This is a genomic window from Mesorhizobium sp. B283B1A (genome assembly GCF_020165735.1).
Classification (GTDB): Bacteria; Pseudomonadota; Alphaproteobacteria; order Rhizobiales; family Rhizobiaceae; genus Mesorhizobium; species Mesorhizobium opportunistum.
The window spans coordinates 1-57,671 of sequence record NZ_JAIUIQ010000023.1 but is presented as its reverse complement, the minus strand read 5'-3'; the positions used below and the strand labels follow the sequence as shown (position 1 = coordinate 57,671).

Here is a 57,671-nt window from a genome sequence, read left to right as displayed (position 1 = left end):
TTGGAGTCCTTGGGTTTCAAGGCATTTCTGGAATAAGTGGCTCCCCGGGCCGGAGATGAACTAGCGCTTGCAAAGCGAGCCACAGTGGAGGACTCGGCTGCCGTTCGAGTTTTGTGGCCGCGCTCTGTGAAATTTCCCAGACCTATTTTCTGCAAAGTGCACAGGAAGCGCCGACAAATCCCCCGCCAATTGTTTGAACGGTTCCCGACCTTATGTCGCGAAACCGCCGCCGGTTGCGCCATCTTATGGTGCGCCCGTCGAGCGAGGCCACCCAGCCTACGAAGTCAGCTGTGAGCCACAGTTGTGAGCCACAGTGATGTTCAATGCACGACGGCCCACGCTTTCCGCAGCGCAGCGCTGCGTGAGCTCCTGCTGCGGGCGGCGATGGCACGGGAATTGCGACACGGGGGGTGCGGCGCTTGACCGGAGAGCCGCGACGGGAGAAGCGCCGCAACGTGCCGGGGGTGCCGGCGCCGCGGGCGTCCTGCCGTTCATGTTTGATTGGAGCCCACCCATGTCCAGGCTGAATGCCGCCCTTGTCACAGTAATCGTTTTGTTGGCCCTCGCTTTGTTCGCGCTGGGAGCGCTGAAACAACATCTGGATACGGCCGAGGACCTGCAATGTGTGGAGGACCAACGCCTGATAGCGGCTGACTTGCGCATACGCATTCCACAGCGGCGCGACGCCCTCCTCAACGACCCAGCCTCGCCAATTGCGGGCAATCCGGATGGCGACACCGCTGTGGTCTCGTTCTTCGACTACAACTGCGGCGTTTGCCGGGCGGCAACTCTCGATCTACAGGAGGCCCTCAGCAATGATCCCAATGTGAAGCTTGTGTTCAAGGAACTCCCAGTCCTGGGGCCAGAATCCAAATTTGCAGCGCGCGCAGCGCTCGCGTCGCACAAACAGGGGAAGTATCAGGCGTTCCATCTCGCCCTCATGGCTTTCCCTGGCTTCCTCAACCAGCGCACCACCTTAGCCGTTGCAGAGCGGGTGGGCCTCGATCTCGAGCAGCTGAAGCGGGACATGCAAGACCCAGCCATCGCAAATGCCATCACACGCAATTTCGCACTCGCCAAAGATCTGTACATCGAGGGCACACCGGCGTTGGTGGTCGGCGACGAAGTAATCCCAGGGGAAGTGGGGATGGCCCGACTGCAACGCTCCATTGCTGATGCCCGCGCCTAGGCGAAGGTACGATCTTCGACAGCTGCAAAAGTGCCATTCCGACCGAGGGTCTCGGGATCGTCTTTGGGGAGCTGGGGTTTTGATGTGCTCCTGAGCGCCTTCTTCGCGTTTGGCTTCTTGACCAGACCGTAACGCGGGGCGCGAGCGCGACGCCGAACATGGCGCCGTCTCCCGGCGTGCGCTATCACCCAAGATTCCGGGGGCCGCGATCTCGCTCCTGGACGCACTCTCCGTTACGCGGCAAGGGGCGCCGAGAGGTGGAAATTCACGGCTCTGCGGCGTCGACCATATCCACGCGTCCGGGCGCAAGAATCGATGGTTATGACATCAGCTGCGGTGCCGATCACCAGTCCTGAATCCCGCGCGCCGGCAGGCGCGCGCCGGGTGCTCGTGCACCGAGCCCGCTTTTCTTCGCAAGGCTCAGGCGGTCTCGGCCATCCGGCTTCGCCCCCTGGCTTGGGCAGCCTTTCGGCTGCGCACGGCCGCCGGCCGATTGGCCGGCGTGGTCTGTCTTTAGGCCGTCCCCGGGTGCGCGCGGTGGGCGGCTCTCCCTTCTAGGCCCGCCGCGGCATCCCGCAACCCTTCGCTGCGCTTCGGGTCCTCCTCTGCGTTCCGGTCCTTCGGATGCGGTCCGCCTTTCACGGCGGGCCTTTGCGGTCGTTTTCGCCGCCCACCCCGCTTCCGGGGGAGGGCGCGATTTGGCGAGCGGAGGACCACGGCATGCGTTCAACCAACAACCGTTCCGGCAGCCGAAAGGCTGGCGCAAACAGGGGCGGGCGCTCAGGCGCCAGCCTTTATCAAGAGATCACGGACCGCATCATTGCCGAGCTCGAGCGCGGCACCGTGCCATGGGTCAAGCCCTGGGGAAGCGCAAAGGCAGGCCTCGGCCTGCCCAGGAATGCGGCCACCGAGCGCCGCTATTCCGGCATCAATATCCTGATCCTGTGGGGCGCGGTCATCGAGCGCAGCTATGCCAGCCAGAACTGGCTGACCTTCCGGCAGGCGCTTGCCCTTGGCGGCAATGTCAGGAAAGGCGAGCGCGGAACGACCATCGTTCACGCCGACCGCTTTGTTCCGCAAAACGAAAAGGAACGCGCCAACGCCGATGGCGACGAACCACAGGCAGTGCCTTACCTGAAGCGCTTCACCGTCTTCAATGTCGCGCAGTGCGAGAACCTGCCCGAACATCTCCATGCCGCCGCCGATCCGCTGCCGCAGCGCCAGATCATCCCGCAGGCCGAGGCGCTCATTCGTGCAACCGGCGCGGATGTCCGCATCGGCGGCGATCGCGCTTTCTACATGCCGGGCAGCGACTTCATTCAGGTGCCGCCGCAACCGACCTTCTTTCAGCAGATCAACTATTACCGGACCTGCTTTCACGAGCTTGGCCACTGGACCGGCCACCCGACGCGCCTTGCGCGCGACCTCTCCGGCTCGTTCGGCTCCAAGGCCTATGCCCGCGAGGAACTGGTCGCTGAAATCTGCGCAGCCTTCGTCTGCAGCACTATGGGCATCGAGCCGACCGTGCGCCATGCCGATTATATCGGCTCGTGGCTGAGCGTGCTGCGCGAGGACAATCGCGCCATCTTCCGCGCCGCCAGCCATGCCTCGAAAGCCGCCGATCTCCTGCTCGGCTCCAATGCCGAGGTCGAAGGCGAGGCGCATGCCGAGATCGCCGCATGAGCGCGCTTCTCGCCCTACGCGAGAGCCTTGCGCTTCTGACGGCGCGCGATGCGGCCGCGCGGCGCACAGCCGCTCGCCTCGGCGTGTTTGTCAACTCGCTCTCAAGCACCGTTCTGAAGGAACTCAGCAATGATCCTGATCACCGACGAACTGCGCCTTCTTCTGCTCGCCAATGGCGCTGCCGCGACCGAAACCGACCATGTTCCGGTCGTGAAACTGTTCAATCCGGTCGGCGCCGCCACCTGGCTCCTGGGCGATCTCGACGCCGATGGCGATACACTCTTCGGCCTCTGTGATCTCGGATTGGGCTTCCCCGAACTCGGCAGCGTCAGCCTTGCCGAGCTCCAGGCCGTCAAGGGACCACTTGGCCTCGGCATCGAGCGTGACCTTTATTTCAAGGCGCGGTTTCCGCTCTCGGTCTATGCCGAAGCCGCTCGCCTATGCGGCCACATCACCGAGGCCGAACGGCTCTTGCGGCAGGCCGCCGCCCTCTCGCTTTCCCTTCCCGAGCTTCCGCCCGACCCGGCGGAACAATAGCGCCATCCGGCGCAAAACCGCCGCGCCGCTCGGCCTGCGGCCTCGCGGTCAGGCAATTTCGGCCATTGCAAAGGAGAAAGACCATGCAGCTTGCCCACGTTTCCATCGACCGATTGAGCGTCGCTGCCGCCAACATGCGGCATTCCAAACGCGCGCCCGACATTTCCGACATCCTGCCCTCGGTGCGCGCGCGCGGCGTCCTTGTTCCGCTTCTGGTGCGGCCCAACGGCTCGCCCGACACCTTCGAGATCGTCGCCGGACGGCGACGCTATTTCGCAGCCAAGACCCTTGCCGACGAGCGCGGCGAGGCCGAGCCGCTGCCATGCGCCATCATGGAGGATGGCGACGACGCCGACGCGCTCGAAGCCTCCCTCATCGAAAACATCGCCCGCCTCGATCCCGACGAGGTCTCGCAATGGGAAACCTTTTCCCGCCTCATCAAGGAAGGTCGCACCATTGCCGATATCGCGGCCACTTTCGGCCTTACCGAGCATCAGGTGAAGCGCATTCTGGCGCTTGGCGAGCTTCTGCCCAGGATTCGCGAAGCCTATCGCCGCGAGGAAATCGATGCCGAGACGGTCCGCCACCTCACCATGGCCTCGAAGGCGCAGCAGAAGGACTGGCTGGCGCTCTTTGCCGATCCCGACAACCGCGCGCCGCGCGGCTGGCAATTGAAGCAATGGCTGTTCGGCGGCCAGTCGATCTCGACCAGGGTGGCGCTGTTTGCCATCGAGGACTATCCCGGCCTGATCGTCTCCGATCTGTTCGGCGAGGAAAGCTATTTTGCCGACGCCGACCTGTTCTGGCTCAAGCAGAACGAGGCGATAGCCGCCAGACGCGATGCCTATCTTGAGGCCGGATGGAGCGAAGTGATCGTGCTCGAACCGGGTCAACATTTCCACGCATGGGACCACGAAAAGACGCCGAAGAAGAAGGGCGGCAAGGTCTTTATATCAGTCTCGCATCGCGGCGAGGTCGGGTGTCACGAGGGCTGGCTGTCGCGCAAGGAAGCCTGCCGCGCCCGCGATCAAAGCGAGGCCGCAGTGGCCGAGACCCCGGACAAACCCTCGCGGCCCGAACTCACCGGACCGATGCAGAACTATGTCGATCTGCACCGCCATGCCATCGTGCGCTTGGCGCTCCTTGACCGTCCGGCCGCAGCCCTTCGCCTGATGGTGGCACATGCGATCGCCGGCTCCAGCCTGTGGCAGGTGCGCACCGAGCCGCAGCGCGCCGCCAACGAGATCGTGGCGGCAAGCCTGTCAGCCTGCAAGGCCGAGGCCACCTTCACGGATAAGCGGCGTGAGGTCCTGGCGCTGCTTGGCGAACCGGACGAGGGTGGCGCGGTGGCTGGCGGCAATGGCGGAGACTTCGGCACGGCACGCCTGTTTGCGCATCTCCTGACGCTGTCCGACGACGATGTGATGCGCGTTCTCGGCATCGTCATGGCTGAGACGCTCGAAGCCGGCAGCGCCGTCATCGAGGCGCTCGGCAATCATCTCAATGTCGACACTGCCGCTTGCTGGCAACCGGACGGCGCCTTCTTCGACCTGTTGCGCGACAGGGAAATTGCCAATTCCATGCTTGCCGAAATCGGCGGCAAGCATGTCGCGGACGGCAATGTCGCCGAGAAGGTGAAGAAGCAAAAGACGATCATCCGCGACTTTCTGTGCGGCGGCAACGGCAGGCAAAAGGTCGAGACCTGGCTGCCCCGCTGGATGAAATTCCCGGTCGAAAGCTACACGGATCGAGGCGGCTTGCGCACCGCCGATCAATGGGCGCGGGTCCGCTCACTGTTCGACTGCCAATAGACGTCAGGCTGGGCGGGGGCCTCCGAAGAGGCCGCCGCTCGGCATCGTACCCCGGTCGCAATGGCCGCATTTTCGTGACCTTTGCCGCCGCCTTCCCGCGGCAGAATCCAGCCGGGCAAACCACCTTAATCCCGCGGCTCGATCAGCCCGTCGGAGCCTGCTCCGGCGCCCGACCCCTGGGCACGATCTCAATCGGCACGGCACGGCATCAGCCGCAGTCCTCCAATTCCCGCCTCTCCTGGCTTGGCTGCAGCGACCGCGCTTGCCACGAACTCCATGCTCCCTCCAGGACCATCCCCTGCGGCTGGCTTGTCGACCTATGGACGGGTCCGGCCGCCCGAAACCCTCGCCAGCAGCTTTTTTCCCCGCCGCCTGCGGCGGCTTCCTCGCGCCGCTCCGCTTCAAAAAAGCCGCCGGCTCGGGTCCTCCGCTGGCGCTGCGGCCCTGTCGGGTTCAGGCGCTCCGGACGCGTCCATCACGGTCCGCCATCGCAGGGGATGGTCCCCGGCGACAGCAAAAGGAGACTTCGAAATGACCGCGATCGGTTACGTCAACAAGCAGGAAAACGGCGCCTACAAGGGCCAGCTCAAGACCCTCAGCGTCCGCGCCGACATCGACATCATCCCCAACCAGGCCAAGAGCGCCGACAATCATCCCGACTACCGGGTGCTGACGCAAGGGGTCGAAGTTGGCGCCGGCTGGATCCGCACCGGTGAGACGTCAGGCAAGGATTATGTGAGCCTGTCGATTGCAGCGCCGGAGTTCGGGCCACGCAAGCTCTACGCCAATCTGGGCCGCGCCGCCGGCCAGGACGATGACGACACCTACGCCATCATCTGGAATCCGGCCGACTGATCGGACCCATCATCAGAGCCCCGCGCCCCAGCCGGCGCGGGGCTTTTGCCGAGGAGCGGCGAAAACTCGCCCCCAACTCTTCGCCCGTCCCCAAGACGACCTCGCCCGCCCATCCTCGCCTGGCTCGCAAGCCAAACGAGGATCATCATGGACAACGAAAACGAACGCGCCGCCCGCGCCAAAAAGGGCAGTCCGTTTCTCAACACAGCCCAAGCCGCCTTCTACATAGGGCTCTCCCAGCGCACGCTGGAAAAAATGCGGCTCAACGGCGGCGGCCCGAAATTCCGCAAGCATGGCCGCTACGTCCGCTACCACATCGATGAGCTCGACGACTGGTCGAAAGGCCGCCAGAACCACACCCTTTCCAACGATGGAGGCCGCTCATGAGCCGGCCTCCTGCCATCCGTCTGACCGGCAGCCGCCTGCGCCGTGTCCTGGCGACAAAGGCGATCGCCGGGACCACGATTGCCCTTGGCCTGATTGCCTTCGGCCCCCTTGCAAACCCGTCGCCCTTCCTGGTCTGGAACGCCTCGGCGAGCGCGCCGGTCGGCCTCTATCGCGTCGTCGCGGGAGCGCCCGCACGCGGCGACCTGGTGCTCGCCGGCGCACCGGATGCCATTGCCGGCCTCGCTGCCGAACGCGGCTATCTCCCGAACGGCGTTCCCCTTGTAAAGCACATTGCCGCGCTGCCGCACGAACGTGTCTGCGCCTTCAACGAGGCGATCATCATCGGCGGCAAGATCGTCGCACAGCGGCTCGCAACCGACACCCAAGGCCGTCCGCTGCCATGGTGGAGCGGCTGCCGCGCGCTCGCTGACGACGAATTCTTCGTGCTGAACGGCGAGGCACCGCGCTCTTTCGACAGCCGCTATTTCGGGCCGGTCCGAACCGCAAGCATCATCGGGAGGCTCGCGCCGCTATGGACCGAGTAGCCCTCCTGATGCTTGGCATGATCGCTGTCGCGCCATGCGCCTGTTCCGCCTCGACCGGCGCTGAGCCGGTCGCCATCTCCCAAAGTCCGCAACTTCGAAGGTGGCATGAGTTCACAGGCGAAGCAAGCAAGCGTTTCCGTGTTCCCGAGGCCTGGATTTACGCGGTGATCGATGCCGAAAGCAGGGGCAAGACTATGCTCCACGGCCGGCCGATCACCTCGCGCGCGGGTGCCATGGGCCTCATGCAGGTGATGCCGGAAACCTATGAGGACATGCGTGCGCAATACGGACTAGGCGCCGATCCCCACGATCCGCGCGACAACATTCTGGCCGGCACTGCCTATCTTCGGGCCATGTATGACCGCTTCGGGTTCCCCGGTCTGTTTGCCGCTTACAACGCCGGACCCGAGCGCTACGAGGCGCATCTGAAGCGCGGCACGCGGCTGCCGAAAGAGACCGTCGATTACCTCAAGCAGCTCGGGGCGGCCGGAGTTTCGGCAACCGACATCGAGCAGTTCAAGGGCAAATCTGTCGCTCCAGGCAGGCAAAATGCACCCTCGGGGCGCTCGCTGTTTTTCCCGCAAAATGGTGATCGCGCCGGCGCGCGAAACGGCGATCTCTTCGTGCCGCTGGGAAGCGACGTCGCACAGGTCAAGGAGCCGGAACGCTAGCAAAGGGGGGCCGGACGCGTCCGAAGGGGTGGGGCGCGGAAGGCAAGATAAAGGCACCCCCTCCAAGAGGCGGCGAAGTGTTTGTCTGCACATCGTTTTTGCCGGAGGCACCCTCCAGCGTCAGGAGAGCTTTGGAGCGCAAATGGCTGATTCGACTCTGTTCCAGGCGCAGGCCAAGCATGCGGGATGACGAGTTCAGACCGAAGCTCGGGAAGATTGGATCGCGTGGTTCGAAGGCCGGCAAACGCTTTGCCGGCCAGGTCCGGGCCGCGATCAACCGAGCTGGTGGCCGGCCCCAGCGTGGTGGCCGCTTCGCGGGCAGCCGGATAGGCCGGGGTGGGGCGACGGCCGCGCTGTTGAAATCACGCGATCGCCATGCAGCCTTCCGCCAGCGCCGGGTCGTCGTCAAGGCGCGTGTCGTCAAGCTGGCCGGCAAGAGCGCGGACGGGGCGCGTGCGCATCTGCGCTACATCCAGCGCGACGGCGTCACCCGGGACGGCGCGCCTGGCCAGCTCTATGGCGCCGACAGCGATCGCGTCGCCGGCAAGGACTTCCTCGACCGTGCCGATGGCGATCGCCATCAATTCCGCTTCATCGTCGCACCCGAGGACGGCATCGAATTCGACGACCTCAAGCCACTGACGCGGCGGCTCATGGCACAGATAGAGGAGGATCTCGGCACGAAGCTCGACTGGGTTGCCGTGGACCATTTCAATACCGGCCATCCGCACACCCACATCATCGTGCGTGGCAAGGACGATCGCGGCGAGAATCTCGTCATAGCGCGCGAATACATCTCGAGCGGCATCCGCGAGCGCGCTGCCGAGCTGGTCAGCCTCGATCTCGGTCCGCGCACCGACCACGAGATCGAGCACCGCCTGCGTCAGGAAATGCAGCAGGAACGCTTCACCAGCATCGACCGCCGCCTGCTGCAGCTGCGTGACGAGAGTGGGCTCGTGTCACCGGATAGCCGCGACGCGTTTCGACAGACCTTGCATCAGGGGCGCCTGCGCAAGCTCGAGCGCATGGATCTGGCCGAAGAGATCGCCCCGCGCCGCTGGCGGCTCGATGACGGGCTTGAAGCGACGCTGCGCCGCATCGGCGAACGCGGCGACATCATCAAGACCTTGCATCGCGAACTGACGGGCAGGGGGATCTCCCGCAGTGTCGCCGACTGCGTGATCCAAGATGGATCGGGCGAGCAGCCCGCCCCTGTCGTCGGCCGCGTTGTCGCGCGCGGGCTGGCCGACGAGCTCAGCGACCGGCATTACCTCATCGTCGACGGTGTGGATGGCAAAACCCGATACATCGACATCGGCAAAGGCGAGGCGACAGAGCCGACGCCCGACGGCTGCATCGTGCGTGTCGCGCCGAGGAACACAGAGCGCAGGCTGGTTGACCGCACGGTGGCCGAAATCGCGGCTGCCCATCACGGCCGCTACAACATCGACATTCATCTGAAGCACGATCCGACCTCCACCGACCGCTTCGCCGAAACACATGTGCGCCGGCTGGAGGCAATCCGGCGCGCTACCGGGGGCGTCGAGCGCGAGCCCGATGGCACCTGGATCATCGCGCCGGATCATCTCGATCGTGTAGCCGCCTACGAGCGCCAGCAGGCCAGGACCCAGCCTGTCACGGTCGACAAGCTCTCTTCGATGCCGCTGGAGCGGCAGGTTGGCTTTGACGGCGCGACCTGGATCGACAGCCAGCTTGTCTCCGAGGCATCAGAGAGGTTACGCAACTCGGGCTTCGGCCGTGAGATGCAGGAGGCGCGGAGCCGCCGACAGCAGTGGCTGATCGCGCAGGGCCTTGCCGATCAGGAGCAGGATCGGATCGTCTATCGCGCCAACATGATTTCGATCCTCCGCCAGCGGGAGTTGAACCGTGTTGCCGGTCAACTGTCGGAAGAGCTTGGCCTGTCCTATGCCGAAACGCGGCCCGGTCATCGCGTAGAGGGCACGCTCCGCCGGTCAGTTGAACTCGCCAGCGGCAAATATGCCGTTATCGAGAAATCGCGCGAGTTCACGCTCGTACCATGGCGGCCGGTGCTCGAGCGGCACATCGGCAAAGAGGTTTCCGGCCTGGTGCAGCGCGAGGGCATCTCTTGGAACATCGGTCGGCAAAGGAGTGGGCCCAACGTTTCGTGACCTGCGCAGCCATACGAACGCGGTCTGCCTTCGATCGGCCCGGGCAAGACTTCGACAAGGTGCTCCGAGCCTGCTTGCATCGGCAGCGAAAAATGGGGCTGATAGCCACCCGATTCGCATCGGCATCGATCTTTGATGCACGATCCCAAATCGACTGACGCAGACGAAGCGAATGCGCTGGGCAGCAGAGGAAGGTAGCAAAGCAAATGATCCTTAGGGCCATCGGCAGAGCCTGGCATTCGGCCTTGTCTAAGATCGACACAGCCCGGTTGCGGCGGCAGCGTCGGCAACTCGGCGACGTTGCCACGGCTGAATTTCAGCGGCCGAAACTCCGCACCGCCGAACACTCCGCGACTAAGTCGGCCACCGGACGATCCTCTCCGCGACACGCGGCGGTCCCCAAGATGGACAGCTTGCAGGGACAATCTGCGCGGCCGCGCAGGTCGAAAAAGCACTGAACATGGCCGCAAATTGCGCCAAACGCTGGCGAATTGACAGCTTACTAACTCTCCGAGACGGGTGAGCTGAGGTCAGGAGACCTGCAGAGCCGAGATCAACGATCCGTCTCGCCGGATGTCAAAAGACATGCTCGCCTATCCGCTGGCTGGATGGCAGCTATCCCAAAAATCGATTTTACCTGTTTTGCAGAATTCTACTACGGAGGCTGAGCGCTTGGCGCGTTCCCTTCGGGCCGACTGAGGCTACTGGGAAGAATTCGGAGACGAAGTCATGTGCGGGATTGTTGGCATTGTCGGGCATCAGCCGGTGTCGGAGCGGTTGGTCGACGCGTTGAAGCGGCTCGAATATCGCGGCTATGACTCAGCCGGCCTTGCCACCATTTGCGAGGGCTCGCTGCACTCCCGGCGCGCGAAGGGCAAGCTTGTCGACCTCGAGAGAAGGTTGAAGGAAGAGCCGCTGAGTGGGATCGTCGGCATCGCACATACACGTTGGGCGACCCATGGCGCACCCACCGAGCGCAACGCCCACCCGCACATTGCCGAGGGTGTGGCCGTGGTTCACAACGGCATCATCGAGAATTTCGCCGAGTTGAAGGATGAACTCGCGGCGGCGGGCGCCGAGTTCCAGACCGATACCGACACCGAGGTTGTCGTACATCTCTTGGCACGATACCGCCGTGAGGGCATGGGGAGGGGTGAGGCAATGCATGCCATGCTGAAGCGCGTCAGGGGTGCCTATGCGCTTGCTGTTCTCTTTGAGGATGATCCGTCCACCATCATGGCGGCGCGCAATGGACCCCCATTGGCGATCGGTCATGGCGACGGCGAGATGTTCCTGGGCTCCGACGCCATCGCGCTTGCTCCCTTCACAAATGCGGTCACGTATCTCGTCGACGGCGACTGGGCCGTTATCGGCAAGACAGGAGTCGACATCTTCAATTTCGATGGCCATCCCGTCGAGCGTCCGCGCCAGACTTCCCTTGCCGGGGCATATCTGGCTGATAAGGGCAAGTATCGCCATTTCATGGAGAAGGAAATTCATGAGCAGCCCGAGGTTGTCGCCCGTGCGCTCGGTTATCACACCAGCTTCGAAGGGAATCGCGCCGACACGCCGTCTTGCATGGATTTCGCCGGCATCCCGAGCCTGGCGATCTCGGCTTGCGGCACCGCCTATCTGGCTGGACTGATCGCGAAATACTGGTTCGAGCGCTATGCGCGCCTGCCGGTCGAAATCGACGTCGCGTCCGAATTCCGCTACCGGGAGATCCCGTTGCCGCCGCAGTCGGCGGCTCTTTTCATTTCGCAGTCCGGTGAAACCGCCGACACGCTCGCATCCCTGAGATACTGCAAGGCGCGTGGGCTGAAGACCGGCGCTGTCGTCAACAGCCGGGAATCGAGCATTGCGCGGGAGGCCGACGCCGTCTTCCCGATCTTCGCCGGCCCGGAGATCGGCGTTGCCTCCACCAAGGCGTTCACCTGCCAGCTTGTGGCTCTAGCCACACTCGCCATTGGCGCTGCCAGGGCCCGTGGAACGGCAACGCAAGATGAGGCAAAGGCGCTCGTCACGAGTCTTGCCGAAATGCCGGGCGTCATGGGCCGGGTCCTGAACAGCATCATGCCAGATGTCGAGCTCCTATCGCGCGAACTGTCAAAATGCCATGACGTCCTGTATATCGGCCGCGGCACCAGTTTCCCACTGGCAATGGAAGGTGCGCTGAAGCTCAAGGAGATATCCTACATCCATGCCGAGGGATATGCGGCTGGTGAATTGAAGCATGGTCCGCTCGCACTGGTCGACGAAAACATGCCAGTGATCGTCATCGCGCCACATGATCGCTTTTTTGACAAGACCGTCTCGAACATGCAGGAAGCGGCCGCCAGAGGCGGTCGGATTATCCTCATCACGGATGAGAAAGGGGCCGCTGCTTCGAAACTCGACACGATGCACACGATCGTGCTGCCGGTAGTCGACGAGATTATCGCGCCAATGATCTTTGCGCTGCCGATACAGCTTCTTGCGTATCACACGGCGGTCTTGATGGGCAAAGATGTCGACCAGCCGCGCAATCTCGCAAAATCGGTTACCGTCGAATGATGGTCACGGCCCTTCGATAGAAATGCACTTCGGCTGAACGAGCAGTCGGACGGTATCGTCGAGGCCTTAATAGCTCCGGCTAATCCTTGTGACGAGCCCGGCGCTGCTCCTCATCGCACCTGGTCGTGCGTAGTGTGCATTTCAGTTCACATCGCGGCGCGCGATGCTTGCCCCGGTGTTCGAAACAGCGGAGCAAGCCAATGACGCCCACGAAGTTGCTGATTGGGCAGATCGTCGTCGTATTCGCAATCGTCATGCTCGGCGTGTGGACGGCCACGCAGTGGTGCGCGCACATGCTGGGCCATCAGCCGCCACTCGGCGCGCCGTGGTTTGTTGCGGCTGGCTGGCCGATCTACAAGCCGTGGAAACTGTTTGAATGGTGGTACCATTTTGACGCCTATGCGCCCGAGGTCTTCGATAAGGCCGGTGCGCTCGCCGGCGCGAGTGGGTTCGTGGGCTGTGCCGCCGCCATCGGCGGTTCGCTGTGGCGCGCGCGACAGCTCGGATCGGTGACGACCTATGGCTCGTCAAGGTGGGCAACGACTCAGGAGATCGTGACGGCAGGGCTGTTTCGGCCGGCCGGGGTTTTCCTAGGCAAGCTGAAGGATCGCTATCTGCGCCATGACGGGCCCGAGCACGTCATGGCCTTTGCCCCAACACGTTCAGGCAAGGGCGTCGGACTGGTTGTTCCAACTCTTCTGTCCTGGACCGGTTCGGCGGTCATTCATGATATCAAAGGCGAGAATTGGCAGTTGACCTCCGGCTGGCGGTCGAAATTCTCCTATTGCCTTCTATTCAATCCGACGGATCCTAGGTCGGCGCGCTATAACCCGCTGCTTGAGGTACGAAAGGGTCCACAAGAGGTCCGCGATGTTCAGAACATCGCCGACATCCTGGTAGATCCGGAAGGCGCGCTGGACCGCCGGAATCACTGGGAAAAGACAAGTCATTCCCTCCTCGTCGGCGCCGTTTTGCACGTGCTCTATGCCGAAGAGGAAAAGACGCTTGCCCGCGTCGCCACTTTCCTGTCGGACCCGCAACGTTCCTTTTCCGCGACGCTGCAGCGGATGATGACCACCAACCACCTGGGCACGCCCGACAAGCCTGAGGTCCATCCGGTCGTGGCCTCGGCGGCACGTGAGCTGCTGAACAAATCGGAAAACGAGCGTTCGGGTGTTTTGTCGACCGCCATGTCATTTCTCGGGCTCTATCGCGACCCGACGGTCGCGGCGGCAACATCGACCTGCGACTGGCGCATTGTCGATCTCATGGATGCCGAGCGACCGATATCGCTCTACCTGGTCGTGCCGCCGTCGGACATCTCGCGCACCAAGCCCTTGGTGCGCCTGATCCTGAACCAGATCGGCAGACGCCTGACCGAGCGCCTTGAGGGCGATCCAAGCAGGAGTCGCAAACATCGACTCCTCATGATGCTCGACGAATTCCCGGCGCTCGGCCGGTTAGATTTCTTCGAGACCGCGCTCGCCTTCATGGCCGGCTATGGCATTCGCGCATACCTGATCGCGCAATCATTGAACCAGATATCCAAGGCCTATGGCGAGAACAGTGCCATTCTCGACAACTGCCACGTGCGTATTGCCTTTTCCTCCAATGACGAACGCACCGCCAAGCGCATTTCGGATGCGCTCGGCACCGCAACGGAGCTTAGATCGATGCGCAACTATGCCGGCCACCGGCTGGCGCCCTGGCTGTCGCACGTCATGGTCAGCCGGCAGGAAACGGCCCGACCGCTGCTCACTCCTGGCGAGGTGATGCAGCTGCCCCAAACCGACGAGCTGGTGCTGATTTCAGGGCTGCCGCCGTTGCGCGTCCAGAAGCTGCGCTATTATGAGGACCGGAATTTTACCGAACGCGTGCTACCTTCCCCGGTGCTGCGGGACAGCCCTTACGCAGACCGTCCGGCTTCCCGCACGGACGACTGGACTGGACGGGTGCGCAGCGTTGACGGTCGTCTGGCTGCAGGCGACGAAATTGCCGACGCGGCGATCGGGGACGAGGGCGGCGTCCAGCAGCAGCGCCATCCAGCTCTACCGGAAGATCAAATCGTGCTTTCTCAAGAAGCTGAGCAGGACGATCTCTTCAAGTCTGTTGACGATGATAGCGAGCCGGTCGCCGACAAACGTGTCATGGATCGGATTTCGACGGCGGCCCGCGCCTACGGCATCAATGAGGGAAGGGGCGACGACAAGGACATCGTGCCCGGCTTCTGAACGCTGCTTCCTGACGGCGTACCTCAGCGTAGATAAGGGCGATAAGCGTTTTTGGGCATCTGGCGGATGCTTGTTCCCGTGCCGGCGGGCAGCGCTGGCAGTTGGAACAAGCCACATGAAGCCCCGCCGCATTCGTCACCAATTTCTGCTTGAGTTCGAGTTAAGCGAGAAGCTGGACAAACTCAGTCGTGATCCTTCGACCACCAAATCGGCGATCGTCGCCAAGGCAGTAGAAGCCTTCATCGAGCGGCGTGGCGAGAACGAGCTCGACCAACGATACGGGGTAAGGCTCGACCGTCTTTCTCGCGACCTCGCTCATGTCAGGCGCGACGCCGAGATGACGATGGAGAGCCTGGCGCTCTTTATCCGCTTCTCGATCACGCTTCACGCCCACACGCCGGCCCCGGACAGGGTAACGCAGGCCATCGGCCAGGAGCGCTTCGACAAATTTGTCGAGCAGGTCGGCCGGCAGATCGCTTCCGGGAAGCGGTCGCTTGGCAAAGACAATGGCGGGGGAGAGGAAGGGTGAACTCTCATCCGGAAGCCGATCATCGCCGCCGCGCGATGCTGCGCACCGCCATGGGCCCGGCGATCACCAAAGCGCTTTCAGACCCATCGATCATCGAGGTGATGGTCAATCCCGACGGAGCACTGCGGATCGATCGGCTCGGGGAAGGCTTGTTCGACACAGGCGTGCACATCCATCCTACCGAGGCGGAGCGCATTGTCCGCCTCGTCGCTTCCCACGTGCGCGCCGAAGCGCATGCGGATAATCCGATCGTAAGCGCCGAACTGCCCTCGGGCGAGCGGTTCGAAGGCCTGCTGCCACCTGTGGTGTTGGCGCCATGCTTTGCCATTCGCAAGCCCGCCGCAAAGCTCTACAGCCTGGCCGATTATGTCGCCGACGGGGTCATGCTGCCGCTGCAGGCTGATGCGTTGAAGAAAGCCGTCCGCGAGCAGCGCAACATCCTGGTCGCGGGCGGCACCTCATCGGGCAAGACAACCCTTGCCAATGCGCTGCTGGCCGTGGTCGCCGACTGCCACGAGCGGGTGATCCTGATCGAGGATACGCGCGAACTTCAATGCGCAGCAAAAGACTGCGTTGCGCTGAGGACCAGGCGTGGTTCTGTCACGCTCGCCGATCTCGTGCGTTCGACACTGCGCCTCAGACCCGATCGCATCATCGTCGGCGAGATCAGAGGCGCGGAAGCGCTCGACATGCTGAAGGCATGGAACACTGGTCACCCAGGGGGCATCGCCACCGTTCATGCGAACTCGGCGCGGTCCGCCCTCTACCGCATCGAGCAGCTCGCACAGGAAGCCGTGGTCACCGTTCCCCGCCGGCTCATCGCCGAGGCGATAGACCTGATCGTCTTCATCGCCGGCCGCGGATCCTCGCGCCGCATCGAGACGATCGCCGAGGTCACTGGCCTCGACGGCAGTGGCGACTACGCCGTCACCCAGCTCACGCTTCCGCAACTCCAGCAACTCTGAAAGGTCACTTCATGCGCAAGAAGCTTCGCTTTCTCTGGGCCACCACGCTCGCGTTTCTTCTCACGTTTCCGGCATACGCCGCCGGCTCCGGAATGCCCTGGGAGCAGCCGCTGCAGCAGATCTTGGAATCTGTGCAGGGGCCGGTCGCCAAGATCATCGCGGTCATCATCATCATCACCACCGGCCTGACACTCGCCTTCGGCGACACGGCAGGTGGGTTCCGTCGGCTCATCCAGATTGTCTTCGGCCTGTCGATCGCCTTTGCCGCATCGAGCTTCTTCCTCTCCTTCTTCTCCTTTGGCGGCGGGGCACTCGTCTGATGTTGGCCGGAGAGCACCATATCGAGGGCTTAGAGGTTCCGGTTCACCGCGCACTGACCGAACCGATCCTGCTCGGCGGCGCGCCGCGAGCGGTGGCCATCCTCAGTGGCACCGTCGCCGCGGCCGTCGGGCTGGGGTTGCAGCAGTGGATTGCCGGACTGGTGCTGTGGATCTGCGGGCACACGGTGGCTGTCATCGCGGCCCGCCGCGACCCGGATTTCGCCAGCGTGCTCGTCCGCCATCTTCGCCTGAAGGGGTGGCTCGCATGCTGAATCTTTCCGAATATCGGGGCAAGGCCGACCGACTTGCCGATCATCTGCCTTGGGCCGCACTGGTGGCACCGGGCATCGTGCTCAACAAGGACGGAAGTTTCCAGCGCTCATTTGGATTTCGCGGGCCTGATCTCGAGAGTGCAACAGAAGCCGAACTGATCGGCATCTGCGCGCGGGCCAACAATGCGCTCAGACGGCTCGGCTCCGGCTGGGCATTGTTCTTCGACGCCGAGCGCATCGAGGCGCTGGGCTACCCAAGCTCGCGTTTCCCCGACGCTGCGTCATGGCTGGTGGATGAAGAACGGCGCGCGGCCTTTCAAGGCAAGGTCGCGCACTACGAGAGCCGCTATCACCTAACGCTGACGTTCATCCCGCCGCCGGACAGCCAGGCGCGGGCGCAAAGCGCTCTGGTCGACTCGCATCATTCAGGAGGCGAGAGAGAGTGGCGCCAGGAACTGACGCGGTTCCGGGACGAGACCGGCCGCGTGCTGGATCTCCTGTCGGGCTTTATGCCCGAAATACGCGCACTCGATGATGCCGAGACGCTGACTTACCTCCACGGCACGATCTCCACCCGCCGCCATCCAGTCGCCGCGCCGAAAACACCCATGTATCTCGACGGCATCCTGGTCGATGCGCCGCTTACTGGCGGATTGGAGCCGATGCTTGGCAACCACCATCTGCGCACGCTCACCATCCTCGGTTTTCCGAATGTCACACGGCCCGGAATTCTCGACGCGCTCAACCATCAGGATTTCCCCTACCGCTGGATGACGCGCTTCATTCCGCTGGACAAGACCGAGGCCACCAGGACGCTGACGCGGTTGCGGCGGCAGTGGTTTGCCAAGCGCAAATCGATCGTGGCCATCCTGCGCGAGGTGGTGACCAGCGAACCCGTCCCGCTCGTTGACACCGACGCCGAAAACAAGGCGCTCGATGCCGACGCCGCACTCCAGGCGTTAGGCGGCGATCATGTCGGGTTCGGCTATCTGACGACGACGGTGACGGTTTGGGACGAGGACCATCAAGCCGCTGCGGGGAAACTCCGCGCGGTCGAGCGCGTCGTCAATGGCCTCGGCTTCGCCACGATCCGTGAAGGCGTGAATGCGGTCGAGGCCTGGCTCGGCTCGTTGCCCGGCCATGTCTATGCCAATGTCCGTCAGCCGCTCGTTCACACATTGAACCTCGCCCACTTGATGCCGCTTTCCTCGGTGTGGGCCGGCCCGGCGGCGAACGAGCATCTCGCCAAAGTTATACAGGCAGAGGCCCCGCCGCTTCTGTTCGCCTCAACCAGCGGGTCGACACCGTTCCGGCTTTCCACCCACGTCGACGATGTCGGCCACATGCTGATCGTCGGACCGACCGGCGCCGGCAAATCGGTTCTCGTTGCCCTCTTCGCTCTGCAGTTCCGACGCTATGCCGGCGCGCAGGTCTATGTCTTCGACAAAGGCAATTCAGCCCGGGCCGCAATTCTTGCCATGGGTGGCGAGCATCACGCGCTGCGCGCCCACGGTGCGCTTGCCTTCCAGCCGCTGCGCAAGATTGACGATCCGGTGATCCGCAGCTGGGCAGCCGAATGGATCGCCGGGCTGATCGCCCATGAGAACGTCACCGTCACCCCGGAGGCGAAAGAGGCAATCTGGTCGGCACTCACCAGTCTTGCAACGGCGCCCGCGCAGGAACGCACACTCACCGGCCTGTCGGTCTTGCTTCAGTCCAACGCGCTGAAGTCCGCTTTGATGCCCTACACGCTCGACGGGCCCTTCGGCCGGTTGCTGGACGCGGACGACGATCGGCTGGCCTTGTCGGATGTGCAGTGCTTCGAGACCGAAGAGCTGATGCACAGCCAAGGCGCTGTGCTGCCGGTGCTCACCTATCTTTTCCATCGCCTCGAGGCGCGGTTCGATGGACGACCGACATTGCTCATGCTCGACGAGGCCTGGCTCTATCTCGACAATCCGCTCTTTGCGGGGCGTATACGCGAATGGCTGAAGGTGCTGCGCAAGAAGAACGTCTCCGTCATTTTCGCCACGCAGTCACTGGCCGACATCGCTGGCTCTGCAATCGCACCGGCCATCATCGAGAGCTGCCCACAGCGCATCTTTCTTCCAAATGACCGTGCCGTGGAACCACAGGCACGGGAAGCCTACGAGCGTTTCGGCCTGAACGAGCGACAGATCGAACTGGTCGCGCGCGCCACGCCGAAGCGGCAATATTATCTGCAATCGCGCCGCGGCAACCGGCTGTTTCAGCTGGGCTTGGGCCCAATCGCGCTTGCGCTATGCGGCGCCTCCGATCCTGCCAGCCAGACCCTGATCGACAAGATCCTGTCGGACCGGGGACAGGACGGCTTTGCCTTTCATTTCCTGAATGCCCGCGGGCTCGATTGGGCCGCCGAGCTTCTCCGCCAATTCCCTCAACCAGACATGGAGTAATCGTCATGATGCGGCGCCGTTTCCTTTCCGGCCTGTTCACCCTTTCCCTGATGGCCAAACCGATGGCCGACTATGTCCAGCCAGCCTACGCGCTCATTGTCTTCGATCCCTCGAACTACACCCAGAATGTGCTGACGGCGGCACGCTCACTGGAGCAGATCAACAACCAGATACAGTCGCTCCAGAACCAGGCGACCATGCTACAGAACATGGCGCGCAACCTTCAGAGGCTGGATTTTTCTTCGGTAGGCCAGCTCACCGGTTCGCTGCAGCGGATCGACGGGCTCATGGACCAGGCGAGTGGCCTGAGTTTTGATCTGGACAAGCTGCAGGACCAGTGGCGCAATCAATATCCCGAAAGCTACGACGCCACGATCAAGGTCAGCGATGTGGCAAGCGCAGCGCGCGAGCGCTGGCAGAGCGCCATGCAGGCGTTCCGGCAGACGATGGGTGTCCAGTCGCAGATCCTCGAGAACGTCCGCGGCGATCGCGACCTGCTTGCTGATCTCGTCAACCGCAGCCAGGGTGCTGCCGGTGCGCTTGAGGCAAGCCAGGCCACCAACCAACTGATCGCGCTGTCAACCAAGCAGCAGATGCAGATCCAGACGCTGCTCGCGACGCAGTTTCGCGCTGAGGCGGAGGATGCGGCTCGCAAGACGCAGTCCGAAGAAGCCGCGCGCCAGACGACAAAGCGTTTCCTCGGCACCGGCACGGCCTATCCCGGCAACTGATCACCATTTCTGTCACGAGGAAGGCGCAATGAACGACCTCGGGGTCATCGATCGCTTCATGGAGACTTTCATCCGCTATATTGACAGCGGGTTTGGTCTGCTGTCGGGCGATGTCGCCTTCCTCACCACGACCCTGATCGGCATCGACATCACGTTAGCCGGGCTCGCTTGGGCATTCGCCGGCGAGCCCAACATTCTCGGCCGCTTCATCCGCAAGGTGCTCTATGTCGGCGTCTTCGCTTTCATCCTGAACAATTTCAAGAATCTCGCTGACATTATATACCGCTCCTTCGCAGGGCTGGGCTTCAACGCTTCGGCCGCCAATCTGTCACCCGACAGTCTCCTGCGGCCCGGACGTATTGCCGCCACAGGCTTCGAGGGCGCGTGGCCGCTGCTGGATCAGGCGAGCCAGCTTCTTGGCTTTCCCGAAATCTTCGGCAACGCGCTCACCATTTTCGTGCTGCTCGTGGCCTGGTTCCTGGTCATCATTGCCTTCTTCATTCTTTCCATCCAGCTCTTCATCACCATTCTGGAGTTCAAGCTCACCACTCTCGCCGGCTTCGTTCTGGTGCCCTTCGCAGTCTGGAACCGGTCGGCGTTCCTGGCCGAGCGCGTGCTCGGCAACGTGATCTCGTCGGGCATCAAGGTGATGGTGCTTGCGGTCATCGTCGGTGTCGGGTCCACGCTGTTCGGCGAGTTCGCTTCGGCGCTGCAAGGCAAGGAGCCGGATTTGGCCGCCGCCATGTCACAGGTGTTGGGCGCGCTGGCGCTGCTTGGGCTAGGTATTTTCGGGCCTGGAATAGCGTCCGGTCTCGTCTCGGGTGCCCCGCAGCTTGGTGCGGGCGCTGCACTGGGTACGGCCGCAGCCGCCGCCGGTGCGTCACTCGTTGCCGGAGGCGCTGCGATCGCCGGGGTGCGCATGGCAACTGATGGCGGGCTTGCCGCGATTCGCGCCGGCACCACGATCGGTTCCGCAGCTTCCTCTGCCTGGCAATTAGGGCGCGCAACCTCGCCTGACTCCGGCCGGTCCGGTGTGGCTGCCGGGATGCAGGGCGTGGCAGGTGCCGCCAGTGGCGCCGCTGTGCGAGCGGCACGATCTGCCGCGGAAACCTTCGGGCGCAGCGCTGATGCCGGGCGCCAGGCGGCATGGACCGCGACCGGCGGATCTCCCATCGCCTCGATGACCGAAACTCCTTCGGGTCCGACCACCGATGCTGCCCCTAGCTGGGCCAGGCGCCTGCGTTCCCAGCAGTCTGCGCGAGCCCACCGCCACGCCAGCATGCAGGCCGTGCGCGATGGTGACAGACCGGGCGCTAGCGCCAATCCCTCTCTCAACGACAAGGACGACTAGATGCTCTTCAAGCGATCCGTTCAACGCTACGGCAAGACACCCGAGCCCATCACACCGTACCAGAAGGCGGGCCAGCTTTGGGATGAGCGCATTGGCTCATCGCGGGTGCAGGCCCGCAACTGGCGGCTGATGGCTCTTGGCTGCCTGGCATTGGCAACCGGGCTCTCCGGCGGGCTCGTTTGGCAGTCAATGCAGAGCCGGGTTGTGCCCTACGTCGTCGAGGTCGACCGCTTCGGCGAGGCGCGCGCCGTAGCCTCGGCAATCCAGGACTACGAGCCGACGGACGCCCAGATCGCCTGGCATCTTGGCCGTTTCATTCAGAATATCCGTTCCGTTTCCACCGATCCGGTGTTGGTGCGGCAGAACTGGTTGGCCGCCTATGACTTTGCCAGTGACCGCGCCGCGCTCTTCCTCAACGAATATGCCAAGGCGAACGATCCTTTCGGTCAGATCGGAACGCGAAGCGTGTCCGTCCAGGTGACCAGCGTGGTGCGGGCTTCCGGCAGCTCGTTCCAGGTCAAATGGACCGAGCAGGTCTTTGAGCGCGGCAGCCTTGCCAGCACGACCCGCTGGACGGCGATCCTCACCATCATGGTCCGCCCGCCAAGCAATACAGACCAACTGCGCAAGAATCCGCTCGGCCTCTTCATCAACGCCATCGATTGGTCGCGCGAGCTCGACAGTGCCGCGCCGACCTCCATTTCCCCCAAGGAGCCCGCCAATGACAAATAAAGCCCCATCGCTCCGTGCCGCGCTGATCCTGTCGGCCTCGGCAGCGGTGCTATCCGCCTGCGCATCCAAGCCGGTGCCGCCGCCCGAGATTGCCTATGACGCTGCCGACTTCAAAGCAGCGTCGATCGAGAAGCCGCCAGAGAAACCGGTTAAAATCGTCGAGGTGCCAAAGCCGCTACCGCTTCCCGGCCAGTTGCAGCCTGACCCGGTCAAGTTCGCCGAAGACAAGCGCTCTCCTGAAGAACGCGTTGCCGATGCCAATCGGGCCGCAACTCGGCAGCCAACCAGGTATGGCTATGTCAACGCGGTCCAGGTCTATCCCTTCACCGATGGCGCGCTTTATCAGCTCTTTGCCGCGCCGGAGCGCGTCACCGATATCGCTCTGCAGCCGGGCGAGAAACTGACGGCGGTGTCCGCCGGGGACACGGTCCGCTGGGTCATCGGCGACACCGTCAGTGGCACCGGTGACGGTCAGCGCACCCATGTTTTGGTGAAGCCGTTCGCGCCCGAGCTTACCACAAATCTGGTGATCACCACGGATCGACGCACCTATCACTTGCAGCTCCAAAGCACGGAGAAGACCGCAATGGCGGCCATCTCTTGGACCTACAGCGAAGACCAGATCCTTGCGCTCTCCCGGCGAAACGTTCAGGCCGACGCTGCAACGCCGGTCGCATCGAATGTTGCGCTCGAAAATATCCGCTTCCGCTATTCAATCGCCGGCGACACTCCGCCCTGGAGGCCGACACGGGCCTTTGACGACGGCAGCAAAGTCTATATCGAATTCCCGCGCCGCATCGATCAGGGCGAGGCGCCGCCGCTCTTCATCGTCGGTGCTGACGGCGGCAATCAGCTGGTCAACTACCGCATGCGTGGCAACTACTACATCGTCGATCGCCTGTTCGCCGCGGCCGAACTGCGCCTCGGCGCCAAGCCGCAGCAGGTCGTGCGCATCTCACGGACTGACGGTCGGCAATTGCCGCGTCGGATGCCACCCTTTGCCGGTTTCGGCAGGTGAGGGGAAAAGGCTCATGACCGATACGTCCCACTCCAATGCGCCGCCGAAACTCGATCCCGACCAGCTGCAGCTGCGCGCCTCACCCCGCGGTGCTGTGCGCTTCAGGCGGGGTGTGATTGTCGCGATCTCTGCCGCCGGATGTGGTGCCATTCTGGGCGTCATGATCATTGCGCTTCAGGGACCGGCATTGCGATTCAAAGAGCATGCGGAAGACCTCTACCATCCTGACCACAAGCCCACCGCCGAGGGGCTCGACAGCCTGCCCAGAGACTATTCCGGCGTCAAGCCGAAGGCACCGGTGCTCGGACCGCCGCTACCCGGTGATCTCGGCCGCCCCATCCTCGAGCGGCAGCGCCAACTCGGAATTGCGCCGGGACAGGAGGTCTCCGCCGAGGATCAACGCCTTGCCCAGCAGGCAATCGAAGCGCGCGAGTCTCAAGTGTTGTTCCGGATCGATAACCGACCCAGACCGACAGATCTCGCTGGCGGCGGGGAGAGTGTACAGCAGCAGCCTGAAGCGCCGCAATCCGGAGCGACAGACGGGTCGGCTTCCGTTGCGCCAGCCGAGGGCGATCAGAACAACCAACAGCGCAAGCTGGATTTTGTCAGTCAGCGGGGCACAAGTGGAATCTACAATCCCCATGCGCTGCAGACGTCTGCTTCGCCCTACCAGCTGATGGCTGGCAGCGTAATCGCGGCAAGCCTCATTACCGGGATCAATTCCGACCTACCCGGCCTCGTCGTCGCGCAGGTCACAGAGAATGTGCAAGACACAGTCACTGGCAGCATCTTGCTCATTCCACAAGGCTCCCGGCTGATCGGCACCTATGACAGCGTGGTGGCGTTTGGGCAAAAGCGCACATTGCTGGTCTGGCAGCGAATAATCCTGCCGGACGGGTCCTCGATCGAAATCGATAATCTGCCGGCGACAGACACCGCCGGATATGCAGGGCTTGAGGACAAGGTGGATTTCCACACCTGGCAGCTGATCAAGGGGGTTGCGCTCGCGACCTTGCTTGGCGTGGGCACCGACTTGAGCCTCGGAGACAATGAAAGCGATCTGGTCAAGGCGATCCGCGAATCCGCCCAGCAGAACGTCAGTCGAGCCGGCCAGCGCATAACTGAGAAAAATCTCAACGTTCAGCCCACCATAACGATTCGACCAGGCTGGCCACTGCGCGTCATCGTGCAAAAGGATCTCTTGCTGCGACCATACAAGATTGAACGGGAGTGATTATGGCCAACTTGAAACTTGGCAAGCTTCCAGACCGAACGCCTTTGAAGATTACCATCACCGTCAGCGCGGAGTTGAGCCAAGAACTCAAGGCCTATGCTGCGCTCTATCGTCAGACCTACGGCGAGTCTGAAACAGTCGCGGAACTCATCCCGTTCATGCTGGCGGGATTTCTGGACGGCGACCGAGCGTTTGCCAAGGCCAGAAAAGAAGGTCTGGCGATGGCCAGCATCTCAGACGAGTAGCGGTCTCTGCCAGCCTCAGACCGAAGCAGAGAGTCGGTCAAATGCAATTGTGGCACACCGCACGCTCGGCCGGTCCATCCATGAGGCCGAGCTGTGCCAAGCGAAGGTTCCATCTCTCCATCATGTGCCGGCCGATGTCGACCGGGAAGACGACCATACCGGCGGCAGCGTGGATGCAGCGCGTCGATCTGCCTGCGTGCCTGTCAAACAAGGGTGTGCGCGGGCAACATCGTGGTATGGCAAATAGGGCACCGATGATGGACCCTGCGCGGACCGCGACGCACTCGCTGGCTCAAACTGCCACGGAGTGCCTGGCCTTTCCGGTTTTGAGATATTTGTCGAACTTCGCAGCGACGCATCTGACAAAGGGACGACTTTCCACCGGTACGACGAAACGATCGCCGTCGAGTTCAAGTCGGGCCGACTTGTCGAGGGCCACGGTACTCGACCGAAGAAGGAGCTTCTGGCCAGCTTTGCCGAAGCGTTCCACCAAATCGACTGCCGAGAAGCCGAAATCGCACATCAGGCGCTCGATGATCCAGCCGCGGGCGCGGTCGTCGTTCGAGAAGGCAATCCCGCGGACCGAAGCCAACCCACCGTCATCCACCATGCGGCCATACTCGGCGGTCGAAGGCATGTTCTGTACATAGCCTTGCCGGAATTGGCTGATGGATGACGGCCCGAGACCGATCAAGGTTTCGTAGCGATCCTCGGTGTAGCCCTGAAAGTTGCGACGCAACATCCCCGAATGCGCGGCAAGCGCCAGCGCATCGCCCGGTTTGGCAAAATGGTCGAGCCCGATTGCTTCGTATCCTTGGTCGAGTATGGCGCGAGCTGCCAGTTGCGATTGGGCAAACCGCTCCTCCGGGCCTGGCAACCAGGCCTCGTCGATCATGGTCTGATGTTTCTTGAACCATGGCACATGGGCATAGCCAAAAAGGGCGATCCGGTCGGGCTCGAGCGTCAGCGCCTGCCTGACAGTGGACAAGACGATCTCCCTCGTCTGGTGCGGCAAGCCGTAGAGCAGGTCGAGGTTGACCGATTCGACGCCGCGCGATCGAACGCCGTCGACAACCGTTTTGGTCTGCAAGAAGGTCTGCTCGCGATTGATGGCTTTTTGCACCTTCGGATCGAAATCCTGGACCCCGAGGCTCGCCCTCGTCATGCCGATTTCGGCAAGCGCATTGAGGCGGGCTTCGTCCATATCGTTGGGTTCGATTTCGACGCTGATCCTGGTGCCGGGAAGAAATGAGAAGCTGTGGCGCAATGCGGTCCCGAGCGCCACCATGTCGTCGGGCCTGAGCATTGTCGGCGAACCGCCGCCCAAATGGACGGCACGCACCCGGCCCTTGCCTCCGGCGAGACCTGAAACGGTGGCGATCTCCGCATGCAATGATCCCAGATATCTGGTCACCGGTTCATAGTGGCGTGTCTGCTTGGTGTGGCAGGCACAGAACCAGCAAAGCCTGTCGCAGAAAGGGATGTGCACGTAGAGCGATATCTCATCGTCCTCGCTGAGCGCCTCCAGCCAGCCACGATAATCCGCAGCATCGACGCCCACGTGGAAATGCGGTGCGGTCGGATAGCTGGTATAGCGAGGGACGTTTTCGACAATCCGAGCAGCTACTTTCGACTGCATGTCGTGGTCACCATGTTTGCACCGCTGGAACTCTAGACTGGTTGGCCGGCCAACGCCCTGATTTCGGTCAAGTGCAGCTCGGACAAACTGCCGCAAGGATTTTTCTACCCTGGATTGCTACCCTGTCGGTGCTTGGAAGAGGGTGGAGCGAACGCATGACATTACGGCAGGACATTCACAGTTCCGGCATTCCCGTTCTTTGCCGCTCTTGCGAGGGAAGGCGTCGCGGTATTTGCGGTGCGCTCGATCCAGACCGTTTGGCTGCGCTTGCCAGGACTTCATCGCGGCACAAGATCGAGCCAGGAGTCGAACTGGTCGGCGACTGCGAGGCCGTCAACAGCTATTCGAATGTGCTTTCAGGCGTGGTCAAGCTGACGAAGAGCCTTTCGGACGGGCGCCAGCAGATCGTAGGGCTCCAGTTTGCACCGGATTTTCTGGGGCGACCCTTCAAGGTCGAAAGCGAGATCAGTGCGGAAGCGGCAACCGTTGTCACGCTGTGTTCGTTCCCCAAGGCAGCCCTCGAACGGATGGTGAAGGAATCACCGGAACTCGAGCATCGCCTGCTCAAGCAGGCGCTGGACGAACTTGACGCAGCACGCGAATGGATGGTGACGCTCGGGCGCAAGACCGCATCGGAAAAGGTGGCGAGTTTTCTCGTCATGCTCGCCCTGAACATGGATACCAGTGTTGATCCAGCCGCCATATCGGCGTCCTTCGATCTGCCACTGACTCGTGCCGATATCTCTGATTTCCTTGGTCTGACGAATGAGACGGTGAGCCGCCATCTGACTCGACTGCGAGCTGAAGGCGTAATCCGGATCGAGAACAAGCGCCATGTGAGGGTGGAGAGCGTCGGCCGGCTGGAGCAGCGTTGCGGCGGCCGAAGGCCGCGGCAGTTTGGATAAGCCCAAGCGGCGGGTTCTGCGCGCCGACTCCGATCCGCAGCAGGACATGCTGCGTTCGAAGACAATGTATTGCTATAGCCTCGAGACGTCGCGGTAGCATAGACCCAAGAGCATCCGCGACCCTTGTCGGATAGCGAGGCAGCCGGCAAGAGTCGCCGGTGAAGCATTGATCCTTGAGGTCCTCGTGCGCAAGGCTGGCGGCGATGTCACTGCGTCTTTTCTGAACCATTCCAGGCGACCTTAGCAGCGCTACTTCCAACGTCGCGGAGGCCGCGCTTCGACACATCCGCCCGCCCCAACGTCCGCTCTTCGCGAACTCGATTCGACGGAACAAACCTGGCACCTGACATGGATCAGGGCGGGCAGAGGGCAGCTGCGCAATTGATGCCGAGCGGATTTGGCGTCCGCCCGATTCGGGATCAGGATTTGCGATGAAATTCGGCACAGCGATCGTCGTGGTGGGCTTTTTTGCCTTTGCAGCCCTGGTGGCTGCTGGCTTCGGCATTGATGGACCTTTCCGCCAGCATATGGGGGTGCTGTCTTTTGCCCTTATTGCCTTTATCGGGATCTTGTTGCGCAACTCGGAGTTCAAGCCGGCCGCTCGGATCGGCCCGTCCGCCTATATGGACGGTCCGATCCGCTACGGCGCCATCGCCACCATGTTCTGGGGCGTCGTCGGCATGCTGGTCGGCGTCGTTATCGCACTGCAGCTGGCCTACCCCGATCTCAACGTTCAGCCCTGGTTCAATTTCGGCCGCTTGCGGCCGCTGCACACGTCCGGGGTCGTCTTCGCCTTCGGCGGCAACGCGCTGCTGTGCACGTCATTGTACGTCGTGCAACGCACTTGCCGCGCTCGCCTGTTCGGCGGCGATCTCGCCTGGTTCGTCTTTTGGGGCTACCAGCTTTTCATTGTCATGGCCGCGACAGGCTACCTGCTCGGCATCACCGAGAGCCGCGAATACGCCGAACCGGAATGGTATGTCGACGTCTGGCTAACCATCGTCTGGGTCGCCTACTTCATCCTGTTCCTCGGCACGATCCTGAAGCGAAAGGAACCGCATATCTACGTCGCCAACTGGTTCTACCTCTCCTTCATCGTGACCATCGCGATGCTGCATGTGGTCAACAACCTTTCGATGCCGGTCTCTTTGCTCGGTTCCAAGAGTTACTCCGCCTTTTCCGGCGTCCAGGACGCGCTGACGCAGTGGTGGTACGGCCACAACGCCGTCGGCTTCTTCCTCACCGCCGGCTTCCTCGGCATGATGTATTATTTCGTGCCCAAGCAGGCGAACCGGCCAGTCTATTCCTACCGGCTCTCGATCATCCATTTCTGGGCACTGATCTTCCTGTACATCTGGGCCGGGCCGCACCACCTGCATTTCACCGCTCTGCCCGACTGGGCACAGACGCTCGGCATGGTGTTCTCGATCATGCTGTGGATGCCGTCCTGGGGCGGCATGATCAACGGCTTGATGACGCTGTCCGGAGCCTGGGACAAGTTGCGCACCGACCCGATCATCCGCATGATGGTGATGGCCGTTGCCTTCTACGGCATGTCGACCTTCGAAGGCCCGGTGATGGCTATCAAGGCGGTCAACTCGCTGTCCCATTATACCGACTGGACAATTGGTCACGTGCACTCCGGTGCACTCGGCTGGGTCGGCATGATCTCGTTCGGCGCGATCTACTACATGGTACCGAAGCTCTGGAACCGTAACCGGCTCTATTCGCTGCGGCTGGTTACCTGGCACTTCTGGCTGGCGACGCTCGGCATCGTCGTCTACGCCGCCGCCATGTGGGTGTCCGGCATCACGCAGGGCCTGATGTGGCGCGAATACGACGGGCAGGGCTTCCTGGTCTACTCCTTCGCTGAGACCGTCGCTGCCATGCGCCCCTACTACGTCATGCGCGCCATAGGCGGCGCCATGTATCTCTCGGGCGCCCTGATCATGGCCTGGAACATCGCGATGACAATCCTCGGCCATCAACGCGAGGAGAGGCCGATGTCGGGTGCCCCGCCTGTCATTCAGCCTGCCAGGGAGCCAAACCAATGGGCTTGATCGACAAACATGCCATTATCGAGAAGAACGCCACGCTTCTTCTCGTAGGCTCCCTTCTTGTCGTGACTGTCGGCGGTATCGTCGAAATCGCGCCGCTCTTCTATCTCGACAACACGATCGAGAAGGTGGAAGGCATGCGTCCGTACTCGCCGCTCGAGCTCGTCGGGCGCAACATCTATGTGCGCGAGGGCTGCTACCTCTGCCACAGCCAGATGATCAGGCCGTTTCGCGACGAGGTCGAGCGCTACGGCCACTACAGCCTGGCCGCCGAGTCGATGTACGATCACCCCTTCCAATGGGGATCGAAGCGGACGGGGCCGGATCTGGCCCGGGTCGGTGACCGCTACTCGAACGCCTGGCATGTCGCCCATCTTTCGGATCCGCGTTCCGTTGTGCCGGAATCCATCATGCCCAGCTACGCCTTCCTGAAGGACGCGCCGATCGAGGTGAAGGACTTCTCGACGCACTTGGTCGCCAACCGGCGGGTCGGCGTTCCCTACAACGATGACATGGTCGCCAACGCCAACGCCGATCTGATGGCGCAGGCTGATCCCAACGCCGACACATCAGGTCTTGAGGCCCGTTATCCCAAGGCCAAGACCGGCGACTTCGACGGCAACCCGCAACAGGTCACCGAAATGGATGCGCTCGTTGCGTATCTGCAGATGCTCGGCACGCTGGTCGATTTTAAGAACTACGACGACGGCGCCGGTTACCGCTGAGGAGTTTTCCATGAATTACAATCTTATGCGGGAGTTTGCCGACAGCTGGGGTCTGGTTGCCATGGCGCTTTTCTTTGCGGGGGCAAGTGTCTTCGTCCTGCGTCCCGGCAGCCGTAAGTTGGCGGACGAAGCTGCCCGAATTCCGCTTCAGGACGAGTGATCATGAGCGAGGAGCACATCGATGAAGTCTCTGGGGTCTCGACCACCGGCCACGAATGGGATGGCATCCGCGAGCTGAACAACCCGCTTCCGCGTTGGTGGATCACCATCTTCTACGTCACCATCGTGTGGGCGATCGGTTACACAATCGCCTATCCGGCATGGCCACTGCTGCATTCGGCGACGACGGGTGTTCTCGGCTATTCGAGCCGCAATGACGTCAAGAACGAACTGGCGGCTGCGGAAGCAGCCAAGAGCAAATACCTCGCGGCGGTGAAGTCGAAAAGTGTCTCGGAAATCGCTGCGGACGATGCCTTGCGCGAATTCGCCATCGCCGCCGGCGGCGCCGCATTCAAGGTCAACTGCACGCAGTGCCACGGCTCCGGCGCCGAAGGATCCAAGGGCTTTCCCAACCTAAACGACGACGACTGGCTGTGGGGTGGCAAGGCCGAGCAGATCCAGCAGACGATCACGCATGGAATCCGCTTCGCTTCGGATCCGGACACGCGCCTGTCGGAAATGCCGGCCTTCGGCGACATCATCACCGCCGACGAGATCAAGCAGGTTAGCGCATATGTCGTCAGCCTCTCTGGCAAGGTCGCCGATGCAAGTCTGATCCAACCCGGTGCCAAAGTCTTTTCCGACAATTGCGTCGCCTGTCATGGTGAGAACGCGGAGGGGAACAGGGAATTTGGGGGCCCCAACCTCACCGACGCCATTTGGCTGCATGGGGCCGGCGAGGCAGCGGTCGCAGCCCAGGTCCGCGCGCCAAAGGAAGGTGTCATGCCGGCCTGGCTCGGCCGTCTCGGCGAGATCAAAGTCAAGGAGCTTGCGGTTTATGTCCATTCGCTTGGCGGCGGAGAATAGGAAGGCAAGGCCTATTCTCGGCCTCCCCCTGCCAAGCGACGGGGCCCGGCGCAAGCCGGGCCTCGACACCATTTCGGCTGCGCCGCTTATCGATGCGGCACGAATCCCCCTCTGACATCGGATGGGAGTGGCACGCAGGTGCGCAATGATACGCGAACAGAACGGCTCGAAGGCTCGGCCATGAATTCCCGCAACACGCGCCAGCCGCATTATACCACACGCAAGAAAATCTTCCCAAAGCGCGCCTCGGGCAACTTTCGCCGTTTCAAATGGCTGGTGATGGCGATCACCCTTGGCATCTACTACCTGACGCCGTGGCTGCGTTGGGATCGCGGTCCATTTGCCCCGGACCAGGTTTTGCTGCTCGATCTCGCCAATCGGCGCTTCTACTTCTTCTTCATCGAGATATGGCCCCAGGAATTCTTCTACGTGGCCGGTCTCCTGGTCATGGCCGGCGTTGGCCTTTTCCTGATCACGTCGACTGTCGGCCGTGCCTGGTGCGGCTATGCATGTCCGCAGACTGTATGGGTCGATCTGTTCCTTGTCGTCGAACGCGCGATAGAGGGTGACCGCAACGCCCGCATGAAACTTGACGCTGGCCCCTGGACCGCCCGCAAGCTGATGCTGCGCCTATCGAAGCACGCTGTCTGGCTGGTCATCGGTGCGGCGACCGGCGGCGCCTGGATTTTCTATTTCGCTGATGCCCCGACACTTGTGGGCGAGCTTTTCACCGGTACCGCCGCGCCTGTCGCCTACATCACCATCGCTGTGTTGACGGCGACCACCTACACGTTCGGCGGCCTGATGCGCGAACAGGTCTGCACCTATATGTGCCCATGGCCGCGCATCCAGGCGGCCACGCTCGACGAGAATTCGCTTACCGTCACCTACAATGACTGGCGCGGCGAACCGCGCTCGCGTCACGCCAAGAAGGTGCAAGCGATAGGGCAGTCCGTCGGCGACTGCGTCGACTGCAATGCCTGTGTCGCGGTCTGCCCGATGGGGATCGACATTCGCGACGGCCAACAACTCGAATGCATTACCTGCGCGCTGTGTATCGACGCCTGCGACGGCGTCATGGACAAGCTCGGCAAAGAGCGCGGGCTGATCGCCTACGCGACGCTCTCCGATTACAACGCCAACATGATGCTGGCGACCGCAGGCGGCTCCGGGGCGATCGATCCGTCGCTGGTCAGGACTGCCGTCGGCACCTTCTCCGATAAGGTGGCGCATTTTCACGTTCGCAAGATCTTCCGGCCGCGCACCTACGTCTACATGGGCCTGTGGTCGCTGATCGGGCTGGGCCTGCTCTATTCGCTGCTGACGCGCGATCGGCTCGAGCTGAACGTGCTGCATGACCGCAATCCGCAATTCGTCACGCTGTCCGATGGCTCCATCCGCAACGGCTATACCGTCAAGCTGCTCAACATGATCCCTGAGCCAAGGACGATCGTCGTCACCATGCAGGGCCTGGAGGGTGCCGATATGGTCGTCGTCGGCGACGACATCCCGGCCGGCCGGTCTTTCGCCATCCCGGTCGAGCCCGACCGCCTGAAAACGTTGAAGGTCTTCGTTCGCCAGCCGGCGGACCAGATCCATGCCCCGGCACAGACCTTCAAGTTCCGTGTCGAGGACAGAGCGAGCTTCGAGTCGAACGAGTACACCGCAACATTCAATGCGCCAGAGGCCGCCAAATGACCGCCAATGCCCAAAAGCCCCGCGAATTCACCGGCAGGCACATGCTGGCCATCATTCTCACCTTTTTCGGGGTGGTCATCGCGGTCAACCTGACAATGGCCACGCTCGCCAATACGAGTTGGACCGGCCTCGTCGTCGAGAACACCTATGTGGCCAGCCAGCAATTCAACAAGCAGGCCGAGGCCGGCCGCGCCCAAGCAGCGCTCGGTTGGACCGGCAAGCTGACCATTGCATGGGGCGAGGTCCGCTACAGCCTCTCCGACGCTGCCGGCAAGCCAGTTCCCCTGCACGGCGTCAAGGTCCTGTTTCGTCATCCCGCCTACGAGAAAGAGGATAAGTCCGTCACGCTCGCCCTCGCCTCAGGCAAGGAATTCGCCGCGCAGCACATGCCGAAGGACGGCGTCTGGATCGTTGAAGTCGACGCCGATGCCGGCCTGGCGCGACCCTATCGCGACGTCCGCAGGATCATGATTTCGCATGGAGCGCTGCAATGAGCTGTTGTGCGCCGGGCGCTGAAATGGTGCTGGATCTGGACAGCGCCGCATCGGTGCTGCCATCCAGCAAGGAAGTCAGGCTCGCGAGCCGATCGCTTGGCGACAATCTTCGGCAGACCGATCTTTCAGTGCCGACGGTTCATTGCGCCGCCTGCATCCAGACGATCGAGGCGGCACTTGGAAAGCTTGATCACGTCGAAAGCGCGCGCGTCAACCTGTCGACGAAGCGGGTCGCGGTCCGGTGGCGTGGGGACGAGGTACCCCCCTTCGTCGCCGCGCTGCGACGGTTGGGCTACGCGGCGCATTTGTTCGAAGCCGATTTTGACAAGAAGGACAAAACGCTTGCCGAGCTGATCCGCGCCGTCGCTGTCGCGGGTTTCGCTGCCGGTAACATCATGCTGCTTTCGGTCTCGGTCTGGTCCGGGGCCGAAGGTGCGACCCGCGACCTGTTTCATTGGGTCTCGGCGCTGATCGCGATCCCGGCACTTGCCTTCGCGGGCGGCATCTTCTTCCGCTCGGCCTGGAACGCGCTGCGTCACGGCCGCATGAACATGGACGTGCCGATCGCGGTCGGGGTGTCCCTCGCCTACGCCATGAGCCTCTATGAGACGATCAACCATGGCGACCACGCCTATTTCGATGCGTCGGTGTCGCTGCTGTTCTTCCTGTTGATCGGCCGCACGTTGGATCACGTGATGCGCGAACGTGCCCGGACCGCCGTGAAAGGCCTGTCCCAGTTGGCCGCACGTGGCGCCATGGTGCTGCGCGGCGACGGCGCACGCGACTATCTGCCGGTTGGCGAGATCGAACCCGGCATGCTGCTGTTGATCGCAGCCGGTGAAAGGATACCCGTCGACGGCAAGGTCTCTCGAGGGACGTCGGACCTGGACTGTTCGCTTGTCTCGGGCGAGAGCACGCCCCGAAGCGTTGCGCCAGGCGAAGCCGTACAGGCTGGAGTCCTCAACCTGACCGGCCCTCTGACGATTGAGGCGACAGCCGCCGCGAAAGATTCGTTTCTGGCGGAAATGGTTCGGCTCATGGAAGCCGCTGAGGGCGGTCGCGCGCATTATCGCCGGATCGCCGATCGCGTTTCAGCGCTCTATGCTCCGGTGGTTCATCTCACCGCCTTCGTGACTTTCCTTGGCTGGATGGCGGCGACGGGCGACTGGCACCGGGCGACAACCATCGCCATTGCCGTTCTAATCATCACCTGCCCGTGCGCGCTCGGCCTCGCCGTGCCGATCGTGCAGGTGGTCGCCGCGCGGCGCCTGTTCGAGAACGGCATCATGGTCAAGGACGGTTCGGCCATGGAGCGCCTGGCGACGATTGATACAGCAGTGTTCGACAAGACCGGGACCCTCACGCTCGGCCAGCCCCGGCTGGTCAATGCGGGCTCGACGGATCCGGGCATGCTGGCAGTCGCGGGAGACATGGCCGCGCATTCCCGCCATCCGTTTTCAAGGGCCATAGCCGGCTTTGCCGCTCCTGGCGCGCGGCACAAATTCGATACCGTGACCGAGCATCCAGGGTTTGGCATCGAAGCCACCGACGCCGGAAGCACCTGGCGGCTAGGTCGACGCGGATGGGCTGGCTGGAAGGCTCGAACCGGCGGTGAAGGCAAACACGGCTACGGCGGAACGGTCCTGACGAGAAACGGGATGATTGCCGCATCCTTCGTTTTCGAGGATGCGCTGCGCGCTGACGCCAGGGCAGCCATAGTGAAGTTGAACGAGCAAGAGGTGTCGGTGCAAATGCTGTCTGGCGATACGGCAGCCGCCTGCCGTGAGGTTGCAAACCTATTAGATATCCGCCGCTTCGTCCCGGGCCTCCTGCCATCCGGCAAGGTTGAGCGCATCGAAACGCTGGCGAAAGCCGGACACAAGGTTCTGATGGTCGGCGACGGGCTCAATGATACGCCCGCCCTGGGCGCGGCTCACGTCTCGATGGCTCCGGCCAGCGCCGCCGAGATTGGTCGCAATGCCGCGGATTTCGTCTTCCTGCGCGAAAGCCTTCTGGCAGTATCTCTTGCTCTGGAGGTCTCGCGGAAAGCGGGAGGGCTGATCCGCCAAAACATCGCCGTCGCGACTCTCTACAATACCATCGCTGTACCAGCCGCTATTCTAGGGCACGTCACTCCGCTTATCGCGGCGATTGCTATGTCTGCGTCATCACTGCTGGTGATCGGGAATGCATTGCGCCTGGAAGGCTTTGTACCGGACGCACCAACGAAAACTGTTCCCAATGATAGACGCTCCAACAATGGCGGATTGGCACAGTTGTAATGACGACGCTAGCGTATCTGATACCTGTGGCTTTGCTCCTCGGCGGGCTTGGGCTGTCTGGCTTCCTATGGGCATTGAAAAGCGGTCAGTACGAGGATCTCGACGGGGCAGCAGAGCGTATCCTTGTCGACCAGGAAGACAAGCCAGAACGCTGATTCAAGCCGATCTGCAGATGACTGTGCGGATGCCGGGGGTAAGCCGAGTGGAACTACTGCTGAGGTTGCATAGGCAGCTTCACCTGCCGCCGGTTGACGCTGATCTGTGAAAAGCCTGTGTCGCTCGAAAGATTACGTCGCCCATTCCGCCCAGTATGCAGGCGGGTGATCGTCGAACCGCGGTCGCCGGATTTCTCACGCCGCTTGACCTAGATCAGGGTTATCTACTCATCGGCGTGGTTTCATCGGCCAGTCTTTCAAGGAGAGAAACCATGCCTACGTCGACGAATCGCGCCGCCGAACGCCTCGGCGATCGGTCTGAATCAAGACCAACACGAAGAACGGCCAAAGCCAAAAGTGGGCCGAAGCGTGGCTGCGCAAGGCGGCGGCCGGATTCTTGTGAGCAAAGGCTGAACGCGACCTTCGGCGGCAACGATCAGATCGCCCAGGGTGCGTGCGACCCGCTCTGCGAGATGGCTCGTTAATACATGCCGACGTAGCCCTCGCTAGTTTTGAGAACGTTGTGGAGCTTGCGGCGCGTCCGCAACTGACAACCGTCGATGTGAACCCAAGGCGCTCGGACGCGAGGCTGCTGACCGCGTGCTCAAGACATCGCGGGACGGCAGCAGAGCGGCGTCAGACGCTGGCCATGTTCGCTGGTCCTGCGGGCATGGTGGTATCACCGGGCAACTGCGTATGCCAAAGTTTTGTTTGCAGGAGTGTATAGATGTCGCGATTTCGCCTATTGACGATCTTCATGTTGGGAATGCTGGGAACGGCGACGTTGCCGGATCAAGTCGCCTCGGCACCAGTCCTCAACTCTGCCAATCGCAATGCGCTGGTCGAGCAGAACGAATACTGATGCTGGAGAACAGGCTGCGGCGGCAGCAATAGCAGCAGCAGCAGCACTTCCGTGGCCAGGATCGCGATCGCCGCAGCAACGGCCCGATCGACCGCTTACTTGCCAGCATCAGCGGTCAAGCAACGACTTTGTGAGCATCTGCCGCTGATGAGGCGGCTTGCCACTTTTTTAGGCGGCCATAGCTTGCGCGCGTCATGCTTAAACTAGCATCAAAGGCGTTTTTGATTTCGCAATTCGTGCCTGAACACTGCAGAGCCGACCCGATGGCGCCACGCTGATGGCCGGCTCCGATAACAGCTTCGACATCATTGTCGTTGGCGCGGGGCCGGTCGGACTTTCCTTCGCCGCATCGCTTGCCCAGAGCAAACTCAAAGTGGCAGTTGTTGAAGCGCAGGCCCGGGAAAGGCTCGCGAATCCGGCGTTCGACGGTCGCGAGATCGCGCTGACTCATGCCTCGATCGGAATCCTTCGGGAGCTCGGCGCCTGGGATATCATTCCCGCTTCGGACAAATCACCACTTCAAGGCGCACGCGTCCTCAACGGATCGAGCGCTTTCGCTCTGCGTTTTAATGCTCCAAGAGCGTGTGGAGAGCCCCTCGGAATTTTGGTCCCGAACTGCCGCATTCGCGATGCGCTGTTCAAAATCGTTCGGCTGCGTGATCAGCCAGAGCTGCGGTGCGGCCACTCGGTCGTCCATGCAAGGACCAGCCACAAAGGAGCAGTGGTTACGCTTTCTGACGGCATGCAGTTGAGCGCCAGGCTTGTTGTTGCCGCGGATTCGCGCCTGTCTCCCACGCGTGATCTGCTCGGCATCGGCGCCGACATCAATCGGCTTGGCCGCTCGATGCTGATCTGTCGGGTGCGGCATGAACGCGCCCATCACCATGTGGCAACCGAATGGTTCGATCACCATCAAACGATAGCGATGTTGCCTCTGGGGGAGGGGGTCTCCTCGTTGCTGCTCACTCTGCCCTCAAGCGAGGTCGGCAGACTGCTTGCCTTCAACGACGATTTGTTCCTCAGGGAATTGACGAAGCGGTGTCAAGGCCGTCTCGGGGAAATGACATTGGCAAGCAGCCGCCACGCCTATCCGCTGGTCACCACGTGGGCGCACGAATTCAGGGCTCCGAGTGCCGCACTCATCGGTGACGCTGCTATTGGAATGCACCCGGTGACAGCGCATGGCTTCAACATCGGTCTCAGCAGCCAAAAGCAACTCGCCGATGCAATCCTGACTGCAAGTCGCGACGGCCGTGACATTGCCGATCCCGACATGCTGCACAGATACGAAAGGCGGCTGCGCCTGTCGGCGGCGCCGCTCTACCATGCTACGAATATACTCGTCCGACTCTACTCAAGCGAGCGACCGGCGGCACGGCTTGCACGCCATGCGGGGCTTCGGTTCGCCCAACACGTTCCTCTTATCCGGCATGGCATCGCGGCCATGCTCAAACAGTGAAGTCGTTAAGCGCGCCCTTCGGGGAGCTTGCTTGCGTTTGCACTCGACTGGCGCAATGCTGACGCTGGGAAATAAAAGGGAGCGCAAATTGAGAATATTTCCATACGCTACCGCACTTTGTCTTTGTGCGAGCATGGCTGCTCAGCCGGTCCTTGCCATGTCCACAGATGAGGCCTGTGCCAACGTGGGTCGTGCAGCAGAAGCCGTCATGCAAGCTCGTCAAAACGGGATGGCATTGCAGACGGTGCTTGAAAAGATGAACGGCGCCGGATTTGGAGCCGAGGGCAAGGATGGCTTCCGGGCAATGATTATGATGGCATATGACCAGCCCCGCTTTAACACAGAAGAAAACAAGCAGCAGGCGATCAATGATTTCCGCGATCAGGTTCAACTCTTTTGTATGAAGGGCGGAAACTAATGATACGCGGCAACCTTTGAGCGCAACGTTCCCCGCCACTCGCCACGGTTCCCCTAAGATGCCATTCACCTTGAAGGACGTCCTGGACGCACTGAATTCAGCGTGGCCAATCGCGCTCACGGTCCTGCTGGCTTCGGCGCCATCTTGGCAGGGGCTCAATTCGGCTTTCCCTACGCGGTGGCTTTGCCTGCATGGTCTCTCTCGGCGCTTTTTGTCGTGGCCATGTTTGCTGCGGGCAGTTGTCTATCCCGGCTGCTTTAGGCCGCGCTTGGCGGCGGGCGCTACTTTCTCAAATGGCGCCGGACCTCGATCTGGCGCCGGCATCAGATCGCCATGCTGAACGACTTGCCTGAGAGCGAGCACGACCTAATGGCATACTTTCTCACCAAGAATCGGCAAGCATTTGCCTTTCATATGGGCGAGCAGCGCCTTGTGCATCTGGTGCTAAGGGTTTGATCGTTCCCCAGTCGGGACAGCATTATGTCGCGGACTGGCCGCACATAATTCCAGATCATGATTGGGCGGCGATGAAGAACAATCCCCACAAATTCCAGTTCGACAGACGCAAAGACGTGGGTTATCACTTGGCGCTCTCGAAAGTCGGCTTCCAGTCGCGGTTGCGCTCCCGCTGCTGGCCTTCGCAATCAGGAACGGCCGCCGATCGCGTCCAGCGGCCTCGCATGCCGAGCAGACGAACAGCCCAACGAGGTCCTGGTGAATTGAACCGTGATCCGGCCCGAGCATGCCGCCACCTTTTCAAAGATCGCCGTGAGCGGCCAGCATGATCCGCCTATTCATCGCCATGATAGGCGATCACTACTCCGAAGTCAGCTTGGCCGTGAACGTAGTGGAATTTGACGTCCCATCTGCGGCTGTCATGCATGCGATCGAGCATCCTCATCAGAGCGGGGCCAGTCTTACCAAACCTCGACGATAGCAGGTCATTGACCGCTGTGATCCCCCCGACACGATAGGCCTTTACGAAATCATCGTCCGGCATCGTTAGCGCCTCCGCTCTGGCTGACACTAAGGCTATGCTGGCCACAAAGCCAGCCAGCGCCGTTGACCCATGGCATCCAGCCGCGGCGTTCGAAGGGTCCAAATAATAGCCGGGTATATCTGCTGAGATCGTCGAGACATGCTTTTGGGTATTGGTGTCGAAGGAATTTACCAGAATAGTGGTCGTCTCTTGCGCAACTATTCACTTTAGCAGATGCTCATCGTCGGCCTTGGGAGGGCTTGGAATGAACAGAAGATCATTGATGGCGCTCGGCGCCACTGTCGCGCTTTGTGGCTGCCAGACTAGCAATCAATCGGACTACATGCAAATCGGCTACGGACCCAGTTTCGACGTCGCGCATGCTCAATGCGAGATGCAGAAAGGGTCGGCAGACCAAGGTTATCTTGCTATCGGGTCGCCGGCATTTGTGGCCGGTGCCGGTCTGGGCAATGCTCTCGGCAACGCTGTGGCCGAGGACCAATATATGAAGAATTGCCTTATCCTAAGTGGTTGGAAGCGCGCGCCGCATGGCCAGGGTGCCGCCGCAGTGGCGGCCGTCGCGAGCGGAGCGCCACCAACTCCCTATGGGATACAGCGCGCGCCAGGCAGCTGGATGAACACAGCCCTTCTGGATTGGTCCGCCGCCAACAATAAATGCATTGCCGGCGACAAGGCCTCTTGCGCAACTCGCGCGAAGCTTGGCGCCCAACTGAGAGCCGCAGGCATCAGTCCGTCTCCGGTCTAGCCATGCAGCGGAACCTCGCGATCTGCCTTGGCGTCGTCCTGGCACTCAGCGGCTGCGCTGCGGACTACCTGAACCATTACGACGGCGTGACGCTCGCCGCTGGCGACGCCACCCGCGCCAACAGCCTCGCCCAGACCGTCGACCCGTTCAACCTGAATAGCCAGAACACACATATTGAGAGCGATGGTCAGCGTATAGCGGGGGTGGTCCAGAGGTATCGTGGCGTGGCGCCTGCCTTAGGGGCGGTGCCGACCAGTAGCAGGGTCGATCTGGATTGCGCTGGCGGAAGGGGGAACAATCCGGTGGTGCCGCCGAACACGCCCATCACCGGACCGGACGTGAATGGCCTGGACCGAAATCACGACGGCATCGGCTGCAATAGTCATTGAGAAATGGGCAAGCGCTACTCCGAGATGTCGCGGACATTGAATATAACTGCCGGCGCTACCGCCGACGGCGCGCTCCCGACCCTATGCCGTGGTGGGGGCCGTTCTGCTGTTGATGCTGCTAGGTGTCGGGCTGACAATCCAGATCGGCCCGGAGTTCACGAGCTGCAACATCAAGGGCAACATCAGCTACAGCGCCGGCGAGAAAATCTACCATGTTCCCGGGCAGGAATATTACAGTGAGACGCGCATAGCCTGCTCAAGGGCGAGCGCTGGTTCTAACAATCTCGCTGTCTCCTTCAAGAAGTGCAACAGCCGACCAGTGCCGGCAGGCGTGACCAGATGGTCCAGGCGCTGATCCGGCCGAGATATGGCCGGCGAGCATGAAGCCAGCGAAATGTCAGAAGATGTCAGGAGATGTCAGGCGTCGGCGCAAGCAACAGACCCCTATGGGTATGCCATTAAGCGGAGAAAGACCTTGGAACGATCAATCGAACAACAATTGCAATGGCCCTTAACGGCCATCGACGCGGAGTTGGCACGGCCGCGACAGAAACGACTTCCACCGCAGAGCGCTGCTGAGCTGAGAAAGCGCTATGGTAAGGACACGCCGGCCTCCTCTCATCATCAAGGAGAACAACACGTACCGTTTCACCGGATCACCTATGAACGCGTCCGCGACCTGCCGCTTGCCTGTGACAGCGCTGATAAGGCGCACCCAGGACAAATTCCCGTTGACCACCAGCGCGCCTTAGGCGAAGGGTTTCGGCGCCGACATGCCAGGCGACGGCTTACGACCGGATGACGACGGAACATCCCGACCTGGGGCTGATCCGCGTCTACTGGCCGCATGAGTTGCCACAGGATCAGGGCTCGCTACCGTCCAATGAGCTGTTACGGCCCTACGGACCGACATGCTATTGCACGCCGGCAGTTTTGCCGAACTCTAGAGCATTCAAAGCCTGGAGGGCCTGGATGGTGGCCCTCCTGTGGAATGCCGACTTGGCGTACCTAGTCCTGATTTCTGGATGGTCACCAGCCCTGTAGGGCTCACAGGACGCTTCGCGCCGAAGTTACCGGTCGGCTTGCGCTCCGCAGACGGCTTCTGGCCACCCTCTCGTACTCCGTCGGGCCAACAAAGGCCGAAGGAGAAGTATCATGGTCATTCGCAGAATGATCCCAAAAGGCAACGCCGCGCTTTGATGCAGGCACATGCCTATCTCGGGTACACGGATCCGCCAGATGACCTGCGCGCACAGTCGCTTGGGCGCCGCAAAGCGGTGACGGAAACGATGCAGTCAAAAGTATGCATTCCGCGATAGCGACTACATTGTTGCAGTCTTTTCAACAGCGTACGAATAAGACGGTATATGAGACGGTATTGTGGATTTGTCCGGCAGAAAAAGATACTCATATCAACAGGTTACGGTATCTGTTTATCATCGAGTGGGAATGATTCAGACCCACTCAAACGCCGCCGAGAAGCAGCGCGAGAAGCGCCGCCTGAAAGAGGCTAAGAGTTTTGGCGAGTTCGGAGAGAAGTGGCTCGCCGGCGCGCCGATGACCGTCGGGATCAGCCAGGTCTCGGGTGTACATGAACCCATGATCCTCAATTGGATTGATGTCGGCCGTGCCACCGTTAGCTGCAGCCGCCGCAGCCATCACATCAACGGCTTCACGGCCAGGGACAGCGCCAGCATTACCTCGCTAGACACGGGGAGGTGGAGCGTATTAGCGCGAGAACAATCGCCGAGCAAACTCGGAGCATGACCGGGAAAGCTTAGTCAGAAGAACAAGCGGTTCAGGAGGCCTTCGGTGAGCGAGAGGCTGATGAAACCGGCAAAGGATTTCGAATTATACGGCGTATTCCCGTCGAGGAAGGCCAATGGTCCGGCTACTTCATATGGAAGAAGCGACCGCTTAGCCAACCGTAATCGGGCGTTCGTACGGCTTCGGATCTACCATCCGGTGCGGGATGCTCCTATTCGAGAGCCGCCTTTCCCGAGCAGATGGACTTCAGACTACCGGCGAACAATGAAACGCCCCCGAAGTAATTCTGGTACATTTCAACAAGCTTTTCGACCTTGTCCACTTCGACCAAGACAGCCGTCCAATCAAGTCCCCTCAGTGCGATTTTCGCCTCAAGATCCTTTAATTTCAGCGCCCCCAGCAGAATAGTTCGAAAAGATTCGATGGTAACGTTACGATCCGTACTATATTGTATTAGATGGTGTCGAGCAGTTCCTATTGATTGTACGATGCTCCCTGAGTGGCTACAAATATTCGCGATGTACTCTAGCATAGTTGTCGCGCCTATACGCCTGTCGATATCTCGCAATTCCCGCACTCGGTCATCGTGATCCGGAACACCGACAGGAATGGGACACTGCTCAACCTGTGCGAATTCCGCCGACATGAGCTGGAAAAGGCGTAGCCAATCCGGCTCGCCGTTTCCGTGCTTTAAATCCTGGCGCCGGAACAGTCCGACGGCCTCAACTGCAGTTGCCCATGAGTGCTGAAGTGTGGTCCGAACTTGCAGTTCGATGCGTCGTCCCTGGAACGCTTCAGTCTCGGCAGTTCTGGGTCGGTACTGCAGAACAATATGGTGACTTCGATAGCCGTCCGGCTTCGGCTCATCGATATAGTTGAATTCCCGAGAGCGGATCTCATGGGGGAACTTGTCTCGCATCGATGCGAGAAGCAAGCGGACGCTATAGATGTCGGGCATGATCGCTCGGCAGCCGCCGATGTCGTTCATGGTGTCCAAATTGGTGGTGGACTCTCGAAGCTTTCGACAAATGGATGCCAGACGCTTCGGACGCGATGCCATGTCTCCCTTTGATCGCAGGGCTTTCATGTGGTGACCGACAGAGAACCGAACGCTCCGCATCGGCAGAAAGTGCGAGTCGCGCCAGTTATTGGCGATTGAGAAGATCCGCATCGTGTCCACGTATTGGCCGGCGGTGGTGTCTTGTCCGAACTGCATAGGTTTTGCCAGCCGGTCGCCTGCCTTGCGAACGGCTTGCATGCTGTATTTGAGGCGCGGGTACTCAGTCATTGAACCACAAAGTCAAGGTAGGCCGACGAACTGGGCGGGACGACCGCAAGAGAATCGGATCTCATGGATCGTACCGCTTTGATACCTCGAGTGCGCCCACAGCGGCTGGATCGAAGCCACGAGACCTCGACAGTGCCTCCTTGAGTTGCCTCAGCGGTGACTCACCCGCCCTGGTAACTTGAGCGCATGCAACGTCGCAACCATCCAGTTGCCGTCGCGTACTAACAGCGCCTCTCGAGTGATGTGGCGCACCTGGCCTTTCGGTCCCGACACGGAGTTTCACCTTGTGATGAACATCCAGCGAAAGTAGCCACCTTTGCGCTTGCCTTGAAGGCATCCTATTCTGGAGGAATAGCATCCGCTCATGGGCATAGAATGTCGGTACTGCCTTTCTTGAGAATTTACGCTCCGCTAAACGCGGTGCTGGCTGCGCCTGGGCTGCTGGCGGTGGCTGCGCTCACCATGCCGGGCCTATCGGGACGAAGCAGGCTGGCTCTGGCTGCCGTGCTGGCGGTCGTTTGGGGCGCTTATTTCCTGCAGATGGCCGAGACGCTGCTCAAGCGCTGGGCGGGAGACCTTCGGGATAGAACGCCGGCAATCGCCATCGATATGATCGCGGTTTTGGTTCCATTCGCTGCATTTCTGCTCGAAGGCACGCCCGACCGGAGCCTCTACTGTGCTGTCTGGCTGCTCAAGCCGCTGCGCGACTCGACTTTCTTCCCGGTACTGGGCAGGGTGCTGGCCAACGAAGCGCGCAACCTGATCGGCGTCACTACGCTTTTCGGCGTCGTTCTGTTCGGTGTCGCGCTCGCGGCCTATGTCATCGAGCGCGACATCCAACCTGAAAAATTCGGCAGCATCCCTCAGGCAATGTGGTGGGCGGTGGTCACGCTGTCCACCACAGGTTATGGCGACGCCATTCCGCAAAGTTTCGCCGGCCGCGTCCTTGCTGGGGCGGTCATGATGTGTGGCATCGGCGTCTTTGCGCTGTGGGCCGGCATTCTTGCCTCCGGCTTCTATCAAGAAATCCGTCGCGAGGATTTCGTCCGCAATTGGCAATTGGTCGCCTCCGTGCCGTTGTTTCAGAAGCTCGGCCCGGCAGCGCTGGTCGAGATCGTTCGTGCGTTGAGGCCTCGTAGTTTGCCGGCCGGCGCCGTGATCTGCCGAAGGGGCGAGACCGGGGATCGGATGTTCTTTGTTGTGGAGGGGCGGGTGAGCGTCGTGATGCCGAACCCAGTGGAGCTTGGCCCTGGCGCCTTCTTCGGCGAGATGGCGCTGATGAGCGGCGAACCGCGTACGGCGACCGTCAGCGCCGCCACGGCGGTCTCACTCCTGTCGCTGCACGCGGCGGATTTCCAGATGTTATGCAGCAGTAGCCCGGAAATCGCAGAAATAATCCGCAAGACCGCGCGCGAGCGGCACGGCACGGCACCGACGGCTTGACCGTACCAAGGTGACCGTCAGGAGGAGGGCGCGATGGCAAGGGCTGCCCCTGTCGAGAATGGCTGGCGAATTATATAGGAGGCTCTTGACGGGACGTGGAAGGTCCCAGAGGCGCAGCCGCCGAGTCCGCTGCGGTGGGCAGCCAGTGAGACGACGGGCCGCGACCACCCGCTCGGGATCATGTCGCGTTGTGCAAGGTTCTCAACTGAACGACCGCCACCAAATGCGGGGGCTAAACATCAGGAGCATGCTCCACGGCCAGACGCGCGGCAGCAACAACATGCGCGAGCGTCCCAGTTAGCAGAGTATCTATCGGCGAGTTCCCGCCAAGCTTGTCCGTCGGCGTCATCAACCATTTCCAGGCAAGCCGATGATCGCCAAACATGGCGATCAAAATAAGATGGCGCCGGAAATCGCGGGTTTCCCCAGCTGCGGCAGTTCTGCGGCAAATCCCAGGCTGGCGTGTCCAGGCCTTGCCATGATTCCGTCGGCCGATTGCCGGATTCGGCTGGAAACAAACGGTTGCGGCGGGCATGAAGGTTAACGAGAGCTTTCCAAGTGAGGCCAAATCGTGACGTTTCTGCAACACAGGTCGTGGATAGCGGCCGAACTATCCCTGCGCCGGTACGATCGTGGTTGAACGCCGCCGGCTCATGGGTAATGTCGAATTCGAAGGAGCGGCGCGGTGCGCATCTTTTTCGGTAGTGGGGATGGGGCAGGGAACGCTGTCCTTCAGCAAAGAATACCCAGACCCGTTTTTTAACTTTTGACTGGAGGTCAGAAAATGAACATCAAGAGCCTTCTCCTCGGCTCCGCTGCGGCTCTGCTCGCAGTTTCCGGTGCGCGCGCCGCCGACGCCGTCGTCGTCGCCGAGCCGGAACCCGCTGAATACGTCAAGATTTGCGACATCTACGGCGCTGGCTACTTCTACATCCCCGGCACCGAAACCTGCCTGCGCATCGGCGGCTACATCCGTTACGACATCGGCGTCGGCGACGTGGGTTCGTTCGACGGTGCGACAAGCGCCGATCACGAGGACCGCAGCAGCAACGACACCTTCTACAAGCATGCCCGTTTCTCGCTGAAGACCTGGACCGGTCAGGAAACCGAACTCGGCACCTTGAAGACCTATACCGAGACCCGCTTCAACTTCCAGAATAACAACCGTGACTCAGGCAGGTTTGGCTCGCTCAATACTGCTGGCAACGGAGACACCGTCTCGCTGAACTTCGCCTGGATCCAGCTCGGTGGTCTCCGCGTTGGTAAGGACGAATCGGCCTTCGATACGTTCATCGGCTACGCCGGCAACGTCATCCAGGATACTCTGGTTCCTTATGGCGGTTTCGACACCAACGTCGTGCAGTACTACTTCGACGCTGGCAACGGCTTCTCGGCTGTGGTCTCTCTCGAAGAAGGCTCGGGCACCGACACGATCGACAGCTATGTTCCGCATGTCGTCGGTGGCGTGAAGTGGACGCAGGGCTGGGGCGCGGTTACTGGCGTCATCGCTTACGACAGCAACTATGAAGAAGTCTCCGGCAAGGTCCGTTTGGACGTCAACGTCAACGACGCTCTGTCGCTGTTCGTCATGGGCGGCTACGGCTCCGACGACAACCTCACCGACGGCACCTGGGCGTTCCCGGCTGGCGGTCGCGGCTTCTACAAGCCGTGGAGCGGCAATTGGGCAGTCTGGGGCGGCGGCACCTACAAGTTCAACGAAAAGACCTCGTTCAACCTCCAGGCGTCGTATGACGAAGGCAAGAACATCGGCATCGCCGCGAACGTTGCCTATGACATTGTTCCCGGCCTCACGATCACCGCCGAAGTCGACTACTCGCGTCTTGGCGATGACTCCGTGTCGAACTGGACCGGTATTTCTCCTGGCCATGACGACGCAATCGGCGGCATGCTTCGCTTCCAGCGCTCGTTCTAAAAGGCGCTGCCTGATTGAAATCGAAAACCCGGCGGGCAACCGCCGGGTTTTTTCATGCTGTCTGTATGGAACTTCGGACAGCCGATGGCATGGACGCCCGCCTGCTGCCACGCTTGCAGCCGTGGAAGAACAATCCTCGCAGCGAAAGGAAAGAAGGAAGCCAAAACTGTTTGGCAACCGACGCGCGAAACGGCGGAGGCTCTGTGGCCGGGATACGCCGGCGGACAGGTCAAGGAACGCGGCGTTAAGCCCGAGGAAACCCTATTAGACTGATCTAGTGGCGGAAAAGGGTATGCCGGCGGGATTGGGTGCAACCTAAGCTGCGCGCAGCATCAGGCACTACCGGTCAAACCTCAGCAAGATCGCCCAAGGCCTCGATCAACGGCTGAATCTCGCTTTCGTAATTCTTCCAACGCTTGACGGACGACGTATAGATCGGCTGCCGGACCTGCCAATTGCTGTAGGTATTTACTGAGCCGCCCCTGTCAAAAAAGCGCAGGCAGGCATCGTCCCACGGCAATCCGAGATAATCTATGAGCCGGCGTGACTGCTCCTCCTGATTTTCGATCAACGTCTCGTAGCGATTTTCGAAAATACGACCCGGGAAAACCTTGTCCCAATGCCGCATCAAGCGATCATACTCCCTGTAGTAAAGCCCCAGCGTCTCAAGATCGGCACTGTAGCTGTGAGCTTTATTGAACTGCAGGACGAAACAGGAGATGCAATTGTCGATGGCGTCGCGACGACAATGAATGATCCGCGCTTTGGGGAAAAGAAGGCCAACCAGGCCAATCAGCTCGAAATTATGAGGCATCTTGTCAATAATTCGCAGTGAGTCGGGAGCCCGCTCGCGCAGATAAGCAAGGTGCTCTTCGGCCAAAGCCCTGGTCAGATTGGGAGTAATCATCGCGATCGATTGGCCGAGGTTCACGTTGGAGCGGTCTGCGACACCGAGTCCATTGGCTGTTCGCCTAAGTTTGCTGAGTTCGCCGGCGCCATGAACATTGGAGTGGCTGGCACAGATCTGCTCTGTCAATGTAGTGCCCGAACGAGGCATGCCAACGACGAATACAGGCGCCTCCGAGGGATTGCCGAACGCGGCTCTTGAAGTCACCAGTTCCGGCGTGAAGGTTGCGATCATGCCATCGACCCAGCGACGGTACGATTGCAGATCGAATGTGTGGCCCCCAGCTTGATTCCCCTTCTTGAAGTGATCCATCGCCTCCTTATAGCGACGGAGGTCGTTGAGAAGCTTTCCTGCGGCGTGATGGAGCGCTGCCGCTCCCTCCGGCCCATGGCCCGGGTCTTGAAGCTCCGTCAGGATTGCCGCGAGCTCCGGCGGCTCTTCAGCGAATTTGCGCGTGCGTACGAGCGCATTGTGGGCAGCCGGTACCTCGATGCGCCGTTCTATTGCCTCTTTCAGATGAACCGCGGCTTCGTCCATACGGCCGAGGCTTGCGAGCGCGCGGGGCAGCCCCAATCGGGCTACGGGATGATTTCGGTCAATCCTGAGCGCCTTCTCAAAGAGCGGCAGCGCCATCTCCCCCTTGTCAAACGCATTGTAGGCATCGCCCAAGGCGCAAAGCGCCTCCACCAGATCCGGCTTCAACTCAAGGGCGTACTGAAAGTGCTTGATCGCCGGCGTAAATTCGCTGACCTTCAAATAGGTCTCGCCGAGGCTTAGATGGTAATAAGGATTCTGCGGATCCTCTGCCACCGCCCGAGCGAAATATCGCAGTGACTTTTCGTCATCGAAATCGAGCCCGAGCGTTCCCAGGATATACAGGGCCAGCGGATGGTTGGGCGTGCGAGCCAGGACCCTGTGGCACAGTTCTTCAGCCTCGGATAGACGTTCGGCCTGCTGCCACTCGAGCGCCTGCCGTAAGAGCAAGTCGTCGGCGTGGCTGCGGTGGGACCGCGCTTTGGATGACGCAGCCTTCGGTGATGCCGACTTCGGCGACGGTGGGGTCCTGAGGTGCTTTGCCCATGCGGGCGGCAATCGGTTGCTCATCCTGTTTGGCTAACAAAAGGGGCTTGGAGAATCCAGCCTCAATAGCCGTTTTGCGCAGAGCGCTGGCGTCGCCCCACGATTTCCCCATTCTTCTGGATCGAGTCTTATCGGATTTCCGTTCCGCGCTATGCGGTAGTAATCTAGCCCCCTGCGCACTGCCAAGACTATACGGTGATCACAAGTTTTGGCGCGTCACAATCCATTCGTGGGATGCCATATAAGCGAGCACCTGCAAACCTCGTCGCGATGTCTCGGCCGGGTCACGGCGCTCCGTCGACCGAACTCGTGTACGCCATGACGTCGGCTCGCGCACCACTGTGGAGACAGTGTTGCCGGCGGCGAGGCGCGCACGAACCTTGCCGCTTAGTGGGGATCTCCGACGTCGATTCGTTGACGGGCGCTCTTTCCTATTCCGTCGTGCTGGCTTTTTTTCTGCGACGAATGGTGTGCGATTGCGCTGCGGCCATTTTTAACACGGGTGTGATGTCCACCGGCGCATTCTCTGCCCCGTGTGGATTCTGTAGCCCCTGCACCTGGACGGTCGGGAATGGGAGTTCGATGCCCTGCTCCTTGAACACCTGGCGAAGGCGTACATAGAATTTGCGTTTCATACCGAAGGCGCCTCCCGGCCTCGTTGTGGCCTTGACCCTCAATACGATGCCGTACTCGCCGAACTCCTGTACGCCCTGCATTTTGATCGGGTCGAGCACCCAGTGTTTGAACTCGGGATCTTCCGCCAATTCGAGGCCGATCCGCTTGATCAGCTTGCGAGCGAAGTCGATATCGGTGTCATAGCCAACGGTGATGTTAAATTTGTCGATAACCCAGTCACGGCTCTGGTTCTGGACGGCCCCGAGTTCCCCAAAAGGTATGGTGAACAGTGGACCACGATGATGACGCAGCTTCACCGAACGCAGCGAAAAGCTCTCCACGGTACCCTTGTAATTGCCCGAGGAGATATATTCGCCGACACGAAACGCATCGTCGAGCAAGAAAAACACGCCCGAAATGATGTCCTTGACGATGGTTTGTGCCCCAAAGCCCACCGCGACGCCGACAACGCCAGCGCCAGCGATCAGCGGGCCGATTTGGATACCCAGCGAGGCGAGCATCATAAGCACCGCCATCACGATGATCGATGCGAGCAGAATGTTCTGAAGGATCGGCAACAGCGTGTGCAGCCGCGCCTGCTGCGGATCGAGCATAGGGACCTCTTCGTCGCTGATCACAGGGTGTGGTGTTTCGATGCCCAGCTTTCGTTCGATCAAGGCTTTGATGATCGACCAGCCGAAATCGGCCGCGAGGGCAATGACCACAACATTAATCAGGCCGCGCAATATGAAGGTCGTCGTATCGCTGTCGCGCATGGATTGCATGTCCAGACCCCAGACACGCGCGAGAAAGTAAGCCGCCGCCAGGATAAAAATCATTCGGATCCCGCGATCGATGACTGCGATCGCCACCGCCGGGATCGTAGGCCGGCCGAGATCTTCCGAACCTGGCCGCAGGACGAAATTAACTCCGCGCTGCGTCATCACGATCGCCAACGGCAGGAAGAATGCGGCGAAGGTGAACCAGAACATTACATAAAGCCCGGCGATGCGCTGCAGGAACAGGACGACCAAATAAGCCGTCAATAGCCATGTCGCTTCCGTGTGAACGCTGTGGCGCGCACCGTCTCGTTGCGTTCTTGGCCGACGCCAGATGGCCAGCAGCAAAAGCAATAAAAGCACGAAATCGGCGCCAAGCGACAGGACCATCATTCCGTCCCGATCGATGCCGAGACCTGGCAAGAGGATGAACGCGGCGGCGAAGAAGGCGAAGACGCCAACGATTCGAGGTAGCCAATAGGACCAATGGTCAGCCACTTCATTGGTGATCGGCAAAGCGCGAACCTCGACCGCGTTCTCGACGTTCATGAAGGAAGGGACCAGCATGGCGGTGACGTACATGCGCACACCCCATGTAATGACTGCCGCCATCAGAAATGTCAGTACAATCTCGCGGATAAGCATTGGCCAGTCGAACAGCATGAACGCGCCAGCGCTGCCCAGTGCGAACGAGACGATCAGCATGCTGGAATAAAGTGTGCGACCGCCGATTTTCTTGGCCCGCCCAACGGGCGTACCCTTCGGTTGCGCGATGATCCAGAGACGAAATGGACGGGTCAACTTGTACGTTGCCCAAGTAAGCGCCAGGCCGGCAGCGATGAACATCGCAATCAGCAAGAGTACGCCGGCAGATCCCTTGCTGGACATATCCTCCATCGTCTCTGCCCGAACGCGCGCGAACTGACTTGGCAGCAGGGGCAAAGTGTGCACGATTATTCCGATATGATGCCTGATCATATCGAGCGTCGAGGATGCCATCGTATTCATCTGGCCTGGTGCGGTCGCTGCGCCGGACGGTGCGTCGGCCGGGGAAGCTCTTGTCTCCGCAGGCGCTCTCGTTGACCCAGCATTTCGCTGTTCGGCCACCCAGGCCTTCACTGACGCATCGTCGAGCAGCTCGAATAGCTGCTTGACCCTTTCAGGCGGGACGGTTGCCGGCGCCTGCGCCTGCGCTGGACCAGCCAATAAAAGGGTGATTCCAAAGATGAGCGGCCTGGAAACCAGGACGAACATCGCGCCAAAGTGTCGGCGAGATTGTCCCGGGCGCGCCAGGTTCCTGGCTCCCAATCGTCGAGTGATGAGACGCATCATGCTGTTAACCTTCCGGTCAAATCGGCAAGCAACAACATCTATGCCCGCCATTGCTCCTACGTTGAAGAAGGGGATGTTGCGGCGCAAGACGCCATCGTTCAAGCTAGACCATTGCGTAGGGTCTGGTCGCGCAAATCAGTGATGTGATCCGCAATTCAGGACGCTGGGCCTCACCGGGGCTTCTGGTAGAGCAGAACGTATGCCGCGTTGAGCATCGCCGACCCCATGGCAGCCAAAAGCGTGACCGTGTGCGTCTATTCCCACCAGCGCGATAGACAGTCGCATCGCCCTCTACACCTGGCGTCTGTCGATCTTGCGCATTGTGAGCGGAAATATGACATGAACAAAGTTCACGCTCAATTGAGAACGGCCTCGACGGTGGCAACAAAGTCATCGAGCGAGCGATCCCCGCGAATCTCGATGCGCGGAAGGTCGATGGGATCGCTATTAAGGTCCGCCGGCCCGTGTCTGGCGCCGAAGCCGATCCGATAGCCGGACTCCTTGGCCAGCCTGCCGAGCCGTCGATCGGTGACAGAGAAGGGTGCCGCGAAGGCCGTGGTTGGCCGGCCGGTCCACCGTTCGACGAACATACGAGACCGCAGCAGCTCGGCGGCCAATTCAGAGCTCGACAGACCATCGATGGCGCGATGCGTCGCCAGATGGCTTCCGAAGAACGCACCTTCGGCGGCGAGACGTCGCACCGTTCCCGCATCCATAAGCGGTGTCGGCGGACCGCTGAGAGCGTCCCACTTTGCACTTTCACCCACCAAGTCCGTGACCAGGAACACTTCCGCGGTCAGGTCGTGCGCACGCAAAATCGGCCAGGCATGGTCGGCAAAGTTCTGGAATCCGTCATCGAAGGTGATGAGCACCGGGCGGCCAGCGAAGGGCTCATGGTTGGCGATGGACCATTCCAGTTGCTCGGACATGATCGCGTGAAAGCCATTTGCGCGCAGCCATGCCATCTGGCTTGCGAATGCAGCGGGCGTGAGCCGGAAACGGGCGAGCGCGGCCGGACCTTCATCGGCGACGCTGTGATACATGAGGACAGGGATACGTTGCCGCCGCTCGCTATGAACGACGTCGCGGCGCAAGACCCGCGCCCCGCCCCAGACGATATTGCGCGCGACCCCGATACCGATGGGTGCACGGACCGGCACATGATCAATCACCGGCTCCGTCGCCATGTGGTCCGGCGACAGGCGGCGGAAGCGATCTATGCGATAGAGTTCGGTCTGGATCGATTGCGCAAGGACGAGGCCTTCGGTCTCTGACAGGGTTTTCGAGATCGTTTGGGCACCGAATGTGTTCCAGTCGAAGCCCGTCCTTTCAATATTGTCGCGTAGCACGAATGCGTGTGCGTTGATGAAACTCCCGCCGGGCGCCAGTGCCTCAACGAATTTTTTGGCGATGCGCCGCAACCCGGCGAGATCATCGAGGTAGTAGAGCACTTCCGAACAGACGATCAGATCCATCTCACTGGGCAGCGTGTCCGCAAAAAAATCCAGTACGCCGAACTCGACATTCGGTTGGTCGATGCAGCGCGCGCGCGCCCGCTCGATGGCTACGGCGGAAATGTCGGTGGCAGTCAAATGGCCCACTCGGGGCGCCAATTGGCGCGTGAAATGGCCTTCCGCACAGGCCAGCTCAAGCGCCCGTCCGATGGGACCTGCCGGCAGAATTTCGAGCTGCCGCTCATATTTTTCCTGTTCGTAGGGCGAGCTGTAGTTCCAGGGATCCTCTGTCGCGAAATACCGGTTCCAGAACGACGTACGATCCTTGTTGTGGCCACTCGACGCCGGTGCACGGCGCGGCGCCGGATGCGGCTGCGTTGCTTCGGCGCTTGACCGAACGAGTTCCCGCGCTTCCGACATCAATTGCGCGAGTTTGCCGAAGTGGCTGTCCGGATCAGGCTGCTGTTCCGCTGTGGTCGACAGTGCCTCGGCTGCCAGCGTGCTTGATGTGTCGGCACCGTCGTCCTTTTGTGGTAGGAAATTCAGGATCAGTTCAATCCAATGGCGCCTTGTCACTTTCCCGAGTACGCCGAACTGTACGATAGCCCCGATCTGCCCATCCATCATCAGGTAGGCATAGATTTGATCGATTCCTTCCGGAAGCTCGGTCGAGGTTGGATTTCGAGCGTCGACGCGAATTCCGAAGGTGCGCGCCAGCCTGCGAGGAGCGGCAAGATCGTCGGCATCGAGCAGCATCTGCTCGAGATGATACTGTAGGCGACGACCCGCAACCGGGTCGCCCCAGACCTTGCCGAGTTCGATGATCAACTCGGTGATGGCGCCGCCAAACATGTCCCAGCGGGCAGCCATATGGGCTGGCACCGATAGGCTACCTACCATCAGGCCGTCGAAGGACACCTGGGCGATCTCGCGCGCCCACTTACGCCTTGCCGGGAGCGCGCGCAGGGATTGCGGGTTGATCGAGCCGCCGCCGCTGCCGCAATCCGACGCAGCGTTCCACAGGGCGAACCACGCCAGTGCTTCGGAAGCGGTGCGGCCGCCCGCCGAGATCGCCCCATTGGCATGCGCCGGCGCTGGGTGCTTGACCCTGGGGTCGGTGGCAAAGCCGCGGGCGATAATGATTTCCGCGTCTGCCAGCGTCTGCCTCGAATTGCGGGTGAGCGCGTTGGGGCTGGTTCGATAGAAGGCGAGCGGCTCGTCGACCATCACCCAATTTTTGCCCAGACGCGCGACGCGCTGCCACAGATCCCAGCCCTCGCAGGTGGAAAGAGACACATCAAAACCGCCCAACTCCACAACTGTCGCGCGATCGACCAGCAGCGCGTGAGTGGCGATGGCACATCGGCGGGCGAACGTTTCGAAGGGCTGGCTTGCGACCTCGGGCGCGATGCTCGCCGGGGTGAGCGCTCCATCCGGCATGACGCGCCGCGAACCGCAATAAGCGGCCACTGCATCGGGAGCGGTTTTTAGTGCGGCCAGCATTTTCGTAAGGAAGCTGCCATCCACCCAGTCGTCGGCGTCCAGGAACATCAACCAGCGGCCACGCGCCGTCGAAAGCCCGTTGTTGCGTGCGCCGGCGGGGCTTTTCGCGCAAGAACTCAAGGTCCGAAATCGGGCATCCTGTTCCACATAAGCGGCGATGATCGCGGGGGTGCGGTCCGTGGAGGCGTCGTCGACGATGATCACCTCCCAATCCGTGGTTTCCTGATCGAGAAGGCAATCGAGTGCGCGCGTCAGCGTTACCTCCGCGTTGTGCGCAGGAACTACGATCGAGACCAATGGATTATACGCCACGTTGTCTCACCCGCGCCGGTTCGTAACAGGTAGAACAAGCTGCGTTGATCTTTGTCGGCGCAGGCCGGCACGATCGATGCCGATCCATTCGAGCCCAACGTCGACCATGACTATACCCAGTATCCGGCAGGTCTGCCTGTGAATGCCGGCATGCATTGCGCCGCTGTTTTGCTCGACATTGAACATCGGTACCACACCCTTGCGGTAGCATTATTGTGGATCATTGAGCTTTCGTTTTCTTCTGCAAGAGTTGGCGAATGTCGAAACCCGATACCGGCATCGGATGACAGCACTGCCCTGTCAAGATCGGGGCCAATTAGGGTAGCAAAAAAAGACCTGAAGACAGGCTTGAATGGCAAGCGCTCATGCCCAAGCCTTAGTGCTGCGCCTCCCGGCAACAAAAGATGGTCGCGGGCGAACACGCGAGGGCAAGCCGATCCTGATCGAACTGATCGGAACCGCAGTCGAGCGCCGCAGTTGCTGATGATGGGTCCAAGGCACTCGATCTCGATGCCGCAGTGCTCCACAACGGCCGCCAATTTGCGCACATGGTTCCGTAAAAGGGCCTGTTCGCTGGTAGATTGTCGAGCTCGATCAGCATGTCAAATTTACGCGTGAACCCGCTAAGGCGGAAAAGATTCCGGCTTGCGAGCCGGGTGTTTTGCTGACATCTTTACTAGTTGCTAAATTAGCACGGTGTTAGCTGTTTAAATGAAGGGTATACGGATGGCCAAGGAATCTTCGAGTACCGCTTCTCCGGCAAATAAAGCGGACGGAAATCTGACAAGTAATGCTGACGCAAACGGGCTCGCCTTCATGGCGGGCCAGGCTCGCGAGAGCGGGACCCCCGGCGACGCTGTAGGTGTCGACAAGATACGTGATCTGCTGTTCGGCAACCAGATGCAGGACTATGATCGCCGCTTTTCCAAGCTTGAAGAACGGGTCTTGCAGCGCTTCAAGGATGTCGAATCCGAGGCCAAGCGCAATCTTGAAATGTACGAGTCAAACGCGAAAAAGCAGGTCGACTCGCTTGCGGCGCAATTGCGGAACGAAAAAGACGCGCGAGCCGACGCCGACAAGGAGATTGACCGGAATCTTCGCGAGCAAAATCAAGCGCTTGAAAAGCAGGTGCGCGCGTTGTCGGATCAAGTGAACGAGCTTGAGCGCGAAATTGCCGACCGGATAAATCGAAACGATCATTTGCTGCGTGAGGAAATCAAGCAAAAGAATGAAGGCATTCAGATGCTGATGGAGAAAATGTTTTCCGATCTCGGCAACGTCAAGACCGACCGAAATCTTTTGGCCGGCCTGTTTGTCGAAGTTGCAAAATGTCTGAATCAGGATCCCGTCGGCAGCAAGAACAACTCGGACCGTAGCTGGAAAGTGAGTTGATCGGATTTGACGTCGACCGTCGACCCAATCAGCCTTCCGCAAAGAACAGCCTCGAACGATACAGAGATTGATCGCGAGGCTCTGGCCCGTCTTTTGATCGAAATTGCTCGGAACGTTGATCCGGACTACCGTGCGCGTCTCGGAGGAGTTCCAACCGCCGATCCTCGCATGGAAACGCTGCGCCAGTTGCTGGTCAGCCGCGAAATTTCAGAGCTTTCACGAGTTACGCATCTGCTCGACGAACCGGAGCAGCTTGCCGCGGCAGTGGGCGACGTGCTTCCCAATGCAGCCGCACGAGCGCCTCATGCGCAACTCGGTGAGGCGCTTGCGCCGGCTGTCGAAAGGGCTGTGCAACGGTCGATCCAGAAGAGCCCGCGCACGCTGACGGATATATTATACCCTGTGTTTCTTCCAGCAATTCGCAAGTCAATCGGGGAAAAGATCGACCAGACTTTTCAGTCGCTAAATGAAACCTTAAGACATATATTTACCTGGCATGGCCTCAAGTGGAGACTTGAATCTTGGAGAACTGGAGCCAGCTTTTCGGAAGTTGTGCTGAAGCATTCTCTTTTATATCGTGTTGAACATGTCTTTCTGATTAACCGCACTTCTGGGCTCTTGATAGCGCATGTAGCTGCCGACAATGCGACGAGCGAAGATCCTCAACTGATCTCTTCTATGCTGAGTGCAATCCAAGACTTTGTGAAGGACTCATTCAACGAGAAGGAGCAGAGCGGCCTGGACACTATTCGTTTTGGCGACCTTCGTCTCTGGTCAGAAGTAGGACCGTTCGCGACCCTGGTTTCGGTGATCCGAGGAAACCCCCCAGAAGGATTGCATGACATAGTTCGCGACGTGTTGCTCCGTGTCCATGAGGAATACTCGCAGGCTTTAATGGAGTTTGACGGCGACGGGTCGCAGTTGGCCGGCATAGAGGCGCAGTTGCAGGCCTGCGTCGAGCTGAAGCAGGAGGAATCAAACCAGGGATTTCCGTGGCTGGTGGTGGGCCTGGGCCTGCTGCTGTTGGTTTTGGCAGGCGGTTGGTTCTTTCTTTCATGGCAATCCGGGCAGCGCTGGCAGGCTTATGTGTCGCGACTGGAGAGCCAGCCGGGCATCCTCGTTGCCGAACAAAAGATACGCGATGGCCAATTCTATATTGCCGGCCTGAGAGACCCGCTTGCCGCCGACCCGCAAGCCCTGCTGTCGGGAACGCAGGTCGATCCCGGCAGGGTCCATTCGCAGTGGCAATTCTATCAGAGCCTTGAACCGGAGTTCGTGTTGAAGCGGCTGACGGCGTCGCTGGCTCCGCCGGAGTCAGTACGGCTTGCCATCGTCGATGGGCGCATCGTTGCCGAGGGTGAGGCTCCCGACACTTGGATAGATCGGGCGCGCGCCGCGGCCCGACAGCTTTCAGTAGGCGGACCGGAATTCGACATCTCCAAGGTTCGTGATGTAAGCCCCGAAGCACGCGCGGCAGAGCGCTGGCAAGCCTATGTGTCGCGACTGGAGAGCCAGCCGGGCATCCTCGTTGCCGAACAAAAGATACGCGATGGCCAATTCTATATTGC

At 61.0% G+C, this 57,671-nt stretch carries 46 protein-coding genes and 2 pseudogenes; 41 read left to right on the top strand and 7 right to left on the bottom strand.

Annotation, left to right across the window (positions count from 1 at the left end; all coding sequences use genetic code 11):
- The first annotated feature begins 514 nt into the window (after positions 1 to 514).
- The 22 genes from LB577_RS20220 (at position 515) to LB577_RS20115 (ending at position 24,444) form a co-directional block, all read left to right on the top strand.
- Positions 515 to 1,189, top strand: a complete 675-nt coding sequence (locus LB577_RS20220; protein ID WP_224688048.1) for a DsbA family protein — start codon at positions 515 to 517, stop codon at positions 1,187 to 1,189.
- Between the two features lie 720 nt (positions 1,190 to 1,909).
- A complete protein-coding gene (locus LB577_RS20215; protein ID WP_224688047.1) occupies positions 1,910 to 2,872 on the top strand; it encodes an ArdC family protein in 963 nt (320 codons plus the stop codon).
- Positions 2,873 to 3,001: 129 nt separating this feature from the next.
- Positions 3,002 to 3,409: a DUF2958 domain-containing protein gene (locus LB577_RS20210; protein WP_224688046.1), complete on the top strand. Its 408-nt coding sequence runs from the start codon at positions 3,002 to 3,004 to the stop codon at positions 3,407 to 3,409.
- A gap of 83 nt (positions 3,410 to 3,492) precedes the next feature.
- Positions 3,493 to 5,220 carry a ParB/RepB/Spo0J family partition protein gene (locus tag LB577_RS20205; protein WP_224688045.1) on the top strand — a complete coding sequence of 576 codons (1,728 nt, stop codon included), beginning with the start codon at positions 3,493 to 3,495 and terminating at the stop codon, positions 5,218 to 5,220.
- Positions 5,221 to 5,751: 531 nt separating this feature from the next.
- Positions 5,752 to 6,075 (top strand): DUF736 domain-containing protein, encoded by a 324-nt coding sequence (locus tag LB577_RS20200; RefSeq protein WP_013533279.1) that lies wholly within the window; start codon positions 5,752 to 5,754, stop codon positions 6,073 to 6,075.
- A gap of 147 nt (positions 6,076 to 6,222) precedes the next feature.
- Complete coding sequence (locus LB577_RS20195; RefSeq protein ID WP_224688044.1) at positions 6,223 to 6,462, top strand: helix-turn-helix transcriptional regulator; 240 nt, start codon at positions 6,223 to 6,225, stop codon at positions 6,460 to 6,462.
- On the top strand, positions 6,459 to 7,007 hold the full coding sequence (locus LB577_RS20190) for a S26 family signal peptidase (protein ID WP_224688043.1): 549 nt from the start codon (positions 6,459 to 6,461) through the stop codon (positions 7,005 to 7,007). The genes LB577_RS20195 and LB577_RS20190 overlap by 4 nt, the downstream gene beginning before the upstream one ends.
- Positions 6,995 to 7,678 (top strand): lytic transglycosylase domain-containing protein, encoded by a 684-nt coding sequence (locus LB577_RS20185; protein ID WP_224688042.1) that lies wholly within the window; start codon positions 6,995 to 6,997, stop codon positions 7,676 to 7,678. The genes LB577_RS20190 and LB577_RS20185 overlap by 13 nt, the downstream gene beginning before the upstream one ends.
- 179 nt (positions 7,679 to 7,857) lie before the next feature.
- A complete protein-coding gene (gene rlxS / locus LB577_RS20180) occupies positions 7,858 to 9,828 on the top strand; it encodes a relaxase/mobilization nuclease RlxS (protein ID WP_224688041.1) in 1,971 nt (656 codons plus the stop codon).
- Between the two features lie 729 nt (positions 9,829 to 10,557).
- The gene (glmS, locus tag LB577_RS20175; protein ID WP_224688040.1) at positions 10,558 to 12,381 is read left to right on the top strand and encodes a glutamine--fructose-6-phosphate transaminase (isomerizing); all 1,824 of its coding nucleotides are present in this window, start codon (positions 10,558 to 10,560) and stop codon (positions 12,379 to 12,381) included.
- Positions 12,382 to 12,581: 200 nt separating this feature from the next.
- Complete coding sequence (locus LB577_RS20170; protein ID WP_224688084.1) at positions 12,582 to 14,612, top strand: conjugal transfer protein TraG; 2,031 nt, start codon at positions 12,582 to 12,584, stop codon at positions 14,610 to 14,612.
- 115 nt (positions 14,613 to 14,727) lie between these two features.
- Positions 14,728 to 15,141 (top strand): CopG family transcriptional regulator, encoded by a 414-nt coding sequence (locus LB577_RS20165; protein ID WP_224688039.1) that lies wholly within the window; start codon positions 14,728 to 14,730, stop codon positions 15,139 to 15,141.
- A complete protein-coding gene (gene trbB, locus LB577_RS20160; protein ID WP_224688038.1) occupies positions 15,138 to 16,106 on the top strand; it encodes a P-type conjugative transfer ATPase TrbB in 969 nt (322 codons plus the stop codon). The genes LB577_RS20165 and trbB overlap by 4 nt, the downstream gene beginning before the upstream one ends.
- Positions 16,107 to 16,117: 11 nt before the next feature.
- Entirely contained in the window at positions 16,118 to 16,426 is a 309-nt protein-coding gene (locus tag LB577_RS20155; protein WP_064993433.1) for a TrbC/VirB2 family protein, read from the top strand.
- Positions 16,426 to 16,698, top strand: coding sequence for a VirB3 family type IV secretion system protein (locus LB577_RS20150; RefSeq protein WP_224688037.1), 273 nt, complete (start codon positions 16,426 to 16,428; stop codon positions 16,696 to 16,698). The genes LB577_RS20155 and LB577_RS20150 overlap by 1 nt, the downstream gene beginning before the upstream one ends.
- Positions 16,692 to 19,133 (top strand): conjugal transfer protein TrbE, encoded by a 2,442-nt coding sequence (gene trbE / locus LB577_RS20145; protein ID WP_224688036.1) that lies wholly within the window; start codon positions 16,692 to 16,694, stop codon positions 19,131 to 19,133. The genes LB577_RS20150 and trbE overlap by 7 nt, the downstream gene beginning before the upstream one ends.
- A gap of 5 nt (positions 19,134 to 19,138) precedes the next feature.
- Positions 19,139 to 19,864 carry a P-type conjugative transfer protein TrbJ gene (gene trbJ / locus LB577_RS20140; RefSeq protein WP_224688035.1) on the top strand — a complete coding sequence of 242 codons (726 nt, stop codon included), beginning with the start codon at positions 19,139 to 19,141 and terminating at the stop codon, positions 19,862 to 19,864.
- A 28-nt stretch (positions 19,865 to 19,892) separates the two neighbouring features.
- The gene (gene trbL / locus LB577_RS20135) at positions 19,893 to 21,215 is read left to right on the top strand and encodes a P-type conjugative transfer protein TrbL (protein WP_224688034.1); all 1,323 of its coding nucleotides are present in this window, start codon (positions 19,893 to 19,895) and stop codon (positions 21,213 to 21,215) included.
- The gene (trbF, locus tag LB577_RS20130; protein WP_224688033.1) at positions 21,216 to 21,947 is read left to right on the top strand and encodes a conjugal transfer protein TrbF; all 732 of its coding nucleotides are present in this window, start codon (positions 21,216 to 21,218) and stop codon (positions 21,945 to 21,947) included.
- Positions 21,937 to 22,965 (top strand): P-type conjugative transfer protein TrbG, encoded by a 1,029-nt coding sequence (gene trbG, locus LB577_RS20125; RefSeq protein WP_224688032.1) that lies wholly within the window; start codon positions 21,937 to 21,939, stop codon positions 22,963 to 22,965. The genes trbF and trbG overlap by 11 nt, the downstream gene beginning before the upstream one ends.
- A gap of 13 nt (positions 22,966 to 22,978) precedes the next feature.
- Positions 22,979 to 24,199 (top strand): TrbI/VirB10 family protein, encoded by a 1,221-nt coding sequence (locus tag LB577_RS20120; RefSeq protein WP_224688031.1) that lies wholly within the window; start codon positions 22,979 to 22,981, stop codon positions 24,197 to 24,199.
- Positions 24,200 to 24,201: 2 nt separating this feature from the next.
- Positions 24,202 to 24,444 carry a DUF2274 domain-containing protein gene (locus LB577_RS20115; protein ID WP_224688030.1) on the top strand — a complete coding sequence of 81 codons (243 nt, stop codon included), beginning with the start codon at positions 24,202 to 24,204 and terminating at the stop codon, positions 24,442 to 24,444.
- 292 nt (positions 24,445 to 24,736) lie between these two features.
- Here the strand turns inward: LB577_RS20115 and hemN are convergent, their stop codons facing one another.
- Complete coding sequence (gene hemN, locus LB577_RS20110; protein WP_224688029.1) at positions 24,737 to 26,083, bottom strand: oxygen-independent coproporphyrinogen III oxidase; 1,347 nt, start codon at positions 26,081 to 26,083, stop codon at positions 24,737 to 24,739.
- A gap of 155 nt (positions 26,084 to 26,238) precedes the next feature.
- Here hemN and LB577_RS20105 point away from each other — a divergent pair, with 155 nt between their 5' ends.
- From LB577_RS20105 to LB577_RS20055, 12 genes are all read left to right on the top strand, one after another.
- Positions 26,239 to 26,988 (top strand): Crp/Fnr family transcriptional regulator, encoded by a 750-nt coding sequence (locus LB577_RS20105; protein WP_224688083.1) that lies wholly within the window; start codon positions 26,239 to 26,241, stop codon positions 26,986 to 26,988.
- A 431-nt stretch (positions 26,989 to 27,419) separates the two neighbouring features.
- The gene (gene ccoN, locus LB577_RS20100) at positions 27,420 to 29,048 is read left to right on the top strand and encodes a cytochrome-c oxidase, cbb3-type subunit I (protein WP_224688028.1); all 1,629 of its coding nucleotides are present in this window, start codon (positions 27,420 to 27,422) and stop codon (positions 29,046 to 29,048) included.
- Positions 29,039 to 29,770: a cytochrome-c oxidase, cbb3-type subunit II gene (ccoO, locus tag LB577_RS20095; RefSeq protein WP_224688027.1), complete on the top strand. Its 732-nt coding sequence runs from the start codon at positions 29,039 to 29,041 to the stop codon at positions 29,768 to 29,770. Before ccoN ends, ccoO begins: the two co-directional genes overlap by 10 nt.
- 10 nt (positions 29,771 to 29,780) lie before the next feature.
- Positions 29,781 to 29,930, top strand: coding sequence for a CcoQ/FixQ family Cbb3-type cytochrome c oxidase assembly chaperone (locus LB577_RS20090; RefSeq protein ID WP_013533256.1), 150 nt, complete (start codon positions 29,781 to 29,783; stop codon positions 29,928 to 29,930).
- 2 nt (positions 29,931 to 29,932) lie between these two features.
- The gene (gene ccoP / locus LB577_RS20085; protein ID WP_224688026.1) at positions 29,933 to 30,796 is read left to right on the top strand and encodes a cytochrome-c oxidase, cbb3-type subunit III; all 864 of its coding nucleotides are present in this window, start codon (positions 29,933 to 29,935) and stop codon (positions 30,794 to 30,796) included.
- Positions 30,797 to 30,976: 180 nt separating this feature from the next.
- Complete coding sequence (gene ccoG / locus LB577_RS20080; RefSeq protein ID WP_263496166.1) at positions 30,977 to 32,494, top strand: cytochrome c oxidase accessory protein CcoG; 1,518 nt, start codon at positions 30,977 to 30,979, stop codon at positions 32,492 to 32,494.
- On the top strand, positions 32,491 to 32,988 hold the full coding sequence (locus LB577_RS20075) for a FixH family protein (RefSeq protein WP_224688024.1): 498 nt from the start codon (positions 32,491 to 32,493) through the stop codon (positions 32,986 to 32,988). Before ccoG ends, LB577_RS20075 begins: the two co-directional genes overlap by 4 nt.
- Complete coding sequence (locus tag LB577_RS20070; RefSeq protein WP_224688023.1) at positions 32,985 to 35,270, top strand: heavy metal translocating P-type ATPase; 2,286 nt, start codon at positions 32,985 to 32,987, stop codon at positions 35,268 to 35,270. Before LB577_RS20075 ends, LB577_RS20070 begins: the two co-directional genes overlap by 4 nt.
- Positions 35,270 to 35,425 carry a cbb3-type cytochrome oxidase assembly protein CcoS gene (gene ccoS, locus LB577_RS20065; RefSeq protein ID WP_224688022.1) on the top strand — a complete coding sequence of 52 codons (156 nt, stop codon included), beginning with the start codon at positions 35,270 to 35,272 and terminating at the stop codon, positions 35,423 to 35,425. Before LB577_RS20070 ends, ccoS begins: the two co-directional genes overlap by 1 nt.
- A 727-nt stretch (positions 35,426 to 36,152) precedes the next feature.
- Positions 36,153 to 36,287, top strand: a complete 135-nt coding sequence (locus tag LB577_RS33145) for a hypothetical protein (protein ID WP_263496165.1) — start codon at positions 36,153 to 36,155, stop codon at positions 36,285 to 36,287.
- Positions 36,288 to 36,564: 277 nt separating this feature from the next.
- Positions 36,565 to 37,746 (top strand): 5-demethoxyubiquinol-8 5-hydroxylase UbiM, encoded by a 1,182-nt coding sequence (ubiM, locus tag LB577_RS20060; protein WP_224688021.1) that lies wholly within the window; start codon positions 36,565 to 36,567, stop codon positions 37,744 to 37,746.
- A gap of 55 nt (positions 37,747 to 37,801) precedes the next feature.
- Positions 37,802 to 38,164 (top strand): hypothetical protein, encoded by a 363-nt coding sequence (locus tag LB577_RS20055; RefSeq protein ID WP_224688020.1) that lies wholly within the window; start codon positions 37,802 to 37,804, stop codon positions 38,162 to 38,164.
- 790 nt (positions 38,165 to 38,954) lie between these two features.
- Here the strand turns inward: LB577_RS20055 and LB577_RS20050 are convergent.
- The gene (locus tag LB577_RS20050; RefSeq protein WP_224688019.1) at positions 38,955 to 39,164 is read right to left on the bottom strand and encodes a hypothetical protein; all 210 of its coding nucleotides are present in this window, start codon (positions 39,162 to 39,164) and stop codon (positions 38,955 to 38,957) included.
- A 244-nt stretch (positions 39,165 to 39,408) separates the two neighbouring features.
- On the opposite strand from LB577_RS20050, the gene LB577_RS20045 reads away from it, so the two are divergent.
- From LB577_RS20045 to LB577_RS20035, 3 genes and pseudogenes are all read left to right on the top strand, one after another.
- Positions 39,409 to 39,909, top strand: coding sequence for a hypothetical protein (locus LB577_RS20045; protein WP_224688018.1), 501 nt, complete (start codon positions 39,409 to 39,411; stop codon positions 39,907 to 39,909).
- 2 nt (positions 39,910 to 39,911) lie between these two features.
- A complete protein-coding gene (locus LB577_RS20040; protein WP_224688017.1) occupies positions 39,912 to 40,298 on the top strand; it encodes a calcium-binding protein in 387 nt (128 codons plus the stop codon).
- Between the two features lie 1,464 nt (positions 40,299 to 41,762).
- A pseudogene (locus LB577_RS20035) lies at positions 41,763 to 41,858 on the top strand (DUF4102 domain-containing protein); the annotation flags it as partial.
- A gap of 418 nt (positions 41,859 to 42,276) precedes the next feature.
- Here the strand turns inward: LB577_RS20035 and LB577_RS20030 are convergent.
- Complete coding sequence (locus LB577_RS20030) at positions 42,277 to 43,353, bottom strand: RelA/SpoT domain-containing protein (protein ID WP_224688016.1); 1,077 nt, start codon at positions 43,351 to 43,353, stop codon at positions 42,277 to 42,279.
- Between the two features lie 375 nt (positions 43,354 to 43,728).
- Between LB577_RS20030 and LB577_RS20025 the strand changes: the two genes are divergently transcribed.
- Complete coding sequence (locus LB577_RS20025; protein ID WP_023776679.1) at positions 43,729 to 44,796, top strand: cyclic nucleotide-gated potassium channel; 1,068 nt, start codon at positions 43,729 to 43,731, stop codon at positions 44,794 to 44,796.
- 232 nt (positions 44,797 to 45,028) lie between these two features.
- Here the strand turns inward: LB577_RS20025 and LB577_RS20020 are convergent, their stop codons facing one another.
- The gene (locus tag LB577_RS20020) at positions 45,029 to 45,382 is read right to left on the bottom strand and encodes an antitoxin Xre/MbcA/ParS toxin-binding domain-containing protein (RefSeq protein ID WP_224688015.1); all 354 of its coding nucleotides are present in this window, start codon (positions 45,380 to 45,382) and stop codon (positions 45,029 to 45,031) included.
- A gap of 198 nt (positions 45,383 to 45,580) precedes the next feature.
- On the opposite strand from LB577_RS20020, the gene LB577_RS20015 reads away from it, so the two are divergent.
- Entirely contained in the window at positions 45,581 to 46,729 is a 1,149-nt protein-coding gene (locus LB577_RS20015) for a porin (protein ID WP_224688014.1), read from the top strand.
- A 346-nt stretch (positions 46,730 to 47,075) separates the two neighbouring features.
- Here the strand turns inward: LB577_RS20015 and LB577_RS20010 are convergent, their stop codons facing one another.
- The 3 genes from LB577_RS20010 to LB577_RS20000 all read right to left on the bottom strand — a co-directional run bounded on the left by LB577_RS20010 (position 47,076) and on the right by LB577_RS20000 (position 54,711).
- Positions 47,076 to 48,740 carry a tetratricopeptide repeat-containing sulfotransferase family protein gene (locus LB577_RS20010; RefSeq protein ID WP_224688013.1) on the bottom strand — a complete coding sequence of 555 codons (1,665 nt, stop codon included), beginning with the start codon at positions 48,738 to 48,740 and terminating at the stop codon, positions 47,076 to 47,078.
- 407 nt (positions 48,741 to 49,147) lie between these two features.
- The gene (locus LB577_RS20005; protein ID WP_224688012.1) at positions 49,148 to 51,529 is read right to left on the bottom strand and encodes a mechanosensitive ion channel family protein; all 2,382 of its coding nucleotides are present in this window, start codon (positions 51,527 to 51,529) and stop codon (positions 49,148 to 49,150) included.
- 269 nt (positions 51,530 to 51,798) lie between these two features.
- On the bottom strand, positions 51,799 to 54,711 hold the full coding sequence (locus LB577_RS20000; protein WP_224688011.1) for a glycosyltransferase: 2,913 nt from the start codon (positions 54,709 to 54,711) through the stop codon (positions 51,799 to 51,801).
- A gap of 726 nt (positions 54,712 to 55,437) precedes the next feature.
- Here LB577_RS20000 and LB577_RS19995 point away from each other — a divergent pair.
- Together LB577_RS19995 and LB577_RS19990 are read left to right on the top strand one after the other, a co-directional pair.
- Positions 55,438 to 56,103: a hypothetical protein gene (locus tag LB577_RS19995; protein WP_031249829.1), complete on the top strand. Its 666-nt coding sequence runs from the start codon at positions 55,438 to 55,440 to the stop codon at positions 56,101 to 56,103.
- A 6-nt stretch (positions 56,104 to 56,109) separates the two neighbouring features.
- Positions 56,110 to 57,671, top strand: a pseudogene (locus tag LB577_RS19990) (OmpA family protein); the annotation flags it as partial.

Excerpts from the sequence above, each read along its gene's own strand:
- LB577_RS20220 (WP_224688048.1), top strand. The coding sequence starts at position 515 with ATGTCCAGGCTGAATGCCGCCCTTGTCACAGTAATCGTTTTGTTGGCC.
- LB577_RS20215 (WP_224688047.1), top strand. The coding sequence starts at position 1,910 with ATGCGTTCAACCAACAACCGTTCCGGCAGCCGAAAGGCTGGCGCAAAC.
- LB577_RS20210 (WP_224688046.1), top strand. The coding sequence starts at position 3,002 with ATGATCCTGATCACCGACGAACTGCGCCTTCTTCTGCTCGCCAATGGC.
- LB577_RS20205 (WP_224688045.1), top strand. The coding sequence starts at position 3,493 with ATGCAGCTTGCCCACGTTTCCATCGACCGATTGAGCGTCGCTGCCGCC.
- LB577_RS20200 (WP_013533279.1), top strand. The coding sequence starts at position 5,752 with ATGACCGCGATCGGTTACGTCAACAAGCAGGAAAACGGCGCCTACAAG.
- LB577_RS20195 (WP_224688044.1), top strand. The coding sequence starts at position 6,223 with ATGGACAACGAAAACGAACGCGCCGCCCGCGCCAAAAAGGGCAGTCCG.
- LB577_RS20190 (WP_224688043.1), top strand. The coding sequence starts at position 6,459 with ATGAGCCGGCCTCCTGCCATCCGTCTGACCGGCAGCCGCCTGCGCCGT.
- LB577_RS20185 (WP_224688042.1), top strand. The coding sequence starts at position 6,995 with ATGGACCGAGTAGCCCTCCTGATGCTTGGCATGATCGCTGTCGCGCCA.
- rlxS (WP_224688041.1), top strand. The coding sequence starts at position 7,858 with ATGCGGGATGACGAGTTCAGACCGAAGCTCGGGAAGATTGGATCGCGT.
- glmS (WP_224688040.1), top strand. The coding sequence starts at position 10,558 with ATGTGCGGGATTGTTGGCATTGTCGGGCATCAGCCGGTGTCGGAGCGG.
- LB577_RS20170 (WP_224688084.1), top strand. The coding sequence starts at position 12,582 with ATGACGCCCACGAAGTTGCTGATTGGGCAGATCGTCGTCGTATTCGCA.
- LB577_RS20165 (WP_224688039.1), top strand. The coding sequence starts at position 14,728 with ATGAAGCCCCGCCGCATTCGTCACCAATTTCTGCTTGAGTTCGAGTTA.
- LB577_RS20155 (WP_064993433.1), top strand. The coding sequence starts at position 16,118 with ATGCGCAAGAAGCTTCGCTTTCTCTGGGCCACCACGCTCGCGTTTCTT.
- LB577_RS20150 (WP_224688037.1), top strand. The coding sequence starts at position 16,426 with ATGTTGGCCGGAGAGCACCATATCGAGGGCTTAGAGGTTCCGGTTCAC.
- trbE (WP_224688036.1), top strand. The coding sequence starts at position 16,692 with ATGCTGAATCTTTCCGAATATCGGGGCAAGGCCGACCGACTTGCCGAT.
- trbJ (WP_224688035.1), top strand. The coding sequence starts at position 19,139 with ATGATGCGGCGCCGTTTCCTTTCCGGCCTGTTCACCCTTTCCCTGATG.
- trbL (WP_224688034.1), top strand. The coding sequence starts at position 19,893 with ATGAACGACCTCGGGGTCATCGATCGCTTCATGGAGACTTTCATCCGC.
- trbF (WP_224688033.1), top strand. The coding sequence starts at position 21,216 with ATGCTCTTCAAGCGATCCGTTCAACGCTACGGCAAGACACCCGAGCCC.
- trbG (WP_224688032.1), top strand. The coding sequence starts at position 21,937 with ATGACAAATAAAGCCCCATCGCTCCGTGCCGCGCTGATCCTGTCGGCC.
- LB577_RS20120 (WP_224688031.1), top strand. The coding sequence starts at position 22,979 with ATGACCGATACGTCCCACTCCAATGCGCCGCCGAAACTCGATCCCGAC.
- LB577_RS20115 (WP_224688030.1), top strand. The coding sequence starts at position 24,202 with ATGGCCAACTTGAAACTTGGCAAGCTTCCAGACCGAACGCCTTTGAAG.
- hemN (WP_224688029.1), bottom strand. The coding sequence starts at position 26,083 with ATGCAGTCGAAAGTAGCTGCTCGGATTGTCGAAAACGTCCCTCGCTAT.
- LB577_RS20105 (WP_224688083.1), top strand. The coding sequence starts at position 26,239 with ATGACATTACGGCAGGACATTCACAGTTCCGGCATTCCCGTTCTTTGC.
- ccoN (WP_224688028.1), top strand. The coding sequence starts at position 27,420 with ATGAAATTCGGCACAGCGATCGTCGTGGTGGGCTTTTTTGCCTTTGCA.
- ccoO (WP_224688027.1), top strand. The coding sequence starts at position 29,039 with ATGGGCTTGATCGACAAACATGCCATTATCGAGAAGAACGCCACGCTT.
- LB577_RS20090 (WP_013533256.1), top strand. The coding sequence starts at position 29,781 with ATGAATTACAATCTTATGCGGGAGTTTGCCGACAGCTGGGGTCTGGTT.
- ccoP (WP_224688026.1), top strand. The coding sequence starts at position 29,933 with ATGAGCGAGGAGCACATCGATGAAGTCTCTGGGGTCTCGACCACCGGC.
- ccoG (WP_263496166.1), top strand. The coding sequence starts at position 30,977 with ATGAATTCCCGCAACACGCGCCAGCCGCATTATACCACACGCAAGAAA.
- LB577_RS20075 (WP_224688024.1), top strand. The coding sequence starts at position 32,491 with ATGACCGCCAATGCCCAAAAGCCCCGCGAATTCACCGGCAGGCACATG.
- LB577_RS20070 (WP_224688023.1), top strand. The coding sequence starts at position 32,985 with ATGAGCTGTTGTGCGCCGGGCGCTGAAATGGTGCTGGATCTGGACAGC.
- ccoS (WP_224688022.1), top strand. The coding sequence starts at position 35,270 with ATGACGACGCTAGCGTATCTGATACCTGTGGCTTTGCTCCTCGGCGGG.
- LB577_RS33145 (WP_263496165.1), top strand. The coding sequence starts at position 36,153 with ATGTCGCGATTTCGCCTATTGACGATCTTCATGTTGGGAATGCTGGGA.
- ubiM (WP_224688021.1), top strand. The coding sequence starts at position 36,565 with ATGGCCGGCTCCGATAACAGCTTCGACATCATTGTCGTTGGCGCGGGG.
- LB577_RS20055 (WP_224688020.1), top strand. The coding sequence starts at position 37,802 with ATGCTGACGCTGGGAAATAAAAGGGAGCGCAAATTGAGAATATTTCCA.
- LB577_RS20050 (WP_224688019.1), bottom strand. The coding sequence starts at position 39,164 with ATGCCGGACGATGATTTCGTAAAGGCCTATCGTGTCGGGGGGATCACA.
- LB577_RS20045 (WP_224688018.1), top strand. The coding sequence starts at position 39,409 with ATGAACAGAAGATCATTGATGGCGCTCGGCGCCACTGTCGCGCTTTGT.
- LB577_RS20040 (WP_224688017.1), top strand. The coding sequence starts at position 39,912 with ATGCAGCGGAACCTCGCGATCTGCCTTGGCGTCGTCCTGGCACTCAGC.
- LB577_RS20030 (WP_224688016.1), bottom strand. The coding sequence starts at position 43,353 with ATGACTGAGTACCCGCGCCTCAAATACAGCATGCAAGCCGTTCGCAAG.
- LB577_RS20025 (WP_023776679.1), top strand. The coding sequence starts at position 43,729 with ATGTCGGTACTGCCTTTCTTGAGAATTTACGCTCCGCTAAACGCGGTG.
- LB577_RS20015 (WP_224688014.1), top strand. The coding sequence starts at position 45,581 with ATGAACATCAAGAGCCTTCTCCTCGGCTCCGCTGCGGCTCTGCTCGCA.
- LB577_RS20010 (WP_224688013.1), bottom strand. The coding sequence starts at position 48,740 with ATGAGCAACCGATTGCCGCCCGCATGGGCAAAGCACCTCAGGACCCCA.
- LB577_RS19995 (WP_031249829.1), top strand. The coding sequence starts at position 55,438 with ATGGCCAAGGAATCTTCGAGTACCGCTTCTCCGGCAAATAAAGCGGAC.